The sequence below is a fragment of the Methylocystis sp. WRRC1 genome, assembly GCF_020733155.1.
Taxonomy (GTDB): Bacteria; Pseudomonadota; Alphaproteobacteria; order Rhizobiales; family Beijerinckiaceae; genus Methylocystis.
Genome location: NZ_JAJFZJ010000001.1, coordinates 226438 through 280925, shown reverse-complemented (window position 1 = coordinate 280925; position 54488 = coordinate 226438). Strand labels below are relative to the sequence as shown.

Below are 54488 nucleotides of genomic sequence, written 5' to 3'. Positions count from 1 at the left end.
TGGCGCATTCGGCCGCCCGTTCATTCACGATAAGCTTTCATTCAGCCCTTTAGCGCTTTTTACAGGGAAAATCCCGACTTGAGCTCTGCAGCACGCAAAATCCTCATGGCAACCTTCGGCTCGCTCGGCGACCTGCACCCCTTCGTCGCGCTGGCCCATGCGCTCGAGCGGGAGGGCTTCGCTCCGGTGATCGCCACGAGCGCCGCCTATGCCGAATATATTGCGGGCGAGGGGCTGAATTTTGCGCCGATTCGGCCGGACGCCGACGATCTGACCGCCCGGCTAGGGATCGATATGGGCGAGATCGCCCGCCGCATGGCCCAAGACGACACATTCCTGTTCAAGGATCTGATTTTCCCGCATTTGCGGGAAAGCTACGACGATCTTGTCGCCGCCAGCGACGGCGCCGTCGCCATTGTGGCGCACAGTCTCGCCTTTGCGGGGCGCATCGCGGCGGAGGCCCTCGGTTTGCCTCTCGTGACGGTCCTGCTGTCGCCGATGAAGCTTTATTCCGCCTACGATCCGCCCATCGGCTCTCGCGCGCCCTTCCGGCCATCGCCGGGCTCGGCGCCGGAGCTCATGCTCAACCGCTTTCTGCTGTGGGGTTTGTCGCACGCGATCGCCTTCTCGGCCCGGCCGCTATGGCGTCTGCGACGCGAACTCGGCCTGCGGCGGCGCTACGGCCTCGACCTGCTGCTTGGCGCGAAATCGAGCGATGCGACCATCGGCCTGTTCAGCCCGACTTTGGCGCCGCCGCAGCCCGATCACGCGCCGAACATGCTGATCGCCGGCCATACGTTCCACGACCGATTTCTCGGCGCGGAAGCGCTGGCTCCCGAAATCGAGGCCTTTCTCGAACAAGGGCCGCCGCCCGTCGTCTTCACGCTCGGGAGCTTCGTCGCGCGGTCTCGCAACGACCATTATCGCGTCGTCGCGGCCGCCGCCCGACAGGTGGGGCGGCGCGCGCTGCTGCTGGCGCATGAGGACGACGTCGCGGCGTTGCGCGAGGAGCTGCCGGCGGATGTCCATGTCGCGGCCTATGCGCCGCATTCGCTGATTTTTCCGCGCGCCTGCGCCGTGGTGCACCATGGCGGCATCGGCACGACGGGGCAGGCCATGCGCGCCGGACGGCCGCAGATCGTCACGCCCTTCCTTGGCGATCAGCCCGACAACGCCGGACGTCTGCGACGGCTCGGCGTGGCGCGTAGCGTCGATGGCGAGACAATGACGGCCAATTCGCTCGCGCGCGAGCTGGACATTGTGCTGAAGCAGGACCAATACGCTGCACAGGCGGAGACGCTCGCCGCGGCCGTGCGGCGAGAGGATGGCGCGGGCGCGGCCGCGCGGCGGATCGCTGCCGTCATTGAACGGGGGGCGCAATCGTGAATTTTACTATCCACGCAATTGTGGCGATGGCGGCGATCTGCCTCCCGGCCAGCGCCTTTGCCGGGGACGCCATGCGCCTCTCACCCGGCGAAGCCGCGAAGATAGAACTGCCGGAGAATCCCTCGACCGGCTATACTTGGCGGATCGATCGAGACGCGAGCGGCGGTCTGGAAAACATCGCCATCACCGATGATGGCCACAGGCGCGGCGCCGCCATGCCCGGCGCGCCCGGAACGCATCGCTGGACGATCCGGGCCATCAGGGGCGGTCATGCTGCAATCCAGTTCGTCTATCTGCGACCGTGGGAGCCGTCGCCCGTCGAGACCCAGCGCGTGGAGATCGAAATAGCGCGATAATCGCCATCCGCCGCCGCCGCCGCCGATCGGCTGTCTATTTCTTCTGCCGCCGTCGCAAGGGAAAGTCGCCGCTCTCGTAAAGCGGCCGAATCTGGCGTCCGAAATAGTGGGTTTCATTCACTTCGAGCGAGCAACTGTCCAGCACTCGGGGAGCAAGTTCCTCCACTGCGAAGCGAATGGCCTCGGCGGCCTTGGGGAAGCGCCTGAACACCAGCGATTTCCGCTTCGTGTTTCCGCCTTTGGCGTAATAAAGAGAGGCTTCCATCCGATAGTCTGTTGCGTCCATCGCCGCCTCCTTGAGTTGTGTCGAGTTGCGTTTCAGGTTGCGCGCTCGAGGGCCGATTCGACGACAACACGCTCTTGTCCGTCTCGATCGGCGCGGATGCGGTATTGCAGTCCCTGTCCGCCGTCTGGCAGGTGACGCGTGACCTTGAAGGATTCCCTCCCGGATCTGACGCTGGCCTGGTGCACGACATGAGCGCCCACCGCGAATTTATGGGTCGCGATCGCTCTCACCTTGGCGTTGCGAAAACGTTCGCGTGAATTGATGTAATCGGTCACGTGCTGCGCCTCTTTGAGTTCAAACGGGTTCATTCGCCTCGCGGCGAAGTTCGCGCGAAGAACCGCAGGCGCGACTTATTTCTTGCCACGCATCAGGTCTTCGCGTGCTTTCAGCTTTTCGACGGTGAGCCATGCCGACCCGACCGGCGCCGCGCCGCTCGCTGATTTTTCTTTTTTGGGTTTTTTTACTTCGCGATTGCCGCGTCGTTGTCCTTTGGCCATGTCACTCACTCCTCGTTACAGAGAGCGTCTTGCCGGGACATCGCCGCAAGAGCGGCGGTCGTCGTCTCGCGCGCCCGCCGGTCTTGGGTGTTTCGTACGCCTCGCCGCCGGTACATCCGCGGTCGGCAAGAGGCGCAGGAGAAATCAATCAGCCCTGAAGCTGCAATGCGTCGGCCGAGAACTTGCCGCTTCGCTTGTCGACGACGAGCTCGTAGCCGACCTTCTGCCCCTCGGCCAAGCCATGGAGACCGGCGCGCTCCAACGCGCTGATATGGACAAAAACGTCAGCTCCGCCAGCGTCCGGCTGGATGAATCCGAAGCCCTTGTTTGCATTGAACCATTTAACGACGCCAATTTGCATGATGCTTCCTTTCCAGAAACATGAGTTGGCCGGACGCAGAAGCGCGGCCGTCCGTGGATCGAAGTTCTGGATAGAAAGTCACGAGCCGAGGCGCCAAAGGCGATAGAGCAAGATCATTCGGCCGAAACCCGATAACTATGATATAGAACGATTTGCCAGGAATACAATCTCGCCGCCCCGAATAGTTTTTCAACTTTGAAGCGGCGTCTTGACGCATCGATAGAAATTGGTCGCTCGACTGGTAACTATTTTTCTTCGCGCCGCGTCGCCTTCATCGCATCCTCGAGGCGGACTCTCGCCGAGCCGGGTTTGGCGGGCTTCTGCTGGCTTTCATGCGGCGCCCAGCCGGAAAGCCAGACGATCTCGAAGCTCGCGCGCACGCGCCCGTCCGGATCGGAGAAGCGCTCGGCGTAAATCTGCGCCGCGCGGGCGAGAACGTCGCGCCGCTCGCCGATTTTTTCTTCCCGGCTTTCCTTATTTCGCAATTGCCGCGCCGTTGTCCTTTGGCCGTGTCCGTCACTCCTCATTGTAGCGAGCGTCTTGCCCGGACACCGCCACAAGAGCGGCCGTCGTCGTCTCGCGCGCCCGCCGGTTAAGCCCGTAACCCGCAAAGTCACGGCGGGGTTTGCTCGGCATCCCGCAGGGACTTTCCGGCCCCATGAAGCATGGTTCCCAACCAGGTGTGCAGCTTCGCCTTTAAGACAGGACTGACTTCTGAATAATTGTTCCTTAGCTGATTAGGGTCATTGACCATATTGTAGTATTCACGCTCGCCTGAGCCGTATTCCACATAGGCTATTGGCCCAACACCGGCAAAAGCCTGATCTTTGGTGCGAAGCCCGACGAAGTTCACCGGCGGCCCGATGAACATTTTCGAATCAGAAGTCGCGCCTGCTTCTCTGAAAAAGATTTCGCTGCGGTGCTCCAGCAGCAAGGCTTTGCGCCAGTTTGATGGAGGGCTGCCGCGCAGCAGGGGCAACAGGGAGCGCCCGTCTACGAATTCCGGCGGCGTCACGCCGGCGATATCCGCCCATGTCGGCGCATAGTCGATATTCGCAACGATTGGTCCGAGCAGCGTTCCGGGCGCGATCCCGGGCCCGCGCACTTCTAGCGGCACGCGCAGGTCTTCGTCGTAGGCCGTGTTCTTGCCAGAGTCTATGCGATGCTGGCCCTGGTGAAAGCCGTTGTCTGAACCGAAGAAGATATAAGTATTCGCCAGTTCGCCCTTGGCCCTCAAAGTGTTTATCAGATTTTCCACCAGGTCGGCGACCGCTTTCATGGACAGCAGGCGGTTGCGGTACAGGTAGTCCATTTCGCCGATTTGTGCGGAGGTCAGCCGCGGCGTGCTTTGAATCCAGGCTGGCTTGTCGCTGACATCCGCCTCATTGAACGACGCCGTCCGAGGCGCGCGCACATTGGGAAGCATGTCATTATAGGCGTAGCGGGGCGCCGGCGTGCCGGGATGATGGGGAACAGTAGGGCTGATATAGAGAAAGAACGGCTTGGCGGGAAAGCGGGTCACCGTATAGTTGATGAAGGCGGCCGCCTTGTTCGAGAGCACGTCCACGAAGTAATCCGCCGACGCATCGCCGTAATAAACTGTTACGCCATTCTCATTGAGCGAATAGTTGAATTGGTCATACCAATACCCGCCATTGGGAACGATCCAATGATTCCATCCCGGCGGTATATGGGTTGCCGCGCCGGGATTAGGGTAGGTATTGAAGTAATTGCCGATCAGCGCGGTACGATAACCGGCGGCCTGCAACCAAGTGGCAACCGTGGAGTTTTCCCGGCCATCGGCGTAGAACTTGTCGTAACTGTAATTGGTATAGATGCCGGTATTGTGCGCGAGCTGCCCCCTAAAAATGCTGGCGCGCGAAGGGCTGCAGACCGCCACACTGACAAAACTGTTGTAGAAGGTGGCCCCCTGCGCCCCGATGAGACGATGTATCCTGTCATCGATCGCAGTAAGATGCTTGAAGACGCCCTGATCAAGATCGTCGGTCAAGATGAAAACGATATTTGGCTGCTTCGCCTGAGCGGGCGTGCATCCGATCGACAGGACAAGTTGCAAAAGCAGGCTGATACCGAATAATAACCGTGACTTTATCAATGAGTTGACTCCTTTATCATAGAAACTTTTCCCTTAACTGCTCAGCCGGTCAGGGGGCCTTGTCAGTTACAACCATGAAGGCCGGCGCCTTGACATGAATAAAAACGTCGACTCCGCCGGCGTCCGGCTGAATGAAGCCGAAGCCCTTGTTCGGGTTTAACCACTTCATGGCGCCAATTTGCATGACGCTTCCTCTCCCGAAACACGAGTGGGCAGGAAGCGAAAACGCAGCCTTCCGCGGATCGTGTCTCTGGATAGAAAGTCACGAGCCGACGCGCCAAAGGCTAAAGAGGAAGATCAGTCGGCCGAACGCCGACACAATTGATGTAATACGATCTTGCAGAAATACAATCTCGCCGCCCCAAATAGTTTTTCAACTTTGACGCGACGTCTTGACGCATCGACAGAAATTTATCACTCGTCTCCAGCCTGTTTTTCTTCGCGCTGCGTCGCCTTCATCGCATCCTCGAGGCGGACTCTCGCCGAGCCGGGTTTGGCGGGCTTCTGCTGGCTTTCATGCGGCGCCCAGCCGGAAAGCCAGACGATCTCGAAGCTCGCGCGCACGCGCCCGTCCGGATCGGAGAAGCGCTCGGCGTAAATCTGCGCCGCGCGGGCGAGAACGTCGCGCCGCATCGATCGCGATGCGCGCTTCACAAGCACATTCGCAGCGCCCATCGCGCGTAAATCGGCCATGAGCGCCAGAAGCGAATCATAACGGAGCGTAAAGCTGTCGACGTCGGAGACGGGCAGGGCGAATCCCGCGCGTTGAAGAAGCCCGCCCATGTCGCGCACGTCGACGAAAGGCGACACGCGCGGACTGGCGCCGCCGGTGATCTCCTCCTCGGCCTGCGCAAGCGCCGCGCGCAGCTCGATGAGGCTCGTTCCGCCCGGCAGGCAGGCGATGAACAGCCCGTCGGGCGCCAGGACGCGCCGGATCTGCGTTAATACGCCCGGCAGGTCGTTAACCCACTGCAGCGCCATGCCGCTGACGACCAGAGCGAAGGACCCCTGCGCAAAGGGCAGGGCCTCCTCGTCTGCAATCACATCGCCGCCGAAACGACTTGCGCGCAAGGGCGCGGCGCGCCCGCTGGCGATGATCGCCCGGGCGAAATGATCCGTCGGCAGGCCGATCGCGAGCGATCGCGGGAACTCGCGCTTCACGGTCAGCAAACGGTCGAGAAGATCGTCGGCTGCGCGCGTCAGAAGGAAATCGGGAGCGCCTCTGGCAAGCGCGCGGCGCAGCCGCACATGCAGCAGGGAGCGGTCGAAAATACGGGGCGGGGTGTTGGTGGGAGGCATCGCCTTTTGTATCGCGCGCGGCGTCTGAACCGGCAAGTGCGATAGCGCATGGATTTTGGAGCTGCGACGGCCAAATTATGGCGACATCTCAGAAAGAGCAGGTGTTGCAAAGCGGCAACATCCTGAGAAATCTTAACGTTAAACACTAACCGCGAGCCAAGGAACACTTCGACAAGATCGTGGCGAAAGATAGAATGATCACATCGAAAGCTTCCTTCCCGGCGCAAAGTCACAAGGTGAAATACAATGCGTAGTTCGCTTACCCTTTCCTGCGTCCTGCGTCGCATCGGACGGCGCAGCCTCCACAGCCTGCTCCTCGGCGCCGTCGTCGCGCTGGGTATTGCGGCGGCTCCGCAAACCGCTTCGGCGCGCAACATGGTCGCCTTCTCGCCGGACGTGCAGCCCGGGACGATCGTCATCAGCGCCCATCAGCGCCGGCTCTTTTATGTCGTGGGTCCGGGCGTCGCCATCAGCTATCCGGTCGCCGTTCCCAAGCGCGGCAAGGAATGGTCGGGAGTCACTTCTGTCGACGGCAAATATGTCAATCCCGACTGGACCCCGCCAGCGGCCGTGAAGGCAGATCACCCTGAACTGCCGAATCTCATTCCGGGCGGCTCGCCCCGCAATCCGATGGGTGTGGCCGCCCTGACGCTCGATCGCGGCGAGGTCGCCATCCATGGCACGACGAGCAAGATGCGCGCGTCGATCGGCACGGCCGCCTCCTATGGTTGCATCCGCATGCTGAACGAAGACGTCGCCGATCTTTACGGACGTGTGAGCGTCGGCGCGCCGGTGGTGATGGCGCCGTAGGGCGACAGAAACAGACTTTCCCGCAGCGATTGAATCCCGCCTTGACGTCGCAGCAGGGCGGGGTTCTTTTACGAATCGACCGGCGGCGCGGCCGTGCGCGACGTCGAGCTTGGCAGTAACAAAAAGCGCTTTTTCTCCAAAGCTTTTTTCACGGCGGCGCCCGCGTCTTTTTGTGGACGGCAGCGGCGCGCCCATAGACGACACATGGCGAATCCAGCAGTGTGCGCGCAGTTTGACAGTCGCTTCGCGTATGAACCGTCACGCGTTTCTTGCAGTTAGAGTATAGTGAACGAAAGAGATGATTCGATCTCTTGTAGTCGTTGCACTGGATCCACTGCTCGAAAGGAAGGCGTTCATTCGAAGTCTCGTGATGCGTCGCTGTCTGGTTTTATTTGTCGCCGCGTCCTGCTGACACCCGAAAAAGGTTGGCTCATGCTGATCGCATCAGAAAAAGAAACAGAGCGCGCCGAACATCCGGTGGATGTTGTGGAGCAACTGGCCGCCACCAACGACTGGTCCTTCGACCGCGAGGACGACGACGAGATCTCCATTTCCGTCGCGGGCGCCTGGACCGAATATCATGTCGCCTTCACCTGGCTTCCGCATCTCGAAACCCTGCATGTCAGCTGCGCTTTCGACCTGAAGGCGCCGGAACGTCGCCGCGCCGAGGTGATGGCGCTCGTCAGCGCGATCAATGAGCAAATGTGGATCGGGCATTTTGATTTCTGGCCGCAGGAGGGCGTGGCGATGCACCGTCATGGCCTTATTCTCACCGGGGGCGCGCAGCCTTCCGCCACGCAATGCGCGGCTTTGCTCGACAATGCGCTCACAGCCTGCGAGCGCTACTATCAGGCCTTCCAGTTTGTGCTCTGGGCGGGCAAATCCGCAAGAGAGGCGCTCGAAACCGCCAATTTCGAGACGAAGGGCGAGGCGTGAGCGCGCCGTTTGACTGGAGCGGCGTCTCCATAGCCCTGATCGGCGCCGGCAACATGGGTCTTGCGATGCTCGAAGGCTGGGCCGCGCAAGGTCTTGCTGGCGACCAGGTCGTTGTGGTGGAGCCCAATCCTTCCCAGCGTCTCCGCGATCTTTGCGCCGTGAGAGGCTTCAGGCTGGCGGAAGGAGAGAGCGCTGACGAACCCCGGCAGGCGGTCGTATTGGCCGTCAAGCCGCAGCTGCTCGAGGCGGGAGCGGCGTCGGCGGCACCGTTCGTCGGCGCCGGCTCCATGGTCGTTTCGATCCTCGCTGGCAAGCGGATCGCCGACATTGCAGCGCGCCTGCCGGCCGCGAAGGCCGTCGTCCGCGCCATGCCCAACACGCCGGCGGCGATCGGCCGTGGCATGACCGGCGCGTTCGCGAATGAGGTGACGAGTGAAGCCCAGCGCGTCCTGGCGCATGTGCTGCTGTCGGCCGTGGGGCAGGTCGAGTGGGTCGAGCGCGAGGCGCTGATCGACGCGGTGACGGCCGTCTCGGGCTCCGGCCCCGCCTATGTGTTCTATCTCGTGGAGTGTCTCGCCGCCGCCGGCGTCGAGGCCGGGCTTCCCGCCGATCTCGCGGCGCGGCTCGCTCGGGCGACGGTGGAGGGCGCGGGGGAGCTGCTGCATCAACAGCAGGACACTACCGCCGAGACCCTGCGCCAGCGCGTGACCTCGCCGGGCGGAACGACCGCCGCCGCGCTGGACGTGCTGATGGCCTCCGACGGTCTTGCGCAGCTCCTGGCGCGCGCCGTGGCGGCCGCAAAAAGCCGGGCCGGCGAACTTTCCGGTTGACGATTGGCGAGCTATCGCGTTGCTGAAGTCTGTGGCGGGCGGATAATCTGTCGTCAACGGTAACGCTTTTTCGGAGATCGATATGACCAATCCCCGTGACCGGGTGGTCGACGCGACGCTGAGCCTTGCGGCCCGCCGCGACTTCGGCGACGTCAGCCTGACGGACATTGCGCATGAGGCGGGGTTATCGCTCGCCGATCTGCGCGACCTTTTCCCGTCGAAGGGCGCGATCCTCGGCGGTTTCTCCCGCCGCATCGACCGGAAGGTGCTCGACGCGGTCGCGGATCATCCGTCGACCGACGCCGCCCGCGACCGGCTTTACGACGTTTTGCGCCGGCGTCTCGAAGCGCTGGAGCCCTATCGCGACGCCCTGGCGAGCATTGCCCGCTGGGCGTCCCGCGACCCGCTGATGCGGACCGCCCTCAATCGTGAGACCGTCAACTCCATGCGCTTCATGCTCGAAGCCGCGGACATCGATTGCGACGGCCCCGTCGGCGCGCTCAAGCTGCAGGGACTGGCCTTCGCCTGGGACCGCGTGCTCGACGCGTGGTTCAAGGGCGATTTCACCGACGGTCTTTCCGCGCTGGACACGGAAATCGCTCGCGGCGAGCGCTATGTCGAGCATGCCGAGGAGCTTTCGCGCATGACGAAGCCGTTGCGCGACCTCGCCTCCCGGCTCTTCGACATGGGCGGGCTCCGCAGCCGCCAGACGGCCGACGACGACTTTCCGCACCCCCACGCCTGAAGGTCAGAGCGGCAGTGTCACCGTGGCCCGCAGTCCGCCCAGCGGGCTGCGGTCCAACGTAATGTCGCCGCCATGAGAGCGCGCAATGTCGCGCGCAATGGCGAGGCCGAGGCCTGAATTCCCATTGTCCTGATTGCGCGACTCGTCGAGCCTGTAGAATGGCCGGAAGGCGTCCTCCCGCCGTTCCACGGGAATGCCGGGCCCGTCGTCGTCGATATGGATCACCATCGACGCGCCCGTGTTGATTGCCGAAAGCTCGATGCGCTTGCCATAGCGCTGGGCGTTGCCGACGAGATTGGCGAGAAGCCGCTTGATCGCCGCTGAACGGCCCACGATCCACGGCTCTCCTTCGGTCGTTGTCGCGGCGGTCAGGCCGCGCCTTTCGGTGTCGGCCTTCAGCTCCTCGAGAATTGCGCCGATGTCCGTCGGCGTGGAGGGCTCGCCGCCGTCGCCACGCGCGAAGGCGAGATAGGCTTCGACCATGCGCTCCATCTCGTCGACGTCCTTGCGCATCTCGGCGGCTTCGCTCGACTCGCCCATCAGCGCGAGCGACAGCTTGAAGCGCGTGATGATGGTGCGCAGATCGTGGGAGACGCCGTTGAGCATGGTCGTGCGCTGTTCGATGGCGCGCTCCACGCGCCGCTTCATTTCCAGAAAGGCCGCGCCCGCCTGACGCACCTCGCGCGCGCCGCGCGGGCTGAATTGCACGTCGCGTCCCTTGCCGAACTCCTCCGCCGCGCGCGCGAGCCGCAGGATCGGCCGGATCTGGTTTCGCAGGAAGGAGGTGGCGATGGCGAGGATGATGATGGAGGCGATCGCCATCCACATGAAGAAAATATAGGAGTTGGAGGCATAAGCCTGGTTGCGGGACGCGCGTATCCGCAGCGTTGCGTCGTCCATCGCGACGCGAACCTCGAAGAGATTGCCCGGCACGCCAGTGTCGATCCAGAAGGGTTGCGTGACGCGGCGCGACAATTCCTTCGTCAGCGCCTTGTCGAGCAGCGAGAAGAGCGATTTCTTCCGGATCGGTTCGGGCAGGGGCTCCTTGGGGAGAATCGTCAGCTCCATGGTCATGTCCATGGCGGCGATTCGCTGAAGCTGCTTGTGGTCGGCGTCTGCGGGGAAAGTCCGGTAAATATCGACAATCGTCGCCACCTGGCGCGCCGCGCCGGCGGACAGGCGGTAAGTCACGACCTCCCAGTGCCTCTCCATGAAAACATAGGCCACGGCCGACTGCAGCAGCACCACCGGCAGGATCACGATCAGCAGTGCGCGCGCGTAAAGGCCCTTGGGCATGCGCGCGTGCAGCCAGTCCGTGAAGCCGCGCCAGAGCTGGCGCGGGGCGGAGAGAACTTCGTTGATGACGGCGGTCATGAGAGACGTCTCTAGCTTTGCATAAGTTTGGCGTGCGGCGGCTCGACGAGCAGCCGGTAGCCATGGCCGCGCACGGTTTGCAGATGCCGCGGCGCATTGGGGTCGGTTTCGATCTTGCGGCGCAGGCGGGCGATCTCGACGTCGACGCTGCGCTCCGACGCATTCTGCTCCGACGCGCGTTGGGCGAGAGTCTGGCGAGAAACGATGGCGCCCGCATGTTCGACAAGCGCGCGCATGAGATCGCGCTCCCGCGTCGTCAGTTTCACCGGCTCGCCGTCTCGCAGCAATTCGCCGCGCGCCGGATCGAAAACGAACGCGCCAAACCGTGCGAGTCCGTCGGAGGGCTCATGGCGCCGCGACCGACGCAGGATGCTGGCGATGCGCAGCGACAGTTCGCGCGGATCGAATGGCTTGGCGAGATAATCATCGACCCCGGCCTCCAGCCCCTCTACGCGGTCGGCGGTTTCGGCAAGAGCCGTAAGCATCAGGATCGGCGCGGAGGCCTGCGGCTCGCCACTCTCGCGCAGCCTTGCGGCGAACTGCTTGCCGCTTTCTCCCGGCATCATCACGTCGAGGACGATGAGATCGAAGGCGAGATCGCGTAGCCTTTCGCTCGCCTCCTGCGCATTGGCGGCGGAGCTGACCAGATAACCTTCGTTGGCGAGGTAGCGGGAGAGCAGGGTGCGAATTCGCTTGTCGTCGTCGACAACGAGGATGTGCGCGCCCTTGCACTCCATCGGCGCAGGCTTTTGCGGCGCGTGGAGGCGCGGCGACAGGCTCATGGCGCTCTCATTTCCTCTCGTTCCCGCGACGCGCGCGGGCGAGGTGATCGCGCACGCGGAGACGTTCCTCGGAGTCGATCATGGCGAAGAGAAACTCCGCCGCCGCGCCGCGCGCCGACGGCGGCAAATCGTCCAGAACGCGCCGGAATCGCTTCGACTGCAAGGCCGTCAGCTCGCGCGCGAGCTTCGCCCCCTGAGGAGTGAGATAGAGCAGGCGCTGGCGACGGTCGACCGCGCCGGCGCGCGCTTCGACCAGGCCCGCGTCGAGCAGCTGCTTCAGGACGCGGTTGAGGCTCTGCTTGGTGATTTTCAGAATGTCGAGCAGGGCGGCGATGGTCAGTCCGGGCCGGCGAAGGACGAAATGCAGCACGCGGTGATGGGCGCGGCCAAAGCCGTAATTTTCCAGCAGACGGTCGGCGTCGCCGACGAAATCGCGATAGGCGAAGAAGAACAGTTCGACGAGATCGAGAACGGCGGCGTCGTCGTCGCGCGCCATGTCGCCGGTCGGGGCGCGGCGCCAGTCAGGCGAAGGGACGGGCGACGCCGCGACGGGCGGTGAAGCTGCCGTCTTTCGCTGGAGAAGTTCGCTCAACGCCGCCTGGTCCCGTCAATGTCCCTGCGCATGCGAGCGCGTTTATACGTCAGCTATATTGACATATTTCTGGCCGATGGCTAGTGCATGATCATGTTCGGCGCCGGCCGCTCGGCCCTCACGGACGCCGCTTTCCCGGAGCTTGAAATGTCGCTTCCGCCCTTCGATCAGCGCGACGGATTCATCTGGCACAACGGCGCTCTTGTCCCGTGGCGCGACGCCAAGCTGCATGTGCTTTCGCACGGCCTTCACTACGGCTCCTGCGTGTTCGAGGGCGAGCGCGCCTATGGCGGAGTCATCTTCAAGTCTCGCGAACATTCGGAGCGCTTCAAGCGTTCCGCCCAGGTGCTCGATTTCGAGATTCCCTACAGCGTCGAGGAATTGGACGCGGCCAAGGACGCGACCGTCAAGGCCAATGGGCTGAAAAACTGCTATGTTCGCCCCGTCGCCTGGCGCGGCAGCGAGATGATGGCGGTCGCGGCGCAGAATTCGACGATCAATGTCGCCATTGCGGTCTGGGACTGGCCGAGCATGTTCGACATTTCGACGAAGATGAAGGGCATCAAGCTCGACATCGCGGACTACTGCCGGCCGGATCCGCGAACGGCGCCGTCGATGGCGAAGGCCGCCGGCCTCTACATGATCTGCACCATCTCGAAACATCGCGCCGAACGACGCGGCTACGCCGACGCGCTGATGTACGACTGGCAGGGCCGGGTGGCGGAATGCACCGGGGCCAACATCTTCTTCGTGAAGGACGGGGCGCTGCATACGCCGATCGCCGATTGTTTCCTCGATGGCATTACGCGGCGGACGGTGGTCGAGCTCGCGAACCGGCGCGGGATCGAGGTTGTCGAGCGTCGCATCATGCCCGACGAATTGAGCGATTTCTCGGAATGTTTCATCTGCGGCACGGGCGCGGAAGTGACGCCGGTGGCGGAGATCGGTCCGCACAAATTTACGCCGGGTGACGTTTCGCGCGCGATGGTCGAGGACTATGAGCGCGAGGTCAATGGCGGCAAGGCTGGCTGACCCGACGAAAAAAGCTGCGGCCGCCCGGGAGCCGCCGCAGCCTTCGGATCAGTAGAACGTCTCGCAGTGGCAGCGCTTGCGCATCACGCGATATTGCGTAACCGGCTGATAGCCCACGGTGTTGTAGGCGCGATAGGTCGTCACCGGCACATAATGCGTGCGCACCACCGGCTGATAGACGGTCGTCGGAACGACGTAGCTGCTTTCATAGGTCTGGCCATAGCCGCCGCCGACATAAACGTCCGCCGCGCTATAGGCCGAACGGCGATAGGGGCCGCCGCCATAACCGCCGACTAGCGCCTGGATTGCGCCGCCGCCGTAATAGCCTTCGTCATAACCAACGGCGCCGCCGCCATAGCCGTAGCCGCCGTAACCGACTCCCACGCCGACTCCCACATATCCGCCGCGGCCGTAGCCATAACCGAAGCCCTGCGCCGACGCGCCGCCCGCCGTGAGAATGCCGACGGCCAATCCAGCCACGGCCAGAGAACGGATTTTCCAAACCAAACTCATGACACTTACCCCCTACTTGCGGCCTCGCCGCGCCAGTGAAGCTTTAGCTCAATATTGCGTGATGTGACGGTTATGCCTACGGGCTCCGCGGTGGTAGTTCGTCGGCAGGTAAAAGATGTGTTGCGAGGGACGATAAACTGGCGCGGGAAGGTATTCCGGCGCATCGTCAGCGTATTCGTCGTGATGGCGCGCGGCCGGGCGGCGCACGGCGTGCAGACGGCTATAGCCGTCGTCGGCGTAGAATACGCCGCCGCCGCCGTAAAAGCCGCCGTCATTGCGCCGGGCGTCGTGATAATAATAGTTGTAGACGGCCGCGTTGCCGCCCGGCGCGACATAGCTGTCGCCGCCGTCGTAGCCTCCGCCGTAACCGCCGTAACCCCAGCCGCCAAGGAAGCCGACGACCGGCTGATAGCCGCGGAAGCCGCCGCCGTAGAAACCGCGCGCGCCAACGGGGCCTTGTCCCGGTCCATAGGCGCCGACGCCAACGCCCGCGCCCACGGCCGGCGCCCCGCCGCCGTGAAAGCCGCCGCCGCCGAACCCCTGAGCAAACGCGCCGCCCCCAGCAAGCAGCATGACCGTCGCGCCCGCCAGACTGGCCGCCCGGAATCCCGCAATGAAACGCATGACTGACGCCCTTTCGTATCGTATCGAACCGGTTGCCCGCGCGAGAGGGCCGAACCGTACGATTTCGGGACGCCCGCGCGGCGACCCGGATACTCAGGGCAATTAGCGTTCCTGTCTATAAAGCCAAGCTGGAGTCATCCTGCGCGGCGGGCCTCAGCCGCTCATTCTGGCCTTGATCGCGTGGCCCGCGAGGGTCTTGCCAAGGGACCACACGGCCGAGGGCGCATTGTGCGCATCGGCGATCACGGCGTCGAAAGACGACTCGATCCAGTCACAATCGGTGTCCGAAATCGTCAATGGCGGCAACAACTTGATGGTGTGATTTCCATGCCCGGCAACCTGCGTTAGCACCTTGTGGTCGCGGAACAGCGGGATCGAGATCAACTGGCAGAAGAGGCCGGAATTAACCGTCTCGACAAGATTCCACGCCGCCTTCAGCTTGAAGGACTTCGGCGGCCCGAATTCGACGCCGATCATGAGCCCCTTGCCGCGAACGTCGGCGACGAGCTCATAACCCTCCGCCATCTTGCGGAACGACGCGAGGAGCCGTTCGCCCTTCGCCGCCGCGTTCTCCACGACGCGCTCGTTCTTCAACACATCGAGAGTCGCAATGCCGGCCGCCATGGCCAGATCGGTCTTGCTGAAGGTCGAGCCATGGACGACCGCGCGATCCATACGGTCGAAGACCTTGTCGAACACCCATTTGCGCGTGAGCACCGCCCCGACCGGCACATGCCCGCCGGAGAGCGCCTTGGCGACCACGACCATGTCGGGCTCGAGCCCCTCGTAATGGTCGACGGCGAAGAACCGCCCCGTGCGGCCGATGCCGGTCTGGATTTCATCGGCGACGAACAGCGTTCCATATTTCCGGCAGAGCGCCTGTGCGCCGATGAGATAATCGTCCTTCGGGATGTTGACGCCCTTGCCCTGGATCGGCTCGACGAAGAAGGCGGCGACCTCGCGGGAGGCGAGGGCGCGCTCCAGCGCCTCGAGATCGTCGAAGGGGATCTCCTGCGCATTCGGCAGAAGCGGCCCGAAACCCTTCTTGAAGATCTCGTCGCCGTTCATCGACAGCGAGCCATAGGTCAGGCCGTGGAAGGAATGGGCGCAATGCACGATCCCGGGACGTCCCGTCGCGGCGCGCGCGAACTTGATCGCGGCCTCGATCGACTCGGCGCCAGAATTGGCGAAGAAGACCTTTTCGAGCCAGGGCGCGCGCTCTAGCAGCATTTCGGCGAGAATGCCGGCGAGAACCGAGACGTCGAGCTGGACCAGATTGGCCATTTCGCCGTCGAGCACGCTGACCAGCGCGTCGCGCACCGCAGGATGATTTCGGCCGACAGCGAAAACGCCCCAGCCGCTAAGGAGATCGAGATAGCGGTCGCCCTTGCGGTCCCACAGATATGGGCCCAGGCCGCGCGTGAAACCGACATCATAGCCGATCGTCTTGAGCACTCGCACCCACATCTCGTTCAGGTGCTTGGAATGCAAGACGTAGCGTTCGCCTTCGCGTTCGGCGACGCGCGCGGCGAGATCATAGGGCGACTTGCGCCGGTCGGCGCCATCCGCAGCCGAAACGCTCGTTGACGCGGTCGACAGGTCGGTCATTGCGGCGACTCCAGATTTTTCATTGAAAGGCGTCGCGGTTCGTCCGAATGTTCGCCGATCCGCGCCCGTTTCGATTGCGCGCGCGGCGCGATTTTGTCAAACCCCGCGTCGCGGGGCGACCACGCGCGGGCGCGAAACTTGCGTAAAGCTGTCGCCGCGTCCCGCGAGGAGCGAGCGGCTCCATATACGCCGCCTCTTAGCATGGTGACATCGGCGGGGCCATAAAATTCAAACCCTTTTGAAAAAACAGCCTGAACGGTGCGGAAAAATCGCCGCAGCGGGGCGGGTCAAAAGGCCTCTGCGTTTCCACAGCCATTCGCCGTTTCGGCGAAATTGCCGGTTGGACGCGACGCCGCTGATGGTATCTTAACCAAAGTGATTCAGGAGCCGCGCGGCGATTCGAGAGTTGCGTAATTCGCACGCATGCGCGCGCTGGTCGAACGCTCTGGATCAGCATGGGGAGTTGGTCAGTTGGGAGCTAAAGTGACTTTTCAGGATGATTTGGGCTCCGCGTCCGGCGCCGCAGAAGGGGATGAAGCCGGTCTCGATCTTGTAGAGATCGCCGGCCGCATCAAATGGTTCGACGTTGCAAAAGGCTACGGCTTCGTTGTTCCCGACGACGGCTCTCCCGACATTCTTCTGCACGTGACGATCCTGCGCCGCAGCGGCTTGCAGACGGCCTTTGAGGGGGCCCGCGTCGTCTGCGAGGCGCAGAAGCGCGCGAAGGGTATGCAGGTGTTTCGCGTCATCGCCATGGATGAAACGACGGCGGTGCACCCGGCGCAATCCGCGGCCGGTCGCACCCATGTTCAGGTGAAGCCCACGAGCGGCTATGAGATCGCCATCGTCAAATGGTTCAACCGCGTCAAGGGATTCGGTTTTCTCACGCGCGGCGAGGGCACGGAAGATATTTTCCTGCACATGGAGACCGTGCGCCGCTATGGCATGACCGAACTCAAGCCGGGCGACAGCGTGCTCGTTCGCTACGGAGACGGCCCCAAAGGACTGATGGCCGCCGAAGTGCGTCCGCTGGAAGCCAAGAGCGTTCCGTCGCACTGATCCTGCAAGCGTCGCGGAGGCGCGTGTCCATGTTGCTTCAGACGCCCGTCAAAGCGAGCCGTTCGACGCCGCCGCTCCTTGTCTTGCTTTTCCGCATCCTCTCCGTTGCGTTCGCGCTGTCACTGTCCGTCAGCGCCAGGGCCGAGGGCGCTCTCGAGCACATTCAGATTGTCACCGCGAGCGGGGCGCATGATTTCAAGGTCGAAGTCGCGCGCACCTCAACAGAGCGCGCGCGCGGCCTGATGTTTCGTCGCTCGATGCCGCAGGATCAGGGCATGCTCTTCGACTTCAAGATCGAGGAGCCCGTGGCGATGTGGATGAAAAACACTTACATCCCTCTCGACATGATCTTCGTCTCGCGGAAGGGCGTTGTGACCGGCGTCGCAACCGACGCGGAGCCTTTGTCGGAGCGGGTGATCCCGTCCGGGCCGCCCGCCTATGCGGTGATTGAGCTCAACGCCGGCGTTGCGCGCAAGATCGGCGTTGCGCCCGGCGATGTGGTGAAGCATTCGACCTTCCGCTAGCGCCAGTTCGGCGCAATTGGCGACGCCGAAATTGCTGGTCTTCCATGTTCGCGCCGCGTTCGGGAGGAAAGCCTCGGACGCATATCCCGAATGCTCGACGTCGGTCAGAGCCTTCTTGTGACGCGCGGCGCCGCGTGGTAGCGAAGGTTGATGAAGGCGGACGCCGCGTCATGCGGCGTCGGGCTCCGGCGGGGTATAGCGCAGCCTGGTAGCGCGGAAGTTTTGGGTACTTCAGGTCGCAGGTTCGAATCCTGCTGCCCCGACCAGACCGCCCGACGCGAACCCCGCTGTCTTTGCAAAATCGACAGATTGCGGCAAAGTCCGTTATTGACTGTTTTTTCGCGGCTATCCCCAGCGTGATCGCCTGTCTGTGGTCCACGGATTTCCCGGCCATCGATGCTTGACTGGGTACAGGCGACTGCTGGCGGGCGCCAAGGCGGGCACAGGAATTTGAAAGCCGGAAAGCCCGCGACCCGGAAAGTTCTCCCCCGGCCGCGAAGATGAGGTTGCAAAAAATTGTCGGCCCATTACGAAGAGCGTCGAGCGGCTGGCGTCGGCGTCCGATGGGCGGAAGCCGAGCCGGCGCAGCGGTGGTTTTCCCCGCCTTCTAAATCGTGAGGTTGAAATGACCGCCCGAATCTATCGTCCGGCGCCGAGCGCCACCCAATCAGGTCCGGGAGCCGTCAAACCGTGGCGGCTCGATTTCGATCCGGAATCGCCGCGCACGATCGACCCGCTGATGGGCTGGACCAGCTCCGGCGACATGAAGCAGCAGGTGCGCCTGCGATTCGACACCAAGGAGGAGGCGATCGCCTACGCAGAGCGCAACGGCATTCCTTATCGCGTCGAGGAGCCCAAGGAGAACCTTGCGGCGCGGCGCACAGCTTCCTATTCGGATAATTTCAAGACCAGCCGCATCGGTCTCTGGACACATTGACAGGAGAGTCGCCGTCCTCACGGCCCCGTAGCTCAGCTGGATAGAGCAACTGCCTTCTAAGCAGTAGGTCGCAGGTTCGAATCCTGCCGGGGTCGCCAGCCGCGTTTTTCGTCGACAATCATCGGACGCAGCCCGTCGAGAAATTCCCAACATTCGGCGTTATTACAAAAGCGCGTGTGAGCCAATGCACAGTTTACGGCGAAGTCTGATATAGGCTTGTCCGCCATTGAGACGATTCTTATGAGCGTCGCCAGAAACGACATATTTTGGTAGGAACTTGCGTTCGCGTAGCTTGGGCTCCGTAGCTCAGCTGGATAGAGCAACTGCCTTCGAAGCAGTGGGTCGCAGGTTCGAATCCTGCCGGGGTCACCAGCGCGACGCGGGAAAAGAAAACGGAAACAGAAAAAATGCGGCGCATCCGTCCAATATTTGCAGCGATCGCCGCGGGCCTCGCCGTCGCGTTTCTGTTGGCGCCCGCGGAAGGGCAGGCCGAGGGCCTGTTCGATTTTCTCTTCGGTCCGGACCCGACGCCGGCCAGGCCTTCGGCGCCGCCGCCGCGCGCGCCACGCGATTCGGCGCCGAGCCGCCGCGCGAGCGCCCATAAAGGCGCCGTCGGCGAGTTGCGTTTCGCCAAGCCTGGCGAAGGGGGGCCGGGACAGGGCGAGCCGTCGACGGGCGGCTACTGTGTGCGCATCTGCGACGGCTATTATTTCCCCTTGATAAAATCGACCCGCGCCACGCGGCAGCAATCCTGCGAATTCGCCTGTCCTTCCGCGCCGATGGAGATCTACGACGGCGGGAGCATAGAGACGGCGCGCAATTATAAGGGCGAACGCTATACGGCGCTCAAGACAGCCTTCGCCTTCCGCGACAAGGCGTCTGTCAACTGCTCCTGCAATGACCCGAAATCCTCGGCGGCATTTTTCGAGCGCACCGCGCTCACGGACCCCACGCTGCACTCCGGCGACATCGTCGTCGAGGCCAACGGCGCCTTCGTTTACAGTGGAACGACACTGGTGCCGCTCAACCGCGCATCTTTCGTGCCGTCGCAGGTTCGCCAGCGTCTCCGGATGGTCCTGAATCGCGCTCCGGCGAGGAACCCGTCGCTGTCCGAGATTTTGACGCCGCAAGAACAGGCGGTCGAGCTAAGCAAGGCCGATCGGACCGGAACCACAACGCGTTAGTCGCATCGCGGTCGCTTTAGCGCTTTACAGCGGGCCGCCAGGCCGGCTAAGTGCCGCTGTCGTTTGTGACAGATTTGTGACAGCGGCGAACCGGCGGAGGCGAAGATGCTGTCTTGGTTTCAGGCGCTCATGCCCAGAGAGGAGCGTTTCTTCGACCTCTTCGAGAAGCACGCGGAGACGCTTGTCGCGGGATCGAAGGGGTTGCGGACGCTTCTGGAGGGCGGTGACAACGTCTTTCCATGCAGCCAGGAAATTCGCCGTCAGGAGCACGAGGCGGACGCGATCACGCGCGACACGCTGCTCGCCGTGCGGCGCACCTTCATCACGCCATTCGACCGCAGCGACATCCGTGATCTGATCACCGCGATGGACGATACGATCGATCAGATGCATCAGACAGCCAAGGCGACGCTTCTCTATGAGACGCGGGAGTTCGATCCGCAAATGCGTCGGATGGGGGACATCATCGTGCAGGCCGCGGATCTGACCCGCGCGGCGATTCCGCTGCTGCGCGCGATGCATCAGAACGCCGGCAAACTGAACAGCTTCAGCGAGGAAATCTCCCGCATCGAGGAAGAGGCCGACGGGATCCACGACCAGGGGCTGAAGGAGCTGTTCCGCGCGCATCGCCACAGTGATCCGATGGCTTTCGTGGTCGGAGCCGAGATCTACGGCCATCTGGAGAAGGTCGTCGATGGTTTCGAGGATGTGGCGAATCGGGTGACGGGCATCGTCATCGAGCACAACTGAGGGGATACGCGTGGCCGATTCCGCGTTCCTTCTTTATGGCCTCATCGCCGTGGCGCTGGCTTTCGACTTCCTCAATGGTCTGCACGACGCCGCCAACTCCATCGCCACGATCGTATCGACGCGCGTGCTGCGCCCGCAATATGCGGTCTTCTGGGCGGCGGCGTTCAATTTCATCGCCTTCCTTTTCTTTGGCCTGCATGTTGCGCAGACCATCGGCACCGGCATCATCTCGCCGGAAATCATTGACGACAAAGTGATCTTCGGCGCGCTGATGGGCGCCATCGTCTGGAATCTCGTCACCTGGGCGCTGGGCATTCCGTCGTCGAGTTCGCATGCGCTTGTCGGCGGCCTCGTCGGCGCCGGCGTGGCCAAGATCGGAACCGGAGCCATCGTCTGGAGCGGCCTGCTGAAGACCGGCTCCGCAATTGTGCTCTCCCCGGCGCTGGGTTTCGTGCTGGCGCTCATGCTGGTGCTGGCCGTGTCGTGGATTTTCGTGCGCAGGAGTCCTGCCGCGGTCGACAGGCTTTTCCGCACATTGCAATTTGTTTCTGCTTCGCTTTACTCCCTCGGCCATGGCGGCAATGATGCGCAGAAGACGATGGGCATCATTGCGGTGCTGCTTTACTCGCATGGCGTTTATGGCGGCGAGTTTCATGTGCCCTTCTGGGTGGTGCTGACCTGTCAGGCCGCGATGGGCCTCGGCACGCTCTTCGGCGGCTGGCGGATCGTCCACACCATGGGCTCGAAGATCACGCGACTCACACCCATGCAGGGCTTCTGCGCCGAGACGGGCGGGGCGATCACCCTGTTTCTGGCTACGGGTTTCGGCATTCCGGTTTCGACGACGCACACGATCACCGGCGCCATAGTCGGCGTCGGGGCCGCAAGACGGGCGTCGGCCGTTCGCTGGAACATCGCCAAGGATATTGTCGTCGCATGGATCATCACCATGCCGATGGCGGCCTTCATCGCGGCAATGTTTTACACTTTGGCGAGGCTAGCCGGATGAAGGCTGCCAAAAAGGCGCCGAAGGCCAGGAAGAAAGCAGACGGCGCCGCGACCAGGGTTCAATATGCGGCCCTTCCATGGCGCATCAGCGAGGAGGAGGGCGTCGAGATCCTTCTCGCAACCTCGCGCGACACAAAGCGCTGGGTGATCCCCAAGGGCTGGCCGATGAAGGGCCGCAAGCCTCATATCGCCGCCGCCATCGAGGCGACACAGGAAGCGGGTTTGCACGGCAAGATCGAGAAGACCAAGCTCGGCGACTACGAGTATGACAAGCGCATGAAAGGCGGCGCTTCCGTCACCTGTCGCGTGGAGGTGTTTTCCCTGCGTGTCGAGCGTCAGCGCAAGAAATGGCCGGAAAAGGGCCAGCGCGTCACGCACTGGTTTCCCTACAGGATCGCCGCCGAACAGGTGGACGAGCTGCAATTGCGCGAGATCATCCTGGCTTTCGGCGCGGCGCTGAAGGCTTAGGCGGTTAGGCGCGCAAAGCCCGCTTCCAGATCCTCCTGGAGATCCGCGACATCCTCCAGCCCGATCGAAAAACGCAGGGCGGGGCCTTCCGCAACCCAGCGGGTCGCCGTGCGATAGGACGAGCAGTCGAAGGGGATCACGAGGCTCTCGTAGCCGCCCCAGGAAAAGCCGATTCCGAAGAGCTCGAGTCCGTCGACAAAGGCGGCGACGGCCTGTTTCGACACAGGTTTCAGAATCACCGAAAACACGCCCGAGGCGCCGGAGAAGTCGCGCTTCCAGAGGGCGTGGCCGGGATGGTCGGGCAGGGCGGGATGCAGCACGCGGGACACCTCCGGACGCGCCGAAAGCCAGCGGGCGATTTCGAGCGCCGCGCGCTCCTGTTCGCGCAAGCGCAGCGCCATGGTGCGCAAACCGCGCAAAGCGAGCGAGGCGTCGTCGGGCCCGGCGCCCATTGCGAACATGTTGAAGGTCGCGCGCAGACGCTTCGCCCATCTGGCATTTGCGGAAACGAGGCCGAGCAGCAAGTCTGAATGACCGGAGAGATATTTGGTTCCGGCCTCGATTGCGAGATCGCAGCCGCGCTCGTGCGGCGGGAAGTAAAGCGGCGTCGCCCAGGTATTGTCGATGATGACGCAAGCGCCTCTCTCCCGCGCCGCCGCGGCGATGGCGGGAACGTCCTGTATCTCCATGCTCTGCGAGCCGGGCGATTCGAGCAGCACCGCCGTCGTCTCGGGCCTTATCAGCGCGGCGATTTCGGCGCCGATCCGCGGATCGTAATATTCCGTCGTTACCCCGAAGCGCTTCAGAAAACCGTCACAGAAACTCCGTGTCGGCTGATAGGCCGAATCGACGACAAGCACATGGGCGCCGGCGTGCGTCGCAGTGAGCAAGGCGAGGGCGATGGCCGCAAGGCCGGAGGGGACCAGCACTGTGTCCGCAGCGCCGGCGATTTCGCTCCAGGCGTCCTCCAGCGCGCGCGTCGTTGGCGTGCCCTTGGTGCCGTAGGTGTAGGGCTGCCGCAGCGCTTCGAGATCGGCGAGCGTGGGGAAAAGCACCGTGGAGCCACGATAGATCGGCGGATTGACGAAGCCGAAATGATCTAATGGCGCGCGGCCGGCCTGGGTCACCAATGTGTCCATGCGCATTTTCCGCCGCTTTTTCCGATTATCAGTGCTCATGCTATTCCCCGGCGCGCCCATGGGCCCCCAGCTTGCGCCGGGCCGGCGCCAAACTAATATACCGACCAACCGAATCCGAGCCCGTCCATGATCGCCCGACGCTTTTTCCTCGCCGTCGCTCTGGCGGTTATGTGCGCGCTGGCCGCCGCGCAGGACGCGGAGGCGCAAATCGACATTGGTCCGACGCTCAGTGAAATCCTCAAACGCGGCTTTGTCATCTGCGGCATGACCGAAGCGGACGGCTTCGCCGAGCCGCTCGACGGAAACGAATGGCGCGGTTTCGACGTCGATATTTGCCGCGCCCTTGCCTCGGCGATTTTCGACGATCCGACAAAAGTGATGTATTCGGCGCTCCCGGCGAAGGAGCGCGCGGCGTCGTTACAGGGCAATTGGGTTGATCTTCTTGCCAGCGGCGCGCCCTGGACGCAGTCGCGAGACACCGGCCAGCGCATCATCTATGCGGGCGTCTCATTATATGACGGCCAGACCTTTCTGGTGCGGCGGCAGCGCAGCTTCGCCTCGGCGCGGGACCTATCGGGCGTCTCGGTCTGCGTGCAGCGCGGCACGTCCTATGAGCTGACGCTGGCCGATTTCTTCAATGCGCGCAGGGCTCCCTATGAGCCGCGCGCCTTCGAGACCTTCGAGGAGGCGGCCGCCGGCTATGAGGCCGGGAAGTGCGACGCGCTGACGGCCGACGCCTCCATGCTCTATGCGGCGCGCGCGAAATTCGCCTCGCCGGCCGACCACGCCGTCCTGCCGGACATGCTGTCGAAGGCGCCGCGCGGGCCTGTCGTGCGGCAAGGCGACGACCAATGGCTCAACATCGTGCGCTGGACGCTCTACGCCATGATCAACGCGGAGGAGCTCCAGGTTTCGATCCTCAACGCCGATCTCGCGCTGAAGTCGGAAAATCCCGACATTCGCCGGCTGGTGGGGGTGGACGGAGATCTCGGGGCGGGTCTCGGTCTAGCGAAGAACTGGGCCTTTCGGATCATCAAGCACATCGGCAATTACGGCGACATGTTCGATCGCAATCTGGGGCCGGCGACCCCGATGGCGATGGACCGGCGGATCAACGCCCTGTGGAGCAACGGCGGGCTGATGTATGCGCCGCCAGTCCGGTGACGGGGGGCGGCGCAAACTTTTATTGGTTTCCGTTACAAATGGAGACGCCTCGTCGAATGACGCGGCGTCTCCTTTAGGCGGCGGCGAAGAAACCCGATCCTCCGCAGTGCCCTGACCCGGCGACCGATCTTACTTTCTGTTGCTCACGTTGACGGTTTCGCCGGGAACGCGCGGCGCGACAGGCGCAGTGTCCTTGTTGCAACTGGCGGAGCCCAACCCGACGGTCCAATCGTTCGGATTCGTCCATTTCGCGTTTTGATTCTTCGCGCAATAGACCCGCACGACGCCGGCGCGTTCGAGTCTTTGCAGCTCAGGATATTCGTAAGCGTAGAAAATGCGGTTCTTCCGGGCGCCTTCGACAAAACACCAGACTTTCACAGGTTTGCCGGTTCTAAGATAGAATTCCTGCGCCATGTCCGCATATCGTTGCGAATATTTGCCCCAAATGACATCGGCCTGCTCGAAGGTCAGCGGATTTATGTTTCTGTAAATTCGCCCATAAATTGGCACGGTCCAGGCGCTTGGTCCTGCATTGCCGCGGTCATACCAGTGCTCCACCAACATCCTCACATAAGACGGATATTGCAAGGATGTGGTCTGCCCCTCGTCCCAGATGGCGCAATTTCGCTCGGTCGAGTCCGAGCTGCATTTCTTTCTGTCGTAACCGGGGTTCTGGCCCTCATTGATATTGTCCAGAAGCCGCACAAGGCTCCCGTGATTGCCCCAGCCGGACCAGAAGCCCATATGCACCTGGGTTCCGCGCGCCACCAGAAGCGGTTCGTAGTTTATTGCGTCGGCGAGGAGCAGGTATGTGAACCGGCTATCGCTCGTCATCACGTCCTTGACCTGGAATCTGGTGAATATTGGCGTGTATGGATCAAAATTGTTGTAGCCATACACATTGGCGCTTCGTCCGGACGCCTCTTCCGCCTGTCCCGCGCAAGGCAGAACGGCCGAAGCCAGAATTGCGCCGATGGCCATCAGTAGCGACTTGTATCGTCTCATCCGCGTTTCCCCCCTCGCTTCCAAAGCCCGCCTCGCCACGTCGGTCAGACCCGGCGGCGCATCCGCTATCGCGCTTGAGCGTGCCCCTCGCGACATCAAACATGTCACAGATTGCGTCGTCGTGCTCGTCGTTTCAATTCGGATTTCTCACCCGCGTCCACCACCGGGAAAGAGCCTCGCGATCCGGCGCGACATCCTCGGCCAGCGGACCCGCAAAGACGCTCCACTCCTCACGGAAATGCGGCGACACCGCCGCGATCACCGGAATGCGCGCGGTCATGGCGGCGCGGAAGGCGTCGCAAAGGCCGCCGCGGCTCGCCTCCTGCTTTGCGAATTTGCTGATCACGATCAGGTCGGCGCCGGCGCGCGCGGCGCGCTCCACGGCGGCGCAGGCCATGGCGAGTTCGCCCGTGTCGAGATTGCAGGCGACCGAGCCGCGGCCGAGATCCTGCGAGATCGGATAATGCGCGCCGCAGGACAGATCGCGCAGCATGATGCGCGTCTTTCCATCCGGGTCGGCGACGCGCGTCTGCGTCACCCCCGCGATACGCAAGCCGGCCGCGGCCAGCTCTTCCGCGAATCGGCGCATGAGACTTTGCACATTTTCGCTGTCTTGCGCCGGCAAGGCGGCGATGGGCGTGGGAGGAAGCTCGTTGCGGATCACTTGACGCCTCGTCGGCTGCGTCGCTCGCCGTTTTCGCGAAAGCCAGGCGAGCAATCTTCGGCGTGGGCGCGCGCAAGCCGCTTCGCCCCCTCTGCGGCCACTTGTTTTGCAAGAGGCGACGCCCGATTTTATATAGCGTTACCATCAAGCGACGTGAACTGCCGTGGGCGATGACCTGAACAAGACGCCGGCGACGCGACCCGCACAGAATAGTGCGATCGACGCATTTCTCGAAAAGGCGAGAAGCGTCACGGACTCGCGCGCCTCGCGGGGACGCCTGATTTTCGCGCTCGACGCCACGATGAGCCGACAGCCTACCTGGGATCTGGCGCAGTCGATACAGGGCGAAATGTTCCGCACGACCGCCGCGCAGGGCGGACTGGATGTTCAGCTGGTTTATTTTCGAGGGTTCGGAGAATGCCGCGCTTCACGTTTCGTCTCGGGCGGCGAGGGGCTTGGCGCCCTGATGGCGAAGATTTCCTGTCGCGGCGGCAAGACCCAGATCGGCAGGGTGCTGAGCCATGCGCTCGATGAAACCCGCGCACAGCGCGTGGGCGCTCTGGTCTATATCGGCGACGCGATGGAGGAAAACCCCGACGCTCTCGCGTCGACCGCCGGAGAACTCGGATTGCTGGGGCTCAAAGCCTTCATGTTTCAGGAGGGGGCCGACCTGGAGACGCAGCGCGCCTATCGCGAAATCGCTCGCCTCACTGGCGGCGCCCATGTGGCCTTCGACTCGTCGGCCCCGCGTCGCCTCGCGGAACTGCTAGGCGCGGCGGCAGCCTACGCCGTCGGCGGGATGTTGGCGCTGGAGCGTCGGGCGGAGCGGGGCGAGGGAGCCGCGCGCCTGCTTCTGTCGCAGATGGGGGCAAGATAAGCCATGCCTGTCCTTCTCGGATTTTTCGCGCTCGTTCTTACGCTGGTCGCGTTGAAGGCCTACACCAAAGCCTCGCCCGCGGCGCTGGCGCAGATCATCCGGCGGGGCGGCGGCTTCGCGCTCATGGCGCTCGGCGGGCTGCTACTGCTGCGCGGACGGCTCGACCTCGGGCTGGCGCTCGGAGGGTTCGGCTTCTGGCTGATGGGTTTTTCGGTCCCCCGGGGATTGCGTAACGCTGGGGCAGGGGGCGCCGGCGTATCCCGCGTCCGTTCCGCGATGATCGAGATGGAGCTCGATCACTCCACCGGCGCGATCAGCGGAGTCATCCTTGCGGGAAAGGATGAGGGGAAACGTCTTTCTTCTCTCGCCCGTCCCGCGCTCCTCGAACTTTACGCGACCTGCCAGCGGGACGATCCCGACGGAGCGCGCCTGCTAGAGGCGTATCTGGATCGCCGCTTTCCCGGATGGCGTGCGGCAGGCGATGCGAACCAGGACGCGGGGGGCTTCGGCGCGGGCGAGGCGCGCGCTCGCCGAGCGGGCACGATTTCCGAGGACGAAGCCTATGAAATCCTCGGGCTGAAAAAAGGCGCGGCGGCCGACGAAATCGCGCGGGCGCACCGCGATCTGATGAAGAAATTTCATCCAGACCTTGGCGGGACGACGGCTCTGGCGGCCCGGGTGAATGAAGCCAAGGATGTCCTGATGCGGCGACATCATTGAGGGGCGCCGACCAGAGCCGAAGTTCTGATCCCAGGTGGCGGACATAGCGGCGCGCCCCTCTTAGTTCTTGGTGGTGAAGCAGGAGAAGCCGGAGCGTTTCAGCGCCTTACAGGCGGATTCGGCGCTCTGTTCCTCAAGACCGGCGAAGCGTGCGCGATAGAGCGTCTCATTGCCCTTCTGCACCTTTTCCGTGAATGCCCGGGCGTTGACCGGGAAGCCCTGCAACTGGCTGCGAGCGCGCGACAGGAGCTGATTGGCTTTGTCCGGATTCTCGGCCGCGCCGATCTGGATCATCCAGCCGGGGCGGGACGGCCGCGCCGGATCGGCCTTGGCGACCTGGGAGTTGGTGGAACGGATCGCGGAGGGCGTCGTCGTCGCGACCGTGACCTCGCGGGACCTGGCGACGCGGCTCGTCGTGGAGCCGTCGATGATGGCGGCTATGTCATTCTTGGCCCGGTTTTTGGCGCTCTTTTTCTTGTCCGGGCTTTCCTCCGCGACGCGCTTCTGCACGCCGGAGACGAAGGCCGGGCGAACCTGGGCGGGCTTTTCGGCCTTCTCGATCTTCTCGGCCTTCTCACGGCCGGGGATCGGAGCGGGCGGAACGATCTGGGCGACTGGGGCGGGCGCGGCCGGACGACGCAGGACGCGGGGCTCCGGGATGGACGCGACCTCGTCGGACTCGACCGACGGCTCTTCCGCATAAGCGACGCGCTCAACCTGACGATCGACCGGGCGTTCTACCTCGCGCTCGGCGAAACGCTCGGGCTGGCGCTCCTGGACGCGTTCAACCGGCGACTCTTCCGCGACTTGCTCTGCGGCGGAGTCCTCGGTGATTGCCGCCGCGGTGCGGATCGACGCTCCGCCGCCGATATTGTCCTCGATCAGCCCCGCCATGATCCGGTCGCGACCGCCGGCGGTGGCGCCGCCCATGACGACGGCGACGATGTGATGATTGCCGCGACGGACCGATGTCAGCAGGTTGAAGCCGGAGGCGCGCGTATAGCCGGTCTTGATGCCGTCCATGCCCTCGACCTGACCGAGGAGATGGTTGTGGTTGCGGTGCAGCGCGCCATTGTAGGCGAAGCTGTGCGTCGAGAAATAGCGGTAATAGCGCGGGAAGCGATCCTGAATGGCGCGGCCGAGCACCGCGAGGTCATAAGCGGTCGTGATCTGGCCGGGATCGGGCAGGCCCGACGCGTTTTCGTAATGCGTGTTGCGCATTCCGAGAGCATGAGCCTTGCGCGTCATCATCTGCGCGAATGTGTGCTCGTCGCCGCCGATGTTTTCCGCGATCGCGCAGGCGATGTCGTTGGCGGATTTGGTGACCACGGCCTTGATGGCGTTTTCGACGCTGATCGTCTCGCCGGGCCGCAGGCCGAGTTTCGACGGCGCCTGCGCGGCGGCATGGGAGGAGATCATCAGCGGGGAGTCGAGACGCAGCTTGCCTTTCTCGAGTTGCTCGAAAAGCAGATAGAGCGTCATCACCTTGGTGACGGAAGCGGGGTGTCGAAGCTCGTGCTCGTTGCGCGCATAGAGCGTCTTGCCGCTGTTGCCATCGACCACGATGGCGGCAAAGCCGCGATGCTCGCCGACAATCCCGCCGTCGCCGCCCGAATACCGCGCCCGCTCGATGCGATAACTGCGCGCATGACGCGCATAGCCGCGGTGCTGCGCGAAATAATGGTGATAGGTGTGGCGATAGGCGTAATGCTGGCGGTAGCCATGACGACGCGCCTCGGCGGGGATCGCCGAAATCGCCACGAAGGCCATAATGACCGTGAAGATTGCCGCCAGGGAGCGTGGCTGCGCCAGGCGGTCCAATAGACTCGGTTTCAACATTTTACTCGCCTCAACTACTGGCGCTTGAACTGGCGGAACGCCCGGGGAGGCAGCGTCGCCAAAACGCCACAGTTGATCAGGCTAGAAGAACGCGGTTACCCGGCGGTTAAGCGGCACATGAATTTTTTTGGCTGATTTTGCGACGCAACATTTTTATTGACGAACTTTTGTGCAGCGCATATATAGAAATCTGTTAGCAGGCGCGCACGCCGCGCCGCCAGGAGGGCGGCGATTGCGAGTCAGCCGCCAAGAGAAGGACGAGCCCAATGGTCGCCAATTTCGAAAGCGTGCAGCAGATCGGAAAAGAGCAGTTCGAGGCTGTTTCCGCAGCCGCCGCGGCGGTCACCAAAGGCTGGCAGAGCATTGCCGCCGAGACCACGGATTACTCAAAGAAGTCGTTTGAAAAGAGCCGCCTCCTCGCAGAGAAGCTCATCTCTGTGAAGAAGATCGACGAGGCTTTCCAGCTTCAGACCGACTTCGCCAAGAGCGCTTATGAGGATTTCGTCGCCGAGGCTACGAAGATCGGCGAACTCTACTCCTCCATGGCCAAGGAAGCCTTCAAGCCGATGGAGTCGGTGACGAAGACTTTTACCTCCGCGGAGTAATCCGGCGCGAACACGGCTGCGCCGCATGTTCGTCCGGGACGCAGCCCCGAATATCCCGAGCCCGGTGAGGTCCGCCTCCACCGGGCTTTGCTTTTTTGGTTAATCAACGGTTGCGCTGTGGACGAAGCGCAATTGCCTGTTCCTGCGGCCATTATCAGTCGGTAGACTTACATATCCGAGTAAATGTCTGCGCGTCCTGCGTGAGGCGCAATATCCCGGCAGTCCGCACATGACCAAAGCCGACCCCGGTTTCGTCCATCTCCATGTCCACACCGCCTTCTCGCTGCGCGAGGGCGCATTATCCATCGGCAAGCTCATAGATCTCGCGGTGCGAGACGAGCAGCCGGCGCTGGCCGTCACTGACACGAACAACCTTTTCGCCGCGCTGGAGTTTTCCGAGAAGGCGGCGAAGGCCGGCCTCCAACCCATCGCCGGCGTGCAGCTTTGCGTCGACTTCGGCGACGGCAAGTCGGGGGGACTCGCGGGACAGGATGAGCGTCTCGCAAATCTCGTGCTCCTCGCCAAGACTGAGGCCGGCTATCGCAATCTGATGCGGCTCGCCTCGCGCGCCTATCTCGAAACCGAGCAAGGCGACGCCCCGCACGTGACTCTCGCCGCGCTCTCCGCGGACGCCGAGGAACTGATCGCGCTCACCGGCGGACCCGACGGCGCGCTCGATCGCGCTTTCGCCGCGGGCCGGCCGGAGCAGGCCCGCGCCCGGCTGGACGTGCTCGAGCGAATGTTCAATAACAGACTTTATATTGAAATTCAAAGACATAAACTTAAACTTGAGCTTGAAGTTGAACCTCAGCTGCTCGACATAGCCTATCGTCGCGGCCTGCCGCTGGTCGCTACCAATGAGCCTTATTTCGCCTCCCTTGGAGACTTCGAGGCGCATGACGCCTTGCTCTGCATCGCCGAGGGCACGGTTACGAGCGTGAGCGAACGCCGCCGCGTGTCGCCGGAGCACTGGTTCAAGACCCGGGCCGACATGCGGGCGCTCTTCGCCGACCTCCCGGAAGCGACCGCCAGTACGGTGGAAATAGCCCGCCGCGTCAGCTTCCGGCCAAAGACCCGAAAGCCGATCATGCCGCGTTTCATGCGCGACACGCCCGATGACCGGCCGCTCAACGAGGTGGAGGCGGAAGAGCTTCGACGACAGGCGACGGAGGGCCTCGAAGCGCGCCTTGCCGCGCATGGACCGGCGGAAGGACACGCGCGGGAGGACTATTTCGCCCGACTCGACTTCGAGTTGAGCACCATCGAGAAGATGGGCTTTCCTGGCTACTTCCTGATCGTTTCGGATTTTATCAAATATGCGAAATCCAAGGGAATTCCGGTGGGGCCGGGGCGCGGCTCCGGCGCAGGTTCGCTTGTCGCCTACGCCCTGACCATCACGGATCTAGATCCGCTTCGTTTCGGCCTGTTTTTCGAGCGCTTCCTCAACCCCGAGCGCGTGTCGATGCCGGATTTCGACATCGACTTCTGCCAGACGAGGCGCGGGGAAGTCATCGAATATGTCCGCGACCGTTACGGCGCGGACCGGGTCGCTCAGATCATCACCTTCGGCTCCTTCCTTGCGCGCGGGGTGCTCCGTAGCGTCGGCCGCGTGCTGGAGATGCCACTGGGGCAGGTGGACAAGCTTGCCAAGCTCGTGCCGCAGAACCCCGCGAAGCCCGTGACTCTGGCCGAGGCGCTGGCTGGCGAGCAGAAATTGCGCGAGGCCGCCGCAGAGGATGAGCGCGTCGCGCGGCTCTTCAAGGTCGCGGGAGCGCTCGAGGGCCTTTACTCAAACGCCTCCACTCACGCCGCCGGCGTGGTCATCGGCGACCGGCCGCTCCATGAGGTGACGCCGCTATATCGTGACCCCAAGTCCGACATGCCGGCGACCCAGTTCAACATGAAGTGGGTCGAACCTGCCGGCCTGATCAAATTCGACTTTCTGGGCCTCAAGACCCTGACCGTGCTCGCCATGGCGGGCGATCTGGCCCGACGCCGCGACCCGGATTTCGATCTCGCCAAGGTGCCGCTCGACGATCCCGAGACATACGCCATGCTCGGGCGCGGCGAGACCGTCGGCGTGTTCCAGCTCGAAAGCGCCGGCATGCGGAAGGCGCTGGTCGAAATGCACGCCGACCGTTTCGAGGACATCATCGCGCTCGTGGCTCTGTACCGGCCGGGCCCGATGGCGAACATCCCCACCTATTGCGCGGTGAAACTCGGGGACGAGGAGGCCGACTACTATCACCCGAAGATCGAGCCCATTCTGAAAGAGACCTTCGGCGTCATCATTTACCAGGAACAGGTGATGCAGATCGCCCAGGTGCTCTCCGGCTATACGCTGGGCGAGGCCGACATGCTGCGTCGCGCCATGGGCAAGAAGATCAAGGCCGAGATGGACGCCCAGCGCGAGCGCTTCGTGAAGGGCGCGATCGAGCGCGAGGTGAAGGCCGATCTCGCCAACTTCATCTTCGACCTGCTGGCGAAGTTCGCCGACTATGGCTTCAACAAGTCGCACGCGGCCGCCTATGCTCTGATCGCCTATCAGACAGCCTGGTTCAAGGCGCATTACCCGGCGGAATTCCTCGCCGCATCAATGACTTTCGACAAGAGCCAGACCGACAAGCTGGCCGAGTTCCGCGACGAGGCGCGGCGTCTGGGGATCGCCGTCGAGCCGCCCTCGATCCGCCGTTCGGGGGTGGACTTCGACGTAGCGCCGGGGCCGGACGGCAAGCTCGCCATCCGATATGCGCTTTCGGCGATCAAGGGCGTCGGGGAGGGGCAGGCCGAGTCGATCGTTCGCGCCCGCGGCGACCTGCCGTTCAAGAGTCTCTCGGACTTCGCCCGCCGGATCAATCCACGCGAAGTGAACAAGAAGGTGCTCGAGAACCTCGCCGCCTGCGGGGCCTTCGACGAGCTTCAACCCGATCGCGCGACCGCTTTCGCGGCCATCGAACCGGTGCTGGCCGCAGCCAATCGCCACACCGAAGATCGCAAGGCCGGACAGAACGCGTTGTTCGGCGAGGCGGAGGCTGACGATCTGGTTCTGCCCAGGGTCACTCCCTGGAATGCGGCCGAGAGGCTGCAGCGGGAGTATGACGCGGCGGGCTTCTTCCTGTCCGGTCATCCGCTCGACGCCTATGCCGGTCTCCTACCCAAATTGAGGGTATCGCGATGGTCCAAATTCGTCGCTGACGTGAAGGGCGGGGCGACCGCGGGGCGGCTCGCGGCGGTCGTTCTGGATCGCGCGGAGCGCAGGACGAAGTCCGGCTCCAAGATGGGCATCGTGCAATTGTCGGATACGACTGGCCAGTATGAAGCCATTCTTTTTCAGGAGGCGCTCAACCAGTATCGCGACGTGCTGGAGAAGGGCGCGGCGGTGTTGGTAACTCTTTCGGCGAGCGTCGAGGGCGAAGACGTGCGCGCCCGGATCGTCGCGGTCGAGCCTCTGGCCAATGCCGCGGCGCGCGCCCAGAAGGGATTGCGGATCGTCGTAAGAGATCAAAGTCCGTTGGACAGGATTAAAAACAAGCTTACTGGAAAGGGCGAAGGTGAAGTTTCCCTGCTCATCAAGCGAGATGTCGCGCCCGAGGAAATCGAGATCCGCCTCCCGGGAAGCTACCCGGTGAACGCCCAGGTGGCGAGCGCCCTGCGCGCGATCCCCGGCGTTGTCGACGTAGAACACCTTTGACCCAGTCGCCCTTCTCTCCTGATGTTCAACTGGAACCTTAAGTTACAAAATATTGATTTTTAATGATTTACAATCTCATGTTTTGCATTTTTAGAGTTCTTCATGTGCTTTAACAGGTGGTTGACGGCGTCCTCTCGCCGCAATGTCCCCCAGCTGAAAGCGATGGCGACGTCGTTTGGACGCGGCGCGCCCGCTCGATCATCTGGTCGAGAACCGGCATCGTCCGGGCGATGACCCAGCAGCGAGAATAAATGACCGCCGACCTCGCTAGCTGGAAGCAAAAGCGGCCGCAGCTTCTGAATAGGTGATTATTCCTGTATACATTTTTGGGCCAGACAGGAACAGTCGCACACTTCATGCGTTAACCATTATGGTCCGTCGGCATTCATGCCGGCGGACGAGAGGGCCTTGGGAGTCGGTCTTAAGAGGCAGCCATGGACTCGATCCTCACCGCGGCGTTCGGCACGAACATATCCGCGAATGTTCAATTCATCGCACTCGCGCTGCTGGGCTCGATCGTCGGCTGGTTGATGGCGCGACCTTGCGCGTTCAGTTGCTGGCTTGCGACAATCGCGATGGTCGGCGTCTGGGGCGCCTGGCTGGGCGCCGAAGCGACCCACCTTCTCGGGCAGGAGCCGCGTGGCGGCCCGGGGCAGCTTTTGGCGGCCATGGCCGGGGCGGCGCTCATGGCACACGTTTGGCGTCGGCTCCATCCGCGGCCGGAGGAAGACGATCACATTGCGGTTCACCGCCCGCGCGCCTAAGTTATGGTGCACGGGGGATTGCCGTGACCGTCCTAGATCTGCTGAACAACGATCCGCGCCGAAAGACCCCGGCGGAATTGCGCCACCCCGAGAAGGCCGCCCGGCCAGACCAGCCGGTCTTGCGCAAGCCTCCGTGGATAAGGGTCAAGGCGCCGGGCTCGGCCGCCTGGGGCGAAACCAGCGCGCTGCTGAAAGGCTCAGGGCTGGCGACCGTCTGCCAGGAGGCGGCCTGTCCGAATATCGGCGAGTGCTGGGAAAAGAAGCACGCCACTTTCATGATCATGGGCGAGGTCTGCACCCGCGCCTGCGCCTTCTGCAATGTCGCGACCGGCCTGCCGGCGCCGCTGGACGCCAGCGAGCCGGGCAGGGTGGCGCTAGCCACTCGCGCGCTCGGTCTCTCTCACGTGGTCGTCACATCGGTCGACCGCGACGACCTCCCGGACGGCGGCGCTGCGCATTTCGCGCGGACCATCATGGCGATCCGCGAGACCTGTCCGGAAACGACGATAGAGGTTCTGACCCCCGACTTCCTGCGAAAGCCGGGCGCGCTGGAGCAGGTTGTCGAGGCCGCGCCAGACGTCTTCAACCACAACCTCGAGACCGTGCCCTCGCTCTATGTGACCGTGCGCCCGGGGGCGCGCTACTTTCACTCGCTGCGCCTCCTCCAGCGGGCCAAGGAGCTCAATCCGCAGCTGTTCACGAAATCAGGCATGATGCTCGGGCTGGGCGAGACCCGGAACGAGGTCATGCAGGTGATGGACGACATGCGCTCGGCGGATGTCGATTTCATCACGCTCGGTCAATATCTGCAGCCAACCCGCAAACACCATCCGGTCGCCAGTTTCGTGACGCCTGACGAGTTCGAATCCTATAAAACAATGGCTTACGCCAAAGGGTTCACCTATGTGGCGGCGTCTCCGCTCACCCGCTCCTCCCATCACGCGGGCGAGGATTTCGAGCGGCTTCGGGCGTTGCGCGCTTCGCGGACTACAGCGGAAGGCGCCAGTCAGACCTGATCCGCCGTTTGATCGGCGGGGGAGCAGGCGTCAGCAAAGACGCCGGCGTAAAGCGCTTTTGCCCTTGCTCCCGGCGCCGCGAGCTTCCAGCCACACGCAATCCCGGCAACCAATCGGAAATCATAAAGCGAAATCGGAACAGTTATTGCGTCGAGCCGGGGAAACCGCGCTCACGCATTAACCAATGCTTCGCAAGCTTGGCTGTATCCATTCACGCAGGTGAGCGGCCGACTGTTCTGGAAAGCAGCCCGCCTGATTTGAAACACGCAAGAGGAGCAGCTCCATGACGAAGTATCTCAAGACCTTCATCCGCGACGAGTCCGGCGCCACCGCGATCGAATATGGCCTCATCGCCTCGCTGATCGGCGTCGCCATTATTGCTGGCGTCCGCGCGCTCGGCACCAATCTGTCGGGCACCTTCGCGAAGGTCTCTGGTAACCTCGCCTGAGAGCTGCTCGCATCGCCGGCGGAGCGGCCGACGGGAAGAGCTGACAATCATCCCGGCGGCGCGTCTTTTCGACTGCGCCGCCAATTTTTTGTCGCTACGCGCCGAGGGCCGAAGCGATTTCGGCGAGCGTAGCGCGTTCGGAGTCGGTGACCTTCACGCCGCCGAAGCCGAGGAAGCCCCCCTCCGTGCCCGCCTCGGCCACCATATTGGCGATGTGATTGAGCCAGTTCTTGAAAGCCTTGGCCTCGTTGGGGGTCTTGGAATTCAGGATTGCGGCGGTGCGGCCGAGTTCGGCCAGCGCTCGCGTCTTGATCTCGCCGAGCTGCGCGCCCTGGATGAGTTCCTTGACGCCGTCTCTGGCCGCCGTGCGCCCTTCTGGCGTGAGCAAATCCTCGACCACGGCCTTGATGAGTTCGTCCGCGCCGGGGTCGGCCTTGGCGGCCGCGAGCGCCTTGGCGCTGGCCAATCCCTCCTGAAGCGTGCCGATGAGCCCGCTCGGATCGCCCGCACTGACGGCGAACCCCGCAAGGAGCGGGGCTTCCAAAATCTTTTTCCATTCATCCGCCGTGAAATTGGACTTGTTCGCCATGTTTCTCTCCCATCGGATTCGTGAGGAGCGACCTAAGTTCGCGTTTTCAGCAACCATTGGAAATTATAGCTCCGTCCCCGGTCGGCAAGCTTCGCCGCGCCGCGCTTTTCATCGCCCGCCCAAATGCTTTAAGAGCATCGCTTCATGAAGAGCTTTCGAAACCGCCGCCACGTCGCGCACAGCGCCGCCGACATGTTCAGACTGGTCTGCAACGTGGAGGCCTATCCGCAGTTCGTGCCGCTCTGTGAAGGCATGCGGGTGCGCAGTCGCAAGCAGACGGCGCCGGGCGTCGAAGAACTGGTCGCGGAGATGCAGGTCGGCTTCAAGGCGATATGCGAGCGGTATTCGAGCCGCGTGACCTGCGACGCAAACAAGCTCGAAGTCAGGGTCGACTATATAGACGGCCCGTTCCGGAAGCTGGACAACCGGTGGACCTTCCGGGAGGAGGCTCCGGGTCCGGACGGCAGGCCGCGCTCTCTGGTGGATTTCTTTATTGCTTATGAATTCAAGAGCATGGCCCTTGGTCTGGTCATGGGCGCGATGTTCGACAAGGCCTTTCAGAAATATGCCGACGCCTTCGCGAAGCGCGCCGACGAAGTCTACGGCCGGAGGTAAATCAGTCGGCCGCCGCCTCGATCAGCAAATCCAGCGCCTGAACGACCGCTGCGTCCCGAATCTCCCGACGGGAGAGGGGGCCGAAGCGCCGCTCCACATGCGTAACGCCCTCGCCACGTCGCGCGCAGGCGAAATGCACGAGCCCGACCGGCTTTTCCGCTGATCCGCCGCCGGGGCCAGCGACGCCCGTAATCGCCACCGCAAGGTCGGCAAGGGAGTGGTCCAGCGCGCCCTGAGCCATCGCCCGCGCAGTTTCGGCGCTCACGGCGCCATGCGCCTCGATGATTCGCTCATCAACACCCAGCATGTCGTGTTTCGCGGCGTTGGAATAGGTCACGAAGCCGCGGTCGAACGCCTCCGAGGCGCCGGGAACGTCGGTGATCGCCGCCGCGACCAGTCCGCCGGTGCAGGATTCGGCGGTCGCGATGCGTAAACGGCCGTTTTTAGCTTTTACGACAAGCATATTAGCCTTTACGTAAATCATATTTTCCATGGGAAATCCTCAATCCTGCGACGGTTTCGAGCGCAGCGCCTTCACGTCGCCGCGCAGCTTCTTGCCTTCGAGGCGCCGGATCTTCGAGCCCAATGTCGGCTTGGTCTTCCGCCGTGGCGGAGGCGGTGGCGCGGCGGCTTCGCGGATCAGATCGACGAGACGCTCGAGCGCGTCGGCGCGATTGCGCTCCTGCGTGCGATAGCGCTGCGCCTCGATCACGATCACGCCGTCCTTGGTGAGCCGCTTTCCCGCGAGGCGCTCAAGCCGCAGGCGCACGAATTCGGGCAGGTTGGGGGAGCGGCGCGCGTCGAAACGCAGGCGCACCGCCGTTTCGACCTTCTGCACATTCTGGCCGCCGGGCCCCGAGGCGCGCAGGAATTCCTCCGTGAGCTCGGAGTCTTCGAGAAATATCGTCGGCGTGATACGGATCATTTTTCAGCGCTCGGAGCGCAAAAGGCGCGCCGGCACTATCGGCAAAGGGCGGCGGCGCTTGTCAAGGCGCACTTGCCCGAGCGTCGCTTCAGAACCGGGTCGAGTGCTCCCAGTCCCGGCGGAACGGCCAGGCGTCGCCGCGCCTCTCGCTTTCGTCACCGCTCTTCAGGTACAGCGGCTGCCTCTGCGGCTCGCGGGGCAGGCGAAAGAACGCAGGCCGTTCGAACAGAAATCCTAACCGCGTTCCCTGCGTGAAACGGCGCATCGCCAGCGGGACGCTGATCGCGCTTGCGGTCACGATCAGCGCCAACAAACCGGCGTCCATGTTCAGCCCGCTTTTTACGAGCGCGACGCGCGTCATCGCCATCGGCAGGAAAAAGGCGAGGTAGACAACGATGGAGCGCGCGCCGAGCGCCGGCAGAACGGGAAGGATGCGCGCCTGCGCGAGCAGCGCCGAGAAGGCGACGACCGCGGCGGCGCCGACAAAGCCGAGAACAAGCGAAACGCCGGGCAGGGGAGCGAGGCCGTAACGCACTGCAAGCCCGTTCACGACGCCCCAGAGGAACAGCGCTGCGATCGTCTTGCGCGCATTTGCGCGCGCCCGCTCCGCAAATGCGAATATCTGGGGCGCAAAGGCGTAGCCGCCGTAAAAATAGACAAAGCGGGACGCGAATTCGTCGACGACCGTCGAGGGCGTCTCGATTCCCGCGATCTGAGCCATCGCCGCAAGGAAAAGCACCACGTCGACCTCGGCGCGGCGCAGCGCCTTCGTGACGACGAAGAAGATCGGCAGCAGATAGATGAACCACAGGGTGCCGAACGGCTCCACCATCGCGAAGGCGAGACCATGGAGGATCGCCAGCGGATCGGCGCCCTCCGTGAAAAGGAGCTTGGGCGCGCCCTGTATGAGCGTCCACAGCACGAAGAAATAAACGAAGTGGAGAACCTTGCGGTCGAGGTAATCGCCCCACGGCCTGTCGATCGTTCGCGACAGGAAAAGCCCGCCGACGAGGAAGAAATCGGGCATGCGGAACGGCCGCGCCCAGTCGATGAAATCATTGAGCCAGCTCTCGCGGCCCAGCGATTCCTCGACGCCGAGGGTCGAATGCATCATCACGACGAGAATGATGCACCAGCCCTTGGCGTAATCGACCCAATCCACACGCTCCTGCGCGCCCGATCGAGACTGCATTGCCGCGCTCTCCGCAAAAGTATTTCGACGCGTCAGCCTCGCGCCCCTTCTGCGCCAAACATGCGCGGGATCAGCGCAATTGTCTTCAACTTTGCCGCAAGAGGGTAAAGTTAACCGATTTTACGTCGTTAGGAATTTGAGTGGCGCGCAAGGGATTGCGCGGAAAGGGAATTTCGATACATCCATTCTCGGTGACGCCCGCGCGCGTTAAGAACTGAGGAACGAGCCGATTCATAATCTGGCGTCGAAGGCGTCAGGACGTTCGTCTCCATCGGAGTCGCCCGCGCGAGCGGGGCGCCTTCCTCCTGCAAACGGGCAAGAATGCTTCCACCATTGCCGAAAACTACTCCGGCAGCCGCACCGTCGCGATCGCCAGCGCCGCGATGCCCTCGCGACGCCCTGTAAATCCCAGCTTCTCCGTCGTCGTCGCCTTGATCGCCACCCGGCCGACGTCCATTCCCATTATCCTCGCGAGGCTTTCGCGGATGGCGTCGCGGTGCGGACCGACCTTCGGCGCCTCGCAGACCACTGTCGCATCGATATGCGCGATCATGCCGCCGCGATCGCGCACGAGCTTGCAGGCGTGGGCGAGGAAGATGGACGAAGCGGCGCCTTTCCATTGCGGGTCGGAAGGCGGGAAATGCGCGCCGATGTCGCCCTCCGCAATCGCCCCGAGCACGGCGTCGGTGATGGCGTGCATCAGAACGTCGGCGTCGGAATGGCCGGCGAGGGCGTGCGAATGTGGAATCGCGACGCCGCCCAGCCACACCTTGTCGCCTTCGGCAAAGGCGTGGACGTCATAGCCCTGACCTGTCCGGACGTCCGGCAGGCTGGCGAGGGAAGGCTGTTTCAGCTGGTCCATGGCGCGGGCGAAATCCTCTGGCGTAGTGAGCTTGAAATTGGCCGCATCGCCCGGAAAGACATGGACGGCATGGCCGGCCGCCTCGGCGATCATGGCGTCGTCGGTATATTCCCGCCCGCCGGCCGCGGCGGCCCGATGCGCTGCGACGATGAGATCGAAACGGAAGGATTGCGGGGTCTGCACGGCGCGCAGCCTCGCGCGGTCGGGCGTCGCGACCACGAAGCCGTTCGCGTCGATCTCCTTCACCGTGTCGGCGAGCGGCACGCCCGGCACGGCCGCGCCATGGGCGCGAGCCGCCTCGATCGCGCGGGCGATGAGGGCAGGGTCCGCGAAGGGGCGGGCGGCGTCATGAATCAGCACGATCTCCGGCGCGCCCTCGCGGGCGATCGCCTCCAGCCCGTTGCTGACGCTCTCCTGCCGGGTCGCGCCGCCAAGCGCGGCCTCCGACAGGGCGGCGCGATCGGCGACGTCCAGTTCCGCGACGCATTGCGCGTAAAGCTCTCGGTCGTCGGGGTGGATAACGACCTTCAGCGAAGCGTCCGGCGCGCCGGCTCGCATGGCGCGAAGCGTGCGTGCAAGCACCGTCCGGCCAGCGAGCGTTCTGTATTGTTTCGGCAAGCCTTCGCCGGCGCGCGAGCCGCGTCCGCCGGCTACGACGAGAATTGCGATCGATGGAGATCGGGTCCTGGCGAGCATCCGCGCTGTGTGTCGGTTTTCAGGCCCGGCGTCAAATGCGCGCCTTCCCGCGACGAAGTGGGATATTGCAAGTGCGAAGAAGGCTGCTTATAGTGTGGGCAGGATGTATACTGCCGAAAAAATAGGCGTGGAGCCGCTCCGCGTGGGGGACGTAATACTCTCCGGCCGCGCCTTTCTGGCGCCGATGGCGGGCGTCACCGACCCGGCCATGCGCCGTATCGCCGAACGCTATGGCGCTTCCGTGACGATCAGCGAAATGATCACCGCAGCCGGCGTCGCGCGCGGCGATCGGGAGACGGCGCTGCGGTTGAGCGGCTCCAACGATGATGCAAATTCGGCGCCGCGCGTGATTCAGATCGCGGCCCGAGACGCGACGGAGATCGCCGCCGCCGCCCGCCACGCCGAAGCGGCGGGGGCTCAATGGGTCGACATCAACATGGGCTGTCCCTGCAAGCGCGTCACGGGCGGACTCGCCGGCGCCGCGTTGATGCGCGATCTCGATCAGGCCACGGCCCTGATCGCCGCCGCGAGGGCCGCCATACGCATTCCGTTAAGCATAAAAATGCGCCTTGGATGGGATGACGCGTCGCGTAACGCACCCGAACTGGCGCGTCGCGCGGAGGGCGAGGGCGCGGCGCTTGTCACGGTGCACGGAAGAACCCGCCAGCAATTCTACACGGGCCGCGCGGACTGGGCGGCGATCGCCGCCGTGAAGCAGGCGGTCAAAATCCCGGTGGTCGCCAACGGCGATTGCGCGAGCGCCGGGGACGCCGCGGAGATGCTGCGCGCATCCGGCGCCGACGCCGTGATGGTCGGCCGCGCGGCGCAGGGCCGTCCGTGGCTCGTAGGCGACATCGCGCATTATCTGGCCACCGGCCGGCTGCGTCCGCAGCCTTCATCGAAAGAACGCGGCGCAATTGCGCGCGAACATCTCGAAGGGTTGCTGTCGCAAATGGGGCAGGCCGGCCTGCGCCACGCGCGCAAGCATCTTGCCGCCTATGTCGACGAAGCTTTCGGCGGCGCCTGCGAGCAGGTCTCCCAACTTCGCCGCGCGCTCGTCACCACAAACTCGCCGGAAGAGGCGGGGCGTCTGATCGACGCGATTTTCGCCACGCAGGAGAGCGAGGCCGCTGCATGAGCATTTCCGATCGTTTCGGCGGGGACGGCCTGACGCGAAAAGGGATCGCGCCGCTCAAGATGCTCGACGGACACAGTCGCGCAGCCGTGCTGGAGGCGTTGCCGAACGCGATCCTGACCGTCGCCCGAGATGGGACGATCGAGGACGCCAACGCCGCGGCGGAAGCCTTTTTCGAACTCGGCAAGCCGCTGCTCATCGGCCAGAACATCGACAAGCTGCTGCCCTTCGGCTCGCCGCTGATCACGCTGATCCAGCAGGTGCGCGAGCGCGGCGCGACGATCAATGAATACAAGGTCGACGTCGGCCGCCCGGGTCAGGACAGCGAACGCCGCGTCGACGTCCACTGCGCGCCATTGCCGGATGGCGACGGACTTGTGCTCGTCGTGCTGCAAGAACGTACAATTGCCGATAAAATAGACAGACAGCTTAGTCATCGCGGGGCAGTTCGCTCTGTTTCGGGGCTCGCCTCGATGCTGGCGCATGAAATCAAGAACCCTTTGTCGGGAATTCGTGGCGCCGCACAATTGCTGGAGCCAGGCCTCGGCGACGCCGACCGGGCGCTGACGCGGCTGATCTGCGAGGAAACGGACCGCATCGTCCGGCTCGTCGACCGCATGGAGGTCTTCTCCGACGCGCGGCCGCTGAAGCGTGAGCAGGTAAATATCCATTCCGTGCTCGACCATGTGAAGCAGGTGGCGCAGAGCGGCTTCGCGCGGCGGGTGCGTTTCGTCGAGAACTACGACCCCTCGCTGCCGCCGGTCTACGCCAACCGCGACCAACTGGTGCAGGCCTTTCTCAATCTCGTGAAAAACGCGGCGGAAGCGATTGGAGACGCGGTCGACGGAGAGATCGAGCTTTCCACGGCCTTCAGGCCGGGCGTGAGTCTGCGCGCCATGGGGGAAAAGAGCCCCGTTGGCCTGCCGCTGGAATTCTGTGTGCGTGACAACGGTCCCGGCGTGCCCGACGACATCGCCGCGCATCTCTTCGACCCCTTTGTCACAACGAAGTCTTCGGGGACTGGCCTCGGTCTTGCACTGGTTGCGAAGATCGTCAACGACCACGGCGGCATTATTGAATGCGAATCCCTTCCCCGACGCACGACCTTTCGAATTTTGATGCCCATGTACCGAGTCAAGCAGTCGAACAAACAGGAGGAGCGTCGCTCGTGACGCTTCGCCACCGCGGGAGAACGCATCGATGAACCGTGGGGAAATCCTCGTCGCCGACGACGACTCCGCCATCCGGACGGTCGTCGCTCAGGCGCTGTCGCGCGCCGGCTATGAAGTGCGCACCACCGGCACGGCGGCGACGCTGTGGCGCTGGGTGCAGTCCGGCGAGGGCGACCTCGTCGTGACGGATGTCGTCATGCCGGACGAAAACGCTTTCGAACTTCTGCCGCGCATCAAGAAGCTGCGGCCGGAGCTTCCGATCATCGTCATGAGCGCGCAGAACACCTTCATGACGGCGATACGCGCCTCGGAAAGGGGAGCATACGATTATCTGCCGAAGCCTTTCGACCTGAAGGAGCTCGTCGGCATCGTGGGCCGCGCCATGGCGGAGCCGCGAAAGAACGGCGAAGACCACCCGCCTGAAGAGATCGAGGGGATGCCGCTCGTCGGCCGTTCCCCGGCGATGCAGGAAATTTACCGCTCTCTCGCCCGCCTGATGCAGACCGACCTTACGGTCATGATCAACGGCGAATCCGGCACCGGCAAGGAGCTCGTCGCGCGCGCGCTTCACGATTACGGAAAGCGTAAAAAGGGGCCCTTCGTCGCCGTCAATATGGCCGCAATCCCTCGCGACCTTATCGAGAGCGAGCTGTTCGGCCATGAGAAGGGAGCCTTTACGGGCGCAAACCAGCGCTCGGCCGGCCGCTTCGAACAGGCGGAGGGCGGCACGCTGTTCCTCGACGAAATCGGCGACATGCCGATGGAGGCGCAGACACGTCTGCTGCGCGTGCTGCAGCAGGGCGAATATACGACGGTCGGCGGCCGCACGCCGATCAAGACGAATGTCCGCATCATCGCCGCGACCAACAAGGATTTGCGGATCCTGATCCAGCAGGGCCTGTTCCGCGAGGATCTGTACTTCCGCCTCAACGTGGTGCCGCTGCGCCTGCCGCCGCTGCGCGAGCGCACAGAGGACATTCCCGATCTCGTGAACCACTTCTTCAAGGTGGCGGTGAACGAAGGTCTGCCGCAAAAATACATCGAGCAGGCGGCGCTCGATCGCATGAAGAAATATCGCTGGCCGGGCAACATCCGGGAGCTGGAAAATCTCATCCGCCGGCTCGCCGCGCTGCATCCGCAGGAGATGATCTCGGAAGCGCTGGTCGAGGTCGAACTCGATCACGAGCTGCGGCAGGCGACGAATGGCGAGAAGGCGGCGGCCTCGGGGGGCGCTCTGCCGCCGCGCGAGCTGGAGCACGGACAGACGCTGGCGACATCTGTCGAGCAGCATCTCGCCAAGCTCTTCCGCGATTGCGGCGACGGCCTGCCGCCGCCGGGCCTATATCACCGCGTCATCCGGGAGATCGAGATCCCTCTGATCTCCGCGGCCCTGGCGGCGACGCGCGGCAACCAGATCAAGGCCGCGGAGCTTCTGGGCCTAAATCGCAACACGCTTCGCAAGAAAGTCAACGATCTCGATATCCGCCTGATGCGGTCGCCGCGATAAGCCTCTGCGGGCGGGCGCTGTCGCGGCGCCCGCAGACGCTATATCAGCGAGCGGACAAGAGCCGCTATCTTGTCGACCGGCGCCTCGAAGTCGAAGTCTTTCCCGGCGCGGGCGTTCCTTTCCGGCAGCGACGATTCGATCATTACCCGCGAGAATTTCAGCCCGCAAAGGTGCGATATGTAGAGGTATTCATTCGAGGCATAACTGCTGGTGGCGATTTCGACGACATGTGCGCCGGGGGGCAGGAAGGGCGCGTTCCAGAGAGCGGCGCCGAACTGCCCGACGACCAGTTTCGCCCCGGACATGAGGCGGATTTGTTCCCCGAGCGTCATGCGGTGGGTGAAAACCGTGCGAACGCCGATCTTTTCCAGCGCCGCGGCCAACTCTTCCTCGTTGCTCATGCGACGCGAAGACGGAAAACCCATCCTGCTCAGGAACAGGCGCTCGGGGCCCGAACCTTCCTCCGCCGGCGGAACGCGTTCCTTGAGAAGTTTAAGGAAATCGACCGACAAGCCGGAAGGCGCCATATTTGCGAAGGTCGCGAGCGGAGAGGGATAGATCAGCCGCTCGCTTCGCACATAACGCGCGCCGCTTTCGACGATGCAGGCGGCGGGCGCGCCCAGCGCCAGGATTTCCGCGCGCTGCCGGTCGGTGAGCGGCGGGCAAAGCAGCTTGAGACGACCGGCTTTCAGCTCATCGAGAACGAGATAGACCGAGAGCAGCGAATTCATAAGCCAATGGCCGTAATTGCAGCGGCTCGCCCACGACGTGCATAGCATGAGCGGGACGTCGGCGTGCAAAACCACTTCCTCGCCGGCGCGGCGAACCCTCGCGTATCGCCCGGCGAGCGGGAATATGTCCGCCGCGCGGCGTCGGCCACCCGGCGACAAAATGGTAGTGAAGCAGGAATCGCCCCAGGCATTGCCGCCATCGAACATCACGACGCCGTTTTCGATGTCGGCGCAGGCGTCGCGGAAGGCGGCGAGATAGATCGGCGGCGCGGTCCAGGCGAGGCTTTCCAGAAGGTCGCGGAATTTCGCCAGGTCGGCGCCGATCGAAATCTCCCGAATGAAGGAGGGCGACGCGTCATGTGATTCCCGGTCGGCGACGACCGAAATCGAGAACGTTCCGTCGAGGGGCGCGGAGAGCAGCGCATCGCGATTGACCGGCGCGCCCTCGAGCAACGATCCCACCCCGCAGCCTGAGGCGTCATGGCGGCAGAGCGCGATTGGATAGATCAGGTCCATGCCCGATTCGCTGGGATCCGGATCGGACCTCCATTGAACGCGTCCTTCCCGTTCTCCATGCTTGAGAAAATGCGCGCGCCCCGAGCGGATTTCGCCATTCGCGACCGCCGCGGCCACGTCCGGATTCGCCGCGAGATAGGCCTGTTCGTCGAATGACTCCCGGGTCGCCAGTTCGGTGCAACCGAAGGCGCCGTCCATGACGCGCTTCATCTCGGCGAACAGCTCGGGCACGCCGATCATTCGATTGACCGCTCGCGCAAGAACGGGGTTGCGCGCCGTTATCGCAGAGACGGCTCGCCGTCGTAACGACGCCTCGACGTCCTCCATCAGCCGTTCGAAATCGACGACGCCGTCCGGCCTGTCGAAAGCCTCGCGAATGAACGCCTGCAGCGAAGCCAGCGCACGGATGTCGCCTTTCGCGCGCAGAAACAGGAGATTCAGCGCAAGCGCGGCGCGAACACGGGAAACATGGTCGAGGACCGTGTCGACGTCTTTCGCGCTCAGCGCGAACGATCCTAGATCAGCGTCCGCGGCGGGCTTTTCTACGATCTGGCGAATATGCGTCGCGACAGCTGCGGGGGAGGGAGGCTGAACGATCGTTCTTCGTCGGCGCAGGCCTGCGAACGCCTTCTGCAAGCTGGAGAGAGACATGGTCAATGTGCGTCCGGCTGCCGGGGCGCCGGCCGGGCCGCGAAAATGACATGGCGATTGAAAACATGGATCAGGGGACAAGCAAAGAATGTCATGGCGCCTCTCCCGCGGAATGGCAATTTCGGTGAATCTTTCGTTGATCGGCACAATAAGAAACGAAGAATCAAATAGCTAAGTCTTTGCTTTGAGCCGGAGGACCATCTTCATGCAACCGTTGCAGATTTGCAACAGCCGCATTCGGAGCCTATAGAGGCGACATGGCCCTTACGGGAGAAAACGCTCCGCCGCGAAGCGAGAAAGAACCATCCTCGCGTCGCGCCTGGTTCGGCCCGATCATAGCGATCGGCGCCGCGGGGTGCGCTTTGGCCACCTTCCTGGTTGTCACGGAATTCCGCATTCTTTCGCCAACCGACGACCGGCTGCTCCCGCTCTTCATCGCCAATGGCGTGCTGCTGGGCGTGCTGGCGATCATGGTCGTCGTCAAGGCGTGGCGGCTTTATCGAGTCTGGCGGCGCGGCGAGGCGGCCGCCCGGCTGCACGTGCGCATCGTCGGCATTTTCGCGGTCATCGCCCTCATCCCGGCGATCCTTCTGGCGATCGCGGGATCGCTGACGCTGGAGCGGGCGCTCAACCCGGCCTTCATGTCCAGCGTCAAGATTTTCGTTCACAACACCGCCAAGGCCGCGGAGGCGTTTCAGTCGAGCCAGTGCCAGGCGCTTTTGCAGGAGGCGCAGCTCACCGCCTCAGATCTCGACCGCGCCAAGGTGATGTTCGACGCCGATCGAACCTTTTTCCATCAGATTTTCGCGTCGCGCGCCCAGTTTCTCGGCTTTTCGGTCGCGGCGCTGGTCAAATCCAACGGCCAGATTCTCGACCGGGTCGATGTCGCGCGGAACACGGCCTCGATAATCATCGCCCCGCCGGAGTCGGAGTTCGAGAACGCCCGGCGAGGCGAGCCGCTCTGCCTCGTGATCGACGACGGCAAGAGTTTCGTCGCGCTCCGTGCGCTGAGCAAGTTCGAGGACACGTTCCTCTATGTCACCCGGCCAGTCGACCCTTTCGCAGTCGATTTTCCCAAGCAGACGCAGACGCTCATCAGCAATTATGACGCCTTCGACGCCTATCGCGCCGCGGTGCAGCGCGCCTTCGTTCTGATGTACTCGCTGTTGACGACGATCATGCTGCTGTCGTCGATCTGGTTCGGTCTCGATTTCGCCGATCGTCTGGTGACGCCGATCCGTACGCTGATCGCGGCGACCGACGAAGTCTCCACCGGCAACCTCGATGTGCGCGTGAAAGTGGATCGCTCGCACGGCGAATTGGCGCGCCTTGGCGACGTGTTCAACAACATGACGACCGAGCTGAACCTCCAGCAGCGCCGCCTGCTGGAAGCCAATCGGATCAACGACGAGCGCCGTGAGTTTACCGAGGCCGTGCTGGCGGGCGTGCCGGCGGCGGTGATCGGCGTCGACGCATACGGAATCGTCACCATCCTCAATCGCTCCGCCGAGGAGCTATCGCTCAACGACGCGAAGGGGCAGGCGACCGTCGGGGCCAGCATCGCGGACGTGATGCCGGAGCTGGCGCCCATACTTTCCGACGCGGTCGAGCTTTTCCCACGCTCCGTGCAGAGCCAGATCACCATCAAACGCGGCGTGGCGGAACGGACGTTCAACATACGCGTCACCTCGTCGCGCGCCGACCAGGCGCATCCGAATTTCGTCGTCACGCTCGACGACATCACGGATCTCGTGACCGCGCAGCGCACTTCCGCCTGGGCTGACGTCGCGCGGCGCATCGCTCATGAAATCAAGAATCCGCTGACCCCGATCCAGCTTTCGGCCGAACGCCTGAAGCGTAAATACGGCCGGCTGATTCAGGAGGACAAGGACATCTTCGACCAATGCACCGACACGATTGTGCGGCAGGTCGACGACATCAAGCGGATGGTGGATGAGTTCTCCTCATTCGCGCGCATGCCGAAGGCGCGGCCCGAGCGAGACGACCTCAATGAATGCGTCCGTCAGGTCGCCTTTCTGATGCGGGTCGGGAACGCCGACGTCGACATTGTCGAAGCGCTGCCGGATGCGGCGATCTATGCGCAATTCGATCGTCGCTTGCTGTCGCAGGCGCTCACAAATATCGTCAAGAACGCGATCGAGGGCATTGCCGCGCGCGAGGAAGCGGACGCGGGGGAAAAGGGCAGGGTCGAGATCCGTCTGGCGACGCGCGACCACATGGTCGAGATCGACGTAATCGACAATGGCAAGGGGTTCCCGGCGATGAACCGCCAGCGTCTCCTCGAGCCATACATGACCACCCGATCGGACGGCACGGGGCTCGGCCTGCCGATCGTCGCCAAGATCATCGAGGACCACGGCGGCCGGCTGGAGCTGCTGGACGCGCCGACGGGGCGGGGCGCCTGTGTGCGTCTGATCCTGCCGATGGCGGCCGAACAGGAAACGCAGCAACCTCAGGGGGCTGAAGAACAGGCGGCGGCGTTGGAACATTCCGGACAACAAAGCGGGGCGTGATGGCGAGCGATATTCTCATCGTCGACGACGAAGAAGACATCCGGGAGTTGGTCGCGGGCATTTTGAGCGACGAGGGCCACGGAACGCGCACGGCGAAAGACGCCGACGATGCGCTGGCGGCAATTTCAGCGCGCCGGCCGCATCTCGTTTTCCTCGATATCTGGCTGCAGGGCTCGCGGCTCGACGGCCTGCAGGTGCTGGAAGTCATCCAGAAGCAGCACAAGGGCCTGCCGGTCGTGATGATCTCCGGCCACGGCAATATCGAGACGGCGGTCAGCGCCATCAAGATCGGCGCATACGACTTCATCGAGAAGCCGTTCAAGGCGGACCGGCTCGTGCTCGTCGCCGAACGCGCGCTCGAGGCCTACCAGCTCAAGCGCGAGTTGTCGGCGCTGCGGCAACGTGCGGGGGCCTTCGACCGCATCGTGGGCTCGTCGCCGGCCGCCCACCAGTTGCAGCAGCTGATCGCGCGGGTGGCCCCGGTGAATTCCCGCGTGCTCATCACCGGCGCGCCCGGCTCCGGCAAAGAGCTCGCCGCCCGCTGCATTCACGACGCCTCGAGCCGCGCCGGCGGACCTTTCGTCGTCATCAATTCCGCGACGATCACGCCCGAAAACATGGAGATCGAGCTCTTCGGCCGCGAGGGGGCGGACGGGGAACGCAAGATCGGCGCGCTGGAGGAGGCCCATGGCGGCACCCTCTTCCTCGATGAGATCGCCGACATGCCGAAGGACACCCAGGCGAAAATCCTGCGCGTCCTCGTGGACCAGACCTTCCAGCGCGTGGGCGGGGCGACAAAGGTGCATGTGGACGTGAGAATCATCTCCTCTTCCGCCCGCGATCTCGCGTCGGCCATCGAGGAGGGCGCGCTGAGGGAGGACCTGTTCCACCGCCTCGCCGTCGTGCCGATACGCGTGCCGTCCCTCGCGGAGAGGCGCGAGGATATTCCGGCGCTGATCGAATACTTCATGGAGAATATGTCGCTCGCTTCCGGCATGCCGCGTCGGCAGATCGCCGACGACGCCCTCGCCGTGCTGCAGCTGCATGACTGGCCGGGGAACATCCGTCAGCTGAAGAACAATGTAGAGCGCCTGATGATCCTGACCGCGGGAGAGCCGGGCGCCTCGATCACCGCCGATATGCTGCCGGCCGACGTCGGCGAACTCGTGCCCGCGACGCCGGCGGGCGTGAGGGGCGAAAAGCTGATGAGTCTCCCGCTGCGGGAGGCGCGCGAGGTTTTCGAACGCGAATACCTCGTCGCCCAGCTCAACCGCTTCTCGGGCAATATCTCGCGCACGGCCGAGTTCATCGGCATGGAGCGATCGGCCTTGCACCGGAAGTTGAAGTCGCTGGCGATAGAATAGTAATTGCAACGCTGTATCAATTAAACTTCATGCGATGCATTAACTTCCGATCCGCCGTTTTGCGGCCTCGAAACACGCCCGTCCGATCAAATGAAATCCGCTCGCCGAATGGAGCTTGGCGCGAGTTCCGCCTTGCGCTTCGTCATTTGAAGGGTTCTAATGCGCAGCGCGGCGGCCAAAAGTAGAAAAAGATTCCCCGGGGGGCGGCGTCAAACCGCTCGGCTCAACAAAAATAGAACAGGACAGCCGATGTCGTCGGAGCGTACGCAGAATCTGCAGGATACTTTTCTGAATTTTGTCAGGAAAAACAAAGTCCCGCTCACAATCTTCCTCGTCAATGGCGTGAAGCTGCAGGGCATTGTCACCTGGTTCGACAATTTTTGCCTCCTGCTGCGCAGGGATGGGCATTCGCAGCTCGTCTACAAGCACGCCATCTCGACCATCATGCCCGGACATCCCATCCAGATGTTCGAGCCGAGCGACGACGAAGCGCTTGGGGAGAATAAACGGTAGGCAATTTGAACACTGATCAAAAAGAGGGCGATCGCGCCTCCAAAGACGGGCGCACGCGCGCGCTCGTCGTCGGCCCTTACCTCTCGCGCGGGGCCGCTGCCCTGTCGCGCGACCCTCACGCCCGCCTCTCCGAGGCCGTTGGCCTCGCGCAGGCCATCGACCTCGACATTGTGGGCGACATATCTGTTTCCCTCAATGAAGTTAGGCCGGCCACCTATCTCGGCAAGGGCAAGGTCGACGAGATTGCGGAAACCGTGAAGGAGCGCGAGGCCGGCCTCGTCAGCATGGACTGCCAGCTCTCGCCGGTGCAGCAACGCAATCTGGAAAAGGCCTGGGGCGCGAAGGTCATCGACCGCACAGGGCTGATACTGGAGATTTTCGGCCAGCGCGCGCGCACGAAAGAGGGCGCGCTGCAGGTCGAACTTGCGCATCTCGCCTACCAAAAGTCCCGCCTCGTGCGCTCCTGGACCCATCTGGAGCGCCAGCGCGGCGGCTTCGGCTTCCTCGGCGGCCCCGGCGAAACGCAGATTGAAACCGACCGTCGCCTCATCGAGGAGCGGATGCGCCGCATCGAGCAGGATCTCGACAAGGTCAAGCGCACGCGCGGCCTGCATCGCAAGACGCGACGCGAGGTTCCTTACCCCGTAGTGGCGCTCGTCGGCTATACAAACGCCGGAAAATCAACGCTCTTCAATCGGCTCACCAAGGCCGAGGTCTTGGCGCAGGACATGCTGTTCGCCACGCTCGACCCGACGTTGAGGCAAATCCGGCTGCCCCATGGCGCCCGTGTGCTGCTGTCGGACACGGTGGGTTTCATCTCCGATCTGCCGACCATGCTCGTCTCCGCCTTCCGCGCGACGCTCGAGGAGGTGACCCTCGCAGACGTGATCCTGCATGTGCGGGACGTGTCACATGAGGACTCGGAGGCGCAGGCGCGGGATGTGGAGACAATCCTCGAAGAGCTCGGCCTGAAAGGCGAGGCGGAAGGCCGGATTCTCGAGGTCTGGAACAAGATCGACGCGCTCGACCCCGAACGACAGGAAGCGCTGCGTCAGACCGCGCGCGGCTTCGACCCTCAGAGGCGTCCGGTGCTGGCGTCCGCGCTGACCGGGCAGGGGCTCGACGAGCTTATGGGGCGTATCGAGACGATTCTTGCCGCCAGCCGCGTCACGCTCGCGCTGGAGCTGGAGCCTGAAGACGGGCAGGGTCTCGCCTGGCTCCACGCCCACGCCGAGGTGCTGACCCGTGAAGCCCGGGAGGACGGCGGCTCGCGGCTGACGGTGCGCGTCGCGCCCGAGCGGGTGGAGGAGGTCAGCCGCCGTTTCGCCCGTCCCGCCTGAACGAAACCAATAGGCCCGCATGCCCTGGCTCTATCTTTCTATCGCGATCCTCTCGGAGGTTGTCGGCACCACAGCGCTACGCGCCGCCGAAGGGTTTCGTAACCCTCTGCCGACGCTTGTCGTCGCGGTTGGCTATGGAACGTCCTTCTATTTTCTGTCTCTGACGCTGGAGTCGATTCCAATGGGCGTCGCCTACGCAATATGGTCGGGCGTGGGCGTCGCGCTCATCTCGATCGCGGGCTGGCAGCTTTACCAGCAGGCGCTCGGCTCGGTCGAGTTATTCGGCATCGCGCTGATCTGCGTAGGGGTCGTGATACTCAAATTTGGCGGCGGTCACTGAGATTCTCGACGAACGCCGGCAGCATCCGCATCAGCGTCCGGTCACGCAGAATGCGGTCATGGACCAATGCAGCGGCTGCGTGCAGGGCCGCCAGCGCAATCAACCCATGCGCCAGAAACTCGTGAAATTCCTTGGCGTAATGTTTCAGCTCGCGGTTTTTGGGCCAAGGCGAGGGAATGTCATAAAGCCCGAAGAGCGAGAGGGACTCTCCACCCTGAAACAGGGTCACGAGCCCGACGGCCGGAACGGCCAGAAGCAAACCGTAGAGCGTGAGATGCGCTAGTTTGGCGGCGATGTCGACAAGTGGGCCAAAACCCGAGGGCTCGGGGCGCGGCGCAGGATCGACGAAACGCCAGACGAGGCGAAGGACAAGCAGCAGAACGACCATTTCGCCCAGAACGATATGCGCGAATTCGCCCATGTGCCTGATCGAACCCTTGGGCAATTCGTCGCCGAGCAGACCAAACGCCCAGGCGGCGCCGACGAACAGGACCGAGGCCCAATGGAATAGCTGAGAGGCGGGGCTGTAGCGGAAATTTGCGCTGCTTACGGACATGCATGGCCTCCTGATGGGCGCCGCTCGCGCGGCGATCACATCGCTTCCATCCAGCAAGAATCAGTCGCAATTACGAGCCTTTTCGATCTTTTTCGCCTCTGCCCACAACGCCTCCATCTCATCGAGCGAGGCGGCTGAGGGCGTTGTGCCCATCTCGGCGAGCCGGCGCTCGATGTGATGGAAACGCCGTTCGAATTTGGCGTTGGCGCCGCGCAACGCCTGCTCCGGATCGACCCGGGCGTGGCGTGCGAGGTTAGAGACGACGAAAAGCAGATCGCCGATTTCTTCCTCGAGAGCAGGGGAAGCGGTTGCGCCGGGTTGAGCGAGTTCGGCCGCGACCTCCTCGGTCTCCTCGCGAATCTTGCCCATCACATGCAGAGCGTCATCCCAGTCGAACCCGACCCGGGACGCCTTCTGTTGAAGCTTTACGGCGCGGGTCAGCGCGGGCAGGGCGAGCGGAACGCCGTCGAGAAGGCTCGCCGGGGCCGCCGCGCCCTTGCCGGCTTTCTCTTTCCCGGCTTTCTCTTGGGCCTTTATCTCGCTCCATTGCGTCGTGACGCCTTCCGCGGTCAGCGACCCGCCTCCGCCAAAGACATGCGGGTGGCGACGGACGAGTTTGTCGCAAATCGCGAGGACGACGTCGTCGAAAGCGAAGGCTCCGATTTCCTCCGCCATGCGCGCGTGGAACACCACCTGGAGAAGCAGATCGCCGAGTTCGTCCTTCAGTTCGTTCATATCGCCGCCTTCGATGGCGTCGGCGACCTCATAGGCTTCCTCGATCGTGTAGGGCGCGATTGAGCGGAAATCCTGCTCCAGATCCCAGGGGCAACCGGTTCCCGGCGTCCGAAGCGCCGCCATGATCTCGATGAGGCGCGCGATTTTTTCCGACATGATCGAACTCGCAAAACGCAGCGAGCCTGAAGGCTTGCGGTCCGGAGCGGCCGGCGCCGCAAGCCTTCAGGCTCGCATGAAAAGCGCCGGCGCGAAGCGGAAGGGCCTCGCGCCGACACGAAATGAAATCAGTCGACGCTGATGGACAGCGCCTCACGACCCTTCGCGGTGTCGACGACCTGCATCGTCACCGGCTGGCCTTCGACAAGCCGGCTGACGCCGGAAGGGCCGAGGATCGAAATGTGGACGAAGACGTCCTTGCCGCCATCGTTGGACTGGACGAAGCCGAAGCCCTTGGTCTCATCGAACCACTTGACCTTGCCCGAAACCGGAACAGCGGTCGACGGATC

General features: G+C 63.4%; 56 protein-coding genes, 3 tRNA genes and 2 pseudogenes (1 of these 61 running past the window's edge). 34 read left to right on the top strand and 27 right to left on the bottom strand.

All coding sequences use genetic code 11. The annotated features are described in order from the left end of the window. The first annotated feature begins 78 nt into the window (after positions 1 to 78). Entirely contained in the window at positions 79 to 1386 is a 1308-nt protein-coding gene (locus LG047_RS01410; protein ID WP_227964761.1) for a glycosyltransferase, read from the top strand. Continuing rightward, positions 1383 to 1742: a protease inhibitor I42 family protein gene (locus LG047_RS01405; RefSeq protein WP_227964759.1), complete on the top strand. Its 360-nt coding sequence runs from the start codon at positions 1383 to 1385 to the stop codon at positions 1740 to 1742. Before LG047_RS01410 ends, LG047_RS01405 begins: the two co-directional genes overlap by 4 nt. 34 nt (positions 1743 to 1776) lie before the next feature. Here the strand turns inward: LG047_RS01405 and LG047_RS01400 are convergent, their stop codons facing one another. The 8 genes and pseudogenes from LG047_RS01400 to LG047_RS01365 all read right to left on the bottom strand — a co-directional run bounded on the left by LG047_RS01400 (position 1777) and on the right by LG047_RS01365 (position 6301). Then, the gene (locus tag LG047_RS01400; protein WP_036281459.1) at positions 1777 to 2028 is read right to left on the bottom strand and encodes a hypothetical protein; all 252 of its coding nucleotides are present in this window, start codon (positions 2026 to 2028) and stop codon (positions 1777 to 1779) included. A 32-nt stretch (positions 2029 to 2060) separates the two neighbouring features. After that, the gene (locus tag LG047_RS01395; protein ID WP_227964757.1) at positions 2061 to 2336 is read right to left on the bottom strand and encodes a hypothetical protein; all 276 of its coding nucleotides are present in this window, start codon (positions 2334 to 2336) and stop codon (positions 2061 to 2063) included. A 42-nt stretch (positions 2337 to 2378) separates the two neighbouring features. Continuing rightward, positions 2379 to 2525 (bottom strand): hypothetical protein, encoded by a 147-nt coding sequence (locus LG047_RS01390; RefSeq protein WP_227964748.1) that lies wholly within the window; start codon positions 2523 to 2525, stop codon positions 2379 to 2381. A gap of 148 nt (positions 2526 to 2673) precedes the next feature. Beyond that, entirely contained in the window at positions 2674 to 2886 is a 213-nt protein-coding gene (locus LG047_RS01385) for a cold-shock protein (protein ID WP_036281454.1), read from the bottom strand. Positions 2887 to 3131: 245 nt separating this feature from the next. Then, positions 3132 to 3332, bottom strand: a pseudogene (locus tag LG047_RS01380) (SAM-dependent methyltransferase); the annotation flags it as partial. A gap of 167 nt (positions 3333 to 3499) precedes the next feature. Continuing rightward, on the bottom strand, positions 3500 to 5002 hold the full coding sequence (locus LG047_RS01375; RefSeq protein ID WP_227964746.1) for a sulfatase: 1503 nt from the start codon (positions 5000 to 5002) through the stop codon (positions 3500 to 3502). Positions 5003 to 5087: 85 nt separating this feature from the next. Beyond that, positions 5088 to 5186, bottom strand: a pseudogene (locus LG047_RS01370) (cold-shock protein); the annotation flags it as partial. Positions 5187 to 5416: 230 nt separating this feature from the next. Beyond that, positions 5417 to 6301 carry a methyltransferase domain-containing protein gene (locus LG047_RS01365; RefSeq protein WP_227964743.1) on the bottom strand — a complete coding sequence of 295 codons (885 nt, stop codon included), beginning with the start codon at positions 6299 to 6301 and terminating at the stop codon, positions 5417 to 5419. Positions 6302 to 6547: 246 nt separating this feature from the next. On the opposite strand from LG047_RS01365, the gene LG047_RS01360 reads away from it, so the two are divergent. From LG047_RS01360 to LG047_RS01345, 4 genes are all read left to right on the top strand, one after another. Next, complete coding sequence (locus LG047_RS01360; protein WP_051134046.1) at positions 6548 to 7111, top strand: L,D-transpeptidase; 564 nt, start codon at positions 6548 to 6550, stop codon at positions 7109 to 7111. 432 nt (positions 7112 to 7543) lie between these two features. Continuing rightward, positions 7544 to 8047, top strand: coding sequence for a YbjN domain-containing protein (locus LG047_RS01355; RefSeq protein WP_227964741.1), 504 nt, complete (start codon positions 7544 to 7546; stop codon positions 8045 to 8047). Then, positions 8044 to 8877, top strand: coding sequence for a pyrroline-5-carboxylate reductase (gene proC / locus LG047_RS01350; RefSeq protein WP_227964738.1), 834 nt, complete (start codon positions 8044 to 8046; stop codon positions 8875 to 8877). The genes LG047_RS01355 and proC overlap by 4 nt, the downstream gene beginning before the upstream one ends. Positions 8878 to 8959: 82 nt before the next feature. Next, positions 8960 to 9622: a TetR/AcrR family transcriptional regulator gene (locus LG047_RS01345; RefSeq protein ID WP_227964729.1), complete on the top strand. Its 663-nt coding sequence runs from the start codon at positions 8960 to 8962 to the stop codon at positions 9620 to 9622. A gap of 3 nt (positions 9623 to 9625) precedes the next feature. Here LG047_RS01345 and LG047_RS01340 read toward each other — a convergent pair whose 3' ends face one another. Genes LG047_RS01340 through LG047_RS01330 form a run of 3 tightly spaced genes read right to left on the bottom strand, consistent with a single transcriptional unit; the run spans position 9626 to position 12274 of the window. After that, on the bottom strand, positions 9626 to 10996 hold the full coding sequence (locus tag LG047_RS01340; protein WP_227964720.1) for an ATP-binding protein: 1371 nt from the start codon (positions 10994 to 10996) through the stop codon (positions 9626 to 9628). A gap of 11 nt (positions 10997 to 11007) precedes the next feature. Further along, on the bottom strand, positions 11008 to 11778 hold the full coding sequence (locus LG047_RS01335) for a response regulator (protein WP_370634963.1): 771 nt from the start codon (positions 11776 to 11778) through the stop codon (positions 11008 to 11010). A gap of 7 nt (positions 11779 to 11785) precedes the next feature. After that, a complete protein-coding gene (locus tag LG047_RS01330) occupies positions 11786 to 12274 on the bottom strand; it encodes a MarR family winged helix-turn-helix transcriptional regulator (protein WP_192815619.1) in 489 nt (162 codons plus the stop codon). 243 nt (positions 12275 to 12517) lie between these two features. Between LG047_RS01330 and LG047_RS01325 the strand changes: the two genes are divergently transcribed. Then, positions 12518 to 13402, top strand: a complete 885-nt coding sequence (locus LG047_RS01325; RefSeq protein ID WP_036287130.1) for a branched-chain amino acid aminotransferase — start codon at positions 12518 to 12520, stop codon at positions 13400 to 13402. 48 nt (positions 13403 to 13450) lie between these two features. Here the strand turns inward: LG047_RS01325 and LG047_RS01320 are convergent, their stop codons facing one another. The 3 genes from LG047_RS01320 to LG047_RS01310 all read right to left on the bottom strand — a co-directional run bounded on the left by LG047_RS01320 (position 13451) and on the right by LG047_RS01310 (position 16147). Then, a complete protein-coding gene (locus tag LG047_RS01320) occupies positions 13451 to 13915 on the bottom strand; it encodes a hypothetical protein (protein WP_227964717.1) in 465 nt (154 codons plus the stop codon). A 48-nt stretch (positions 13916 to 13963) separates the two neighbouring features. Next, complete coding sequence (locus tag LG047_RS01315; protein WP_051134045.1) at positions 13964 to 14539, bottom strand: hypothetical protein; 576 nt, start codon at positions 14537 to 14539, stop codon at positions 13964 to 13966. A 153-nt stretch (positions 14540 to 14692) separates the two neighbouring features. Beyond that, the gene (locus LG047_RS01310; RefSeq protein WP_227964715.1) at positions 14693 to 16147 is read right to left on the bottom strand and encodes an aspartate aminotransferase family protein; all 1455 of its coding nucleotides are present in this window, start codon (positions 16145 to 16147) and stop codon (positions 14693 to 14695) included. A 471-nt stretch (positions 16148 to 16618) separates the two neighbouring features. Here LG047_RS01310 and LG047_RS01305 point away from each other — a divergent pair, with 471 nt between their 5' ends. From LG047_RS01305 to LG047_RS01260, 10 genes are all read left to right on the top strand, one after another. Next, complete coding sequence (locus LG047_RS01305; protein ID WP_051134044.1) at positions 16619 to 17206, top strand: cold-shock protein; 588 nt, start codon at positions 16619 to 16621, stop codon at positions 17204 to 17206. A gap of 29 nt (positions 17207 to 17235) precedes the next feature. Beyond that, a complete protein-coding gene (locus LG047_RS01300) occupies positions 17236 to 17730 on the top strand; it encodes a DUF192 domain-containing protein (protein ID WP_227968393.1) in 495 nt (164 codons plus the stop codon). Between the two features lie 189 nt (positions 17731 to 17919). Continuing rightward, positions 17920 to 17996 (top strand) — tRNA-Pro (locus tag LG047_RS01295). Positions 17997 to 18355: 359 nt separating this feature from the next. Beyond that, positions 18356 to 18667: an ETC complex I subunit gene (locus LG047_RS01290; RefSeq protein ID WP_036281350.1), complete on the top strand. Its 312-nt coding sequence runs from the start codon at positions 18356 to 18358 to the stop codon at positions 18665 to 18667. A gap of 21 nt (positions 18668 to 18688) precedes the next feature. After that, positions 18689 to 18765 (top strand) — tRNA-Arg (locus LG047_RS01285). Positions 18766 to 18962: 197 nt separating this feature from the next. Next, positions 18963 to 19039 (top strand) — tRNA-Arg (locus tag LG047_RS01280). 35 nt (positions 19040 to 19074) lie between these two features. After that, positions 19075 to 19851 carry a DUF2865 domain-containing protein gene (locus LG047_RS01275; RefSeq protein ID WP_227964714.1) on the top strand — a complete coding sequence of 259 codons (777 nt, stop codon included), beginning with the start codon at positions 19075 to 19077 and terminating at the stop codon, positions 19849 to 19851. A 105-nt stretch (positions 19852 to 19956) separates the two neighbouring features. After that, positions 19957 to 20601 carry a DUF47 domain-containing protein gene (locus LG047_RS01270; protein WP_036281349.1) on the top strand — a complete coding sequence of 215 codons (645 nt, stop codon included), beginning with the start codon at positions 19957 to 19959 and terminating at the stop codon, positions 20599 to 20601. Between the two features lie 10 nt (positions 20602 to 20611). Beyond that, the gene (locus LG047_RS01265; RefSeq protein WP_036281348.1) at positions 20612 to 21610 is read left to right on the top strand and encodes an inorganic phosphate transporter; all 999 of its coding nucleotides are present in this window, start codon (positions 20612 to 20614) and stop codon (positions 21608 to 21610) included. Next, a complete protein-coding gene (locus LG047_RS01260) occupies positions 21607 to 22077 on the top strand; it encodes an NUDIX hydrolase (RefSeq protein WP_036281347.1) in 471 nt (156 codons plus the stop codon). The genes LG047_RS01265 and LG047_RS01260 overlap by 4 nt, the downstream gene beginning before the upstream one ends. Here the strand turns inward: LG047_RS01260 and metC are convergent. Further along, positions 22074 to 23255, bottom strand: coding sequence for a cystathionine beta-lyase (gene metC, locus LG047_RS01255; protein ID WP_370634961.1), 1182 nt, complete (start codon positions 23253 to 23255; stop codon positions 22074 to 22076). The two genes, LG047_RS01260 and metC, sit on opposite strands and share 4 nt — an antisense overlap. Positions 23256 to 23342: 87 nt before the next feature. Here metC and LG047_RS01250 point away from each other — a divergent pair, with 87 nt between their 5' ends. Beyond that, a complete protein-coding gene (locus LG047_RS01250) occupies positions 23343 to 24380 on the top strand; it encodes a transporter substrate-binding domain-containing protein (RefSeq protein ID WP_227964707.1) in 1038 nt (345 codons plus the stop codon). 129 nt (positions 24381 to 24509) lie between these two features. On the opposite strand, the gene LG047_RS01245 is transcribed toward LG047_RS01250, so the two are convergent. Next, entirely contained in the window at positions 24510 to 25385 is an 876-nt protein-coding gene (locus tag LG047_RS01245; protein WP_227964704.1) for a hypothetical protein, read from the bottom strand. A 133-nt stretch (positions 25386 to 25518) separates the two neighbouring features. Further along, positions 25519 to 26049, bottom strand: coding sequence for a DUF2478 domain-containing protein (locus tag LG047_RS01240; protein WP_227964701.1), 531 nt, complete (start codon positions 26047 to 26049; stop codon positions 25519 to 25521). 163 nt (positions 26050 to 26212) lie between these two features. Between LG047_RS01240 and LG047_RS01235 the strand changes: the two genes are divergently transcribed. Further along, entirely contained in the window at positions 26213 to 26926 is a 714-nt protein-coding gene (locus LG047_RS01235) for a VWA domain-containing protein (protein WP_227964698.1), read from the top strand. 3 nt (positions 26927 to 26929) lie between these two features. Continuing rightward, positions 26930 to 27646 (top strand): DnaJ domain-containing protein, encoded by a 717-nt coding sequence (locus tag LG047_RS01230; RefSeq protein ID WP_227964696.1) that lies wholly within the window; start codon positions 26930 to 26932, stop codon positions 27644 to 27646. Positions 27647 to 27706: 60 nt separating this feature from the next. On the opposite strand, the gene LG047_RS01225 is transcribed toward LG047_RS01230, so the two are convergent. Continuing rightward, the gene (locus LG047_RS01225) at positions 27707 to 29485 is read right to left on the bottom strand and encodes a serine hydrolase (RefSeq protein ID WP_227964694.1); all 1779 of its coding nucleotides are present in this window, start codon (positions 29483 to 29485) and stop codon (positions 27707 to 27709) included. Between the two features lie 266 nt (positions 29486 to 29751). Here LG047_RS01225 and LG047_RS01220 point away from each other — a divergent pair, with 266 nt between their 5' ends. The 5 genes from LG047_RS01220 to LG047_RS01200 all read left to right on the top strand — a co-directional run bounded on the left by LG047_RS01220 (position 29752) and on the right by LG047_RS01200 (position 36009). Then, positions 29752 to 30090, top strand: coding sequence for a phasin family protein (locus tag LG047_RS01220; RefSeq protein WP_036281340.1), 339 nt, complete (start codon positions 29752 to 29754; stop codon positions 30088 to 30090). Positions 30091 to 30319: 229 nt separating this feature from the next. Then, a complete protein-coding gene (dnaE, locus tag LG047_RS01215) occupies positions 30320 to 33781 on the top strand; it encodes a DNA polymerase III subunit alpha (RefSeq protein WP_227964691.1) in 3462 nt (1153 codons plus the stop codon). A 434-nt stretch (positions 33782 to 34215) separates the two neighbouring features. After that, positions 34216 to 34545, top strand: a complete 330-nt coding sequence (locus tag LG047_RS01210; protein WP_036281339.1) for a hypothetical protein — start codon at positions 34216 to 34218, stop codon at positions 34543 to 34545. Positions 34546 to 34568: 23 nt separating this feature from the next. Next, a complete protein-coding gene (gene lipA, locus LG047_RS01205; RefSeq protein ID WP_227964688.1) occupies positions 34569 to 35561 on the top strand; it encodes a lipoyl synthase in 993 nt (330 codons plus the stop codon). Positions 35562 to 35844: 283 nt separating this feature from the next. Continuing rightward, positions 35845 to 36009: a Flp family type IVb pilin gene (locus tag LG047_RS01200; RefSeq protein WP_084678912.1), complete on the top strand. Its 165-nt coding sequence runs from the start codon at positions 35845 to 35847 to the stop codon at positions 36007 to 36009. 94 nt (positions 36010 to 36103) lie between these two features. Here the strand turns inward: LG047_RS01200 and LG047_RS01195 are convergent, their stop codons facing one another. Continuing rightward, positions 36104 to 36598 (bottom strand): hypothetical protein, encoded by a 495-nt coding sequence (locus LG047_RS01195; protein ID WP_227964684.1) that lies wholly within the window; start codon positions 36596 to 36598, stop codon positions 36104 to 36106. A 144-nt stretch (positions 36599 to 36742) separates the two neighbouring features. Here LG047_RS01195 and LG047_RS01190 point away from each other — a divergent pair, with 144 nt between their 5' ends. Then, complete coding sequence (locus tag LG047_RS01190) at positions 36743 to 37213, top strand: ubiquinone-binding protein (RefSeq protein ID WP_036281334.1); 471 nt, start codon at positions 36743 to 36745, stop codon at positions 37211 to 37213. A gap of 1 nt (position 37214) precedes the next feature. Here LG047_RS01190 and LG047_RS01185 read toward each other — a convergent pair whose 3' ends face one another. The 4 genes from LG047_RS01185 to LG047_RS01170 form a co-directional block, all read right to left on the bottom strand. After that, on the bottom strand, positions 37215 to 37706 hold the full coding sequence (locus LG047_RS01185) for a CinA family protein (protein WP_227964681.1): 492 nt from the start codon (positions 37704 to 37706) through the stop codon (positions 37215 to 37217). 9 nt (positions 37707 to 37715) lie between these two features. Then, complete coding sequence (gene arfB, locus LG047_RS01180) at positions 37716 to 38138, bottom strand: alternative ribosome rescue aminoacyl-tRNA hydrolase ArfB (RefSeq protein ID WP_227964678.1); 423 nt, start codon at positions 38136 to 38138, stop codon at positions 37716 to 37718. 88 nt (positions 38139 to 38226) lie between these two features. Beyond that, complete coding sequence (locus tag LG047_RS01175; protein WP_227964675.1) at positions 38227 to 39330, bottom strand: acyltransferase family protein; 1104 nt, start codon at positions 39328 to 39330, stop codon at positions 38227 to 38229. Positions 39331 to 39673: 343 nt separating this feature from the next. Beyond that, a complete protein-coding gene (locus LG047_RS01170) occupies positions 39674 to 40888 on the bottom strand; it encodes a bifunctional 2-C-methyl-D-erythritol 4-phosphate cytidylyltransferase/2-C-methyl-D-erythritol 2,4-cyclodiphosphate synthase (RefSeq protein ID WP_227964673.1) in 1215 nt (404 codons plus the stop codon). 142 nt (positions 40889 to 41030) lie between these two features. Here LG047_RS01170 and dusB point away from each other — a divergent pair, with 142 nt between their 5' ends. Genes dusB through ntrC form a run of 3 tightly spaced genes read left to right on the top strand, consistent with a single transcriptional unit; the run spans position 41031 to position 44702 of the window. Further along, positions 41031 to 42026 (top strand): tRNA dihydrouridine synthase DusB, encoded by a 996-nt coding sequence (gene dusB, locus LG047_RS01165; RefSeq protein ID WP_227964670.1) that lies wholly within the window; start codon positions 41031 to 41033, stop codon positions 42024 to 42026. Beyond that, positions 42023 to 43195 carry a nitrogen regulation protein NR(II) gene (locus tag LG047_RS01160; RefSeq protein WP_227964669.1) on the top strand — a complete coding sequence of 391 codons (1173 nt, stop codon included), beginning with the start codon at positions 42023 to 42025 and terminating at the stop codon, positions 43193 to 43195. Before dusB ends, LG047_RS01160 begins: the two co-directional genes overlap by 4 nt. Positions 43196 to 43223: 28 nt before the next feature. Then, on the top strand, positions 43224 to 44702 hold the full coding sequence (gene ntrC, locus LG047_RS01155) for a nitrogen regulation protein NR(I) (RefSeq protein ID WP_036281320.1): 1479 nt from the start codon (positions 43224 to 43226) through the stop codon (positions 44700 to 44702). A gap of 38 nt (positions 44703 to 44740) precedes the next feature. Here the strand turns inward: ntrC and LG047_RS01150 are convergent, their stop codons facing one another. Next, entirely contained in the window at positions 44741 to 46600 is a 1860-nt protein-coding gene (locus LG047_RS01150; RefSeq protein WP_227964667.1) for a DUF563 domain-containing protein, read from the bottom strand. Positions 46601 to 46857: 257 nt separating this feature from the next. On the opposite strand from LG047_RS01150, the gene LG047_RS01145 reads away from it, so the two are divergent. The 5 genes from LG047_RS01145 to LG047_RS01125 all read left to right on the top strand — a co-directional run bounded on the left by LG047_RS01145 (position 46858) and on the right by LG047_RS01125 (position 52691). Continuing rightward, the gene (locus LG047_RS01145; protein WP_227964664.1) at positions 46858 to 49134 is read left to right on the top strand and encodes a PAS domain-containing sensor histidine kinase; all 2277 of its coding nucleotides are present in this window, start codon (positions 46858 to 46860) and stop codon (positions 49132 to 49134) included. Further along, positions 49134 to 50498, top strand: a complete 1365-nt coding sequence (locus tag LG047_RS01140) for a sigma-54 dependent transcriptional regulator (protein WP_036281312.1) — start codon at positions 49134 to 49136, stop codon at positions 50496 to 50498. Before LG047_RS01145 ends, LG047_RS01140 begins: the two co-directional genes overlap by 1 nt. Before the next feature lie 249 nt (positions 50499 to 50747). Continuing rightward, complete coding sequence (gene hfq / locus LG047_RS01135; protein WP_036281310.1) at positions 50748 to 51011, top strand: RNA chaperone Hfq; 264 nt, start codon at positions 50748 to 50750, stop codon at positions 51009 to 51011. Positions 51012 to 51016: 5 nt separating this feature from the next. Further along, complete coding sequence (gene hflX, locus LG047_RS01130; RefSeq protein WP_227964662.1) at positions 51017 to 52351, top strand: GTPase HflX; 1335 nt, start codon at positions 51017 to 51019, stop codon at positions 52349 to 52351. Positions 52352 to 52370: 19 nt separating this feature from the next. After that, complete coding sequence (locus LG047_RS01125) at positions 52371 to 52691, top strand: multidrug efflux SMR transporter (protein ID WP_227964660.1); 321 nt, start codon at positions 52371 to 52373, stop codon at positions 52689 to 52691. Here the strand turns inward: LG047_RS01125 and LG047_RS01120 are convergent. From LG047_RS01120 to LG047_RS01110, 3 genes are all read right to left on the bottom strand, one after another. After that, the gene (locus LG047_RS01120; RefSeq protein ID WP_227964658.1) at positions 52669 to 53247 is read right to left on the bottom strand and encodes a cytochrome b; all 579 of its coding nucleotides are present in this window, start codon (positions 53245 to 53247) and stop codon (positions 52669 to 52671) included. The two genes, LG047_RS01125 and LG047_RS01120, sit on opposite strands and share 23 nt — an antisense overlap. Before the next feature lie 60 nt (positions 53248 to 53307). Beyond that, complete coding sequence (mazG, locus tag LG047_RS01115; RefSeq protein WP_227964656.1) at positions 53308 to 54138, bottom strand: nucleoside triphosphate pyrophosphohydrolase; 831 nt, start codon at positions 54136 to 54138, stop codon at positions 53308 to 53310. 128 nt (positions 54139 to 54266) lie between these two features. Continuing rightward, positions 54267 to 54488, bottom strand: the final stretch of a protein-coding gene (locus tag LG047_RS01110) for a cold-shock protein (protein ID WP_036281299.1). 453 nt of this gene lie beyond the right edge of the window; only the last 222 of its 675 coding nucleotides appear in the window; the start codon falls outside the window, past its right edge; its stop codon occupies positions 54267 to 54269.

What these genes read in the sequence shown, in the direction of transcription:
- LG047_RS01400 (WP_036281459.1), bottom strand. Translation starts at nt 2,028, where the DNA reads ATGGACGCAACAGACTATCGGATGGAAGCCTCTCTTTATTACGCCAAA.
- LG047_RS01395 (WP_227964757.1), bottom strand. Translation starts at nt 2,336, where the DNA reads ATGAACCCGTTTGAACTCAAAGAGGCGCAGCACGTGACCGATTACATC.
- LG047_RS01390 (WP_227964748.1), bottom strand. Translation starts at nt 2,525, where the DNA reads ATGGCCAAAGGACAACGACGCGGCAATCGCGAAGTAAAAAAACCCAAA.
- LG047_RS01385 (WP_036281454.1), bottom strand. Translation starts at nt 2,886, where the DNA reads ATGCAAATTGGCGTCGTTAAATGGTTCAATGCAAACAAGGGCTTCGGA.
- LG047_RS01365 (WP_227964743.1), bottom strand. Translation starts at nt 6,301, where the DNA reads ATGCCTCCCACCAACACCCCGCCCCGTATTTTCGACCGCTCCCTGCTG.
- LG047_RS01360 (WP_051134046.1), top strand. Translation starts at nt 6,548, where the DNA reads ATGCGTAGTTCGCTTACCCTTTCCTGCGTCCTGCGTCGCATCGGACGG.
- LG047_RS01355 (WP_227964741.1), top strand. Translation starts at nt 7,544, where the DNA reads ATGCTGATCGCATCAGAAAAAGAAACAGAGCGCGCCGAACATCCGGTG.
- LG047_RS01345 (WP_227964729.1), top strand. Translation starts at nt 8,960, where the DNA reads ATGACCAATCCCCGTGACCGGGTGGTCGACGCGACGCTGAGCCTTGCG.
- LG047_RS01340 (WP_227964720.1), bottom strand. Translation starts at nt 10,996, where the DNA reads ATGACCGCCGTCATCAACGAAGTTCTCTCCGCCCCGCGCCAGCTCTGG.
- LG047_RS01335 (WP_370634963.1), bottom strand. Translation starts at nt 11,778, where the DNA reads ATGAGCCTGTCGCCGCGCCTCCACGCGCCGCAAAAGCCTGCGCCGATG.
- LG047_RS01330 (WP_192815619.1), bottom strand. Translation starts at nt 12,274, where the DNA reads ATGGCGCGCGACGACGACGCCGCCGTTCTCGATCTCGTCGAACTGTTC.
- LG047_RS01325 (WP_036287130.1), top strand. Translation starts at nt 12,518, where the DNA reads ATGTCGCTTCCGCCCTTCGATCAGCGCGACGGATTCATCTGGCACAAC.
- LG047_RS01320 (WP_227964717.1), bottom strand. Translation starts at nt 13,915, where the DNA reads ATGAGTTTGGTTTGGAAAATCCGTTCTCTGGCCGTGGCTGGATTGGCC.
- LG047_RS01315 (WP_051134045.1), bottom strand. Translation starts at nt 14,539, where the DNA reads ATGCGTTTCATTGCGGGATTCCGGGCGGCCAGTCTGGCGGGCGCGACG.
- LG047_RS01310 (WP_227964715.1), bottom strand. Translation starts at nt 16,147, where the DNA reads ATGACCGACCTGTCGACCGCGTCAACGAGCGTTTCGGCTGCGGATGGC.
- LG047_RS01300 (WP_227968393.1), top strand. Translation starts at nt 17,236, where the DNA reads ATGTTGCTTCAGACGCCCGTCAAAGCGAGCCGTTCGACGCCGCCGCTC.
- LG047_RS01290 (WP_036281350.1), top strand. Translation starts at nt 18,356, where the DNA reads ATGACCGCCCGAATCTATCGTCCGGCGCCGAGCGCCACCCAATCAGGT.
- LG047_RS01275 (WP_227964714.1), top strand. Translation starts at nt 19,075, where the DNA reads ATGCGGCGCATCCGTCCAATATTTGCAGCGATCGCCGCGGGCCTCGCC.
- LG047_RS01270 (WP_036281349.1), top strand. Translation starts at nt 19,957, where the DNA reads ATGCTGTCTTGGTTTCAGGCGCTCATGCCCAGAGAGGAGCGTTTCTTC.
- LG047_RS01260 (WP_036281347.1), top strand. Translation starts at nt 21,607, where the DNA reads ATGAAGGCTGCCAAAAAGGCGCCGAAGGCCAGGAAGAAAGCAGACGGC.
- metC (WP_370634961.1), bottom strand. Translation starts at nt 23,255, where the DNA reads ATGAGCACTGATAATCGGAAAAAGCGGCGGAAAATGCGCATGGACACA.
- LG047_RS01250 (WP_227964707.1), top strand. Translation starts at nt 23,343, where the DNA reads ATGATCGCCCGACGCTTTTTCCTCGCCGTCGCTCTGGCGGTTATGTGC.
- LG047_RS01245 (WP_227964704.1), bottom strand. Translation starts at nt 25,385, where the DNA reads ATGAGACGATACAAGTCGCTACTGATGGCCATCGGCGCAATTCTGGCT.
- LG047_RS01230 (WP_227964696.1), top strand. Translation starts at nt 26,930, where the DNA reads ATGCCTGTCCTTCTCGGATTTTTCGCGCTCGTTCTTACGCTGGTCGCG.
- LG047_RS01225 (WP_227964694.1), bottom strand. Translation starts at nt 29,485, where the DNA reads ATGTTGAAACCGAGTCTATTGGACCGCCTGGCGCAGCCACGCTCCCTG.
- LG047_RS01220 (WP_036281340.1), top strand. Translation starts at nt 29,752, where the DNA reads ATGGTCGCCAATTTCGAAAGCGTGCAGCAGATCGGAAAAGAGCAGTTC.
- dnaE (WP_227964691.1), top strand. Translation starts at nt 30,320, where the DNA reads ATGACCAAAGCCGACCCCGGTTTCGTCCATCTCCATGTCCACACCGCC.
- LG047_RS01210 (WP_036281339.1), top strand. Translation starts at nt 34,216, where the DNA reads ATGGACTCGATCCTCACCGCGGCGTTCGGCACGAACATATCCGCGAAT.
- LG047_RS01200 (WP_084678912.1), top strand. Translation starts at nt 35,845, where the DNA reads ATGACGAAGTATCTCAAGACCTTCATCCGCGACGAGTCCGGCGCCACC.
- LG047_RS01195 (WP_227964684.1), bottom strand. Translation starts at nt 36,598, where the DNA reads ATGGCGAACAAGTCCAATTTCACGGCGGATGAATGGAAAAAGATTTTG.
- LG047_RS01190 (WP_036281334.1), top strand. Translation starts at nt 36,743, where the DNA reads ATGAAGAGCTTTCGAAACCGCCGCCACGTCGCGCACAGCGCCGCCGAC.
- LG047_RS01185 (WP_227964681.1), bottom strand. Translation starts at nt 37,706, where the DNA reads ATGGAAAATATGATTTACGTAAAGGCTAATATGCTTGTCGTAAAAGCT.
- arfB (WP_227964678.1), bottom strand. Translation starts at nt 38,138, where the DNA reads ATGATCCGTATCACGCCGACGATATTTCTCGAAGACTCCGAGCTCACG.
- LG047_RS01175 (WP_227964675.1), bottom strand. Translation starts at nt 39,330, where the DNA reads ATGCAGTCTCGATCGGGCGCGCAGGAGCGTGTGGATTGGGTCGATTAC.
- LG047_RS01170 (WP_227964673.1), bottom strand. Translation starts at nt 40,888, where the DNA reads ATGCTCGCCAGGACCCGATCTCCATCGATCGCAATTCTCGTCGTAGCC.
- LG047_RS01160 (WP_227964669.1), top strand. Translation starts at nt 42,023, where the DNA reads ATGAGCATTTCCGATCGTTTCGGCGGGGACGGCCTGACGCGAAAAGGG.
- ntrC (WP_036281320.1), top strand. Translation starts at nt 43,224, where the DNA reads ATGAACCGTGGGGAAATCCTCGTCGCCGACGACGACTCCGCCATCCGG.
- LG047_RS01150 (WP_227964667.1), bottom strand. Translation starts at nt 46,600, where the DNA reads ATGTCTCTCTCCAGCTTGCAGAAGGCGTTCGCAGGCCTGCGCCGACGA.
- LG047_RS01145 (WP_227964664.1), top strand. Translation starts at nt 46,858, where the DNA reads ATGGCCCTTACGGGAGAAAACGCTCCGCCGCGAAGCGAGAAAGAACCA.
- LG047_RS01140 (WP_036281312.1), top strand. Translation starts at nt 49,134, where the DNA reads ATGGCGAGCGATATTCTCATCGTCGACGACGAAGAAGACATCCGGGAG.
- hfq (WP_036281310.1), top strand. Translation starts at nt 50,748, where the DNA reads ATGTCGTCGGAGCGTACGCAGAATCTGCAGGATACTTTTCTGAATTTT.
- LG047_RS01125 (WP_227964660.1), top strand. Translation starts at nt 52,371, where the DNA reads ATGCCCTGGCTCTATCTTTCTATCGCGATCCTCTCGGAGGTTGTCGGC.
- LG047_RS01120 (WP_227964658.1), bottom strand. Translation starts at nt 53,247, where the DNA reads ATGTCCGTAAGCAGCGCAAATTTCCGCTACAGCCCCGCCTCTCAGCTA.
- mazG (WP_227964656.1), bottom strand. Translation starts at nt 54,138, where the DNA reads ATGTCGGAAAAAATCGCGCGCCTCATCGAGATCATGGCGGCGCTTCGG.